Source organism: Bacillus sp. BB081 (assembly GCF_008368895.1).
Taxonomy (GTDB): domain Bacteria; phylum Bacillota; class Bacilli; order Bacillales; family Bacillaceae_G; genus Bacillus_A; species Bacillus_A wiedmannii.
The window spans coordinates 114,103-171,773 of sequence record NZ_QOZX01000014.1 but is presented as its reverse complement, the minus strand read 5'-3'; the positions used below and the strand labels follow the sequence as shown (position 1 = coordinate 171,773).

The 57,671-nt window shown below is 34.7% G+C and carries 63 protein-coding genes and 1 riboswitch (1 of these 64 running past the window's edge); of the genes, 21 read left to right on the top strand and 42 right to left on the bottom strand.

The features are described from left to right. Positions 1 to 52 precede the first annotated feature (52 nt). Together speA and DN394_RS07440 are read left to right on the top strand one after the other, a co-directional pair. On the top strand, positions 53 to 1,525 hold the full coding sequence (gene speA / locus DN394_RS07445; RefSeq protein WP_000084901.1) for an arginine decarboxylase: 1,473 nt from the start codon (positions 53 to 55) through the stop codon (positions 1,523 to 1,525). A 75-nt stretch (positions 1,526 to 1,600) separates the two neighbouring features. After that, positions 1,601 to 2,431, top strand: coding sequence for a protein-glutamine gamma-glutamyltransferase (locus tag DN394_RS07440; protein ID WP_000635322.1), 831 nt, complete (start codon positions 1,601 to 1,603; stop codon positions 2,429 to 2,431). 40 nt (positions 2,432 to 2,471) lie between these two features. Here DN394_RS07440 and DN394_RS07435 read toward each other — a convergent pair whose 3' ends face one another. The 4 genes from DN394_RS07435 to DN394_RS07420 all read right to left on the bottom strand — a co-directional run bounded on the left by DN394_RS07435 (position 2,472) and on the right by DN394_RS07420 (position 3,454). After that, entirely contained in the window at positions 2,472 to 2,600 is a 129-nt protein-coding gene (locus DN394_RS07435) for a GapA-binding peptide SR1P (protein ID WP_000536796.1), read from the bottom strand. Positions 2,601 to 2,645: 45 nt separating this feature from the next. Further along, positions 2,646 to 2,774: a GapA-binding peptide SR1P gene (locus DN394_RS07430; RefSeq protein ID WP_097917854.1), complete on the bottom strand. Its 129-nt coding sequence runs from the start codon at positions 2,772 to 2,774 to the stop codon at positions 2,646 to 2,648. A gap of 59 nt (positions 2,775 to 2,833) precedes the next feature. Further along, positions 2,834 to 2,962, bottom strand: coding sequence for a GapA-binding peptide SR1P (locus DN394_RS07425; protein WP_000536778.1), 129 nt, complete (start codon positions 2,960 to 2,962; stop codon positions 2,834 to 2,836). A 195-nt stretch (positions 2,963 to 3,157) separates the two neighbouring features. Further along, entirely contained in the window at positions 3,158 to 3,454 is a 297-nt protein-coding gene (locus tag DN394_RS07420; protein WP_097917897.1) for a DUF3055 domain-containing protein, read from the bottom strand. Positions 3,455 to 3,582: 128 nt separating this feature from the next. On the opposite strand from DN394_RS07420, the gene DN394_RS07415 reads away from it, so the two are divergent. Further along, positions 3,583 to 3,975, top strand: a complete 393-nt coding sequence (locus DN394_RS07415) for a DUF1885 family protein (RefSeq protein WP_097917853.1) — start codon at positions 3,583 to 3,585, stop codon at positions 3,973 to 3,975. 1 nt (position 3,976) lies between these two features. Here the strand turns inward: DN394_RS07415 and DN394_RS07410 are convergent, their stop codons facing one another. The 5 genes from DN394_RS07410 to pdhA form a co-directional block, all read right to left on the bottom strand. Continuing rightward, positions 3,977 to 4,204, bottom strand: coding sequence for a hypothetical protein (locus DN394_RS07410; protein ID WP_001221352.1), 228 nt, complete (start codon positions 4,202 to 4,204; stop codon positions 3,977 to 3,979). A gap of 235 nt (positions 4,205 to 4,439) precedes the next feature. Next, a complete protein-coding gene (gene lpdA, locus DN394_RS07405) occupies positions 4,440 to 5,852 on the bottom strand; it encodes a dihydrolipoyl dehydrogenase (protein WP_000260106.1) in 1,413 nt (470 codons plus the stop codon). A 5-nt stretch (positions 5,853 to 5,857) separates the two neighbouring features. Further along, positions 5,858 to 7,147, bottom strand: a complete 1,290-nt coding sequence (gene pdhC / locus DN394_RS07400) for a pyruvate dehydrogenase complex dihydrolipoyllysine-residue acetyltransferase (protein ID WP_000863412.1) — start codon at positions 7,145 to 7,147, stop codon at positions 5,858 to 5,860. 93 nt (positions 7,148 to 7,240) lie between these two features. Continuing rightward, the gene (gene pdhB, locus DN394_RS07395; protein ID WP_000068162.1) at positions 7,241 to 8,218 is read right to left on the bottom strand and encodes a pyruvate dehydrogenase complex E1 component subunit beta; all 978 of its coding nucleotides are present in this window, start codon (positions 8,216 to 8,218) and stop codon (positions 7,241 to 7,243) included. A 3-nt stretch (positions 8,219 to 8,221) separates the two neighbouring features. Continuing rightward, on the bottom strand, positions 8,222 to 9,337 hold the full coding sequence (gene pdhA / locus DN394_RS07390) for a pyruvate dehydrogenase E1 component subunit alpha (RefSeq protein ID WP_000536893.1): 1,116 nt from the start codon (positions 9,335 to 9,337) through the stop codon (positions 8,222 to 8,224). Positions 9,338 to 9,850: 513 nt separating this feature from the next. On the opposite strand from pdhA, the gene DN394_RS07385 reads away from it, so the two are divergent. After that, positions 9,851 to 9,997, top strand: coding sequence for a YjcZ family sporulation protein (locus tag DN394_RS07385; RefSeq protein WP_149293695.1), 147 nt, complete (start codon positions 9,851 to 9,853; stop codon positions 9,995 to 9,997). A 165-nt stretch (positions 9,998 to 10,162) separates the two neighbouring features. Continuing rightward, positions 10,163 to 10,717, top strand: coding sequence for a peptide deformylase (gene def, locus DN394_RS07380; protein WP_000957060.1), 555 nt, complete (start codon positions 10,163 to 10,165; stop codon positions 10,715 to 10,717). 58 nt (positions 10,718 to 10,775) lie between these two features. Here the strand turns inward: def and DN394_RS07375 are convergent, their stop codons facing one another. After that, complete coding sequence (locus DN394_RS07375; RefSeq protein WP_000998280.1) at positions 10,776 to 11,549, bottom strand: Cof-type HAD-IIB family hydrolase; 774 nt, start codon at positions 11,547 to 11,549, stop codon at positions 10,776 to 10,778. A gap of 547 nt (positions 11,550 to 12,096) precedes the next feature. Between DN394_RS07375 and DN394_RS07365 the strand changes: the two genes are divergently transcribed. Continuing rightward, the gene (locus DN394_RS07365; RefSeq protein ID WP_000576445.1) at positions 12,097 to 12,309 is read left to right on the top strand and encodes a DNA-dependent RNA polymerase subunit epsilon; all 213 of its coding nucleotides are present in this window, start codon (positions 12,097 to 12,099) and stop codon (positions 12,307 to 12,309) included. A gap of 4 nt (positions 12,310 to 12,313) precedes the next feature. After that, positions 12,314 to 13,981 carry a ribonuclease J1 gene (rnjA, locus tag DN394_RS07360; RefSeq protein ID WP_000670370.1) on the top strand — a complete coding sequence of 556 codons (1,668 nt, stop codon included), beginning with the start codon at positions 12,314 to 12,316 and terminating at the stop codon, positions 13,979 to 13,981. 38 nt (positions 13,982 to 14,019) lie between these two features. On the opposite strand, the gene DN394_RS07355 is transcribed toward rnjA, so the two are convergent. From DN394_RS07355 to DN394_RS07315, 10 genes are all read right to left on the bottom strand, one after another. Beyond that, complete coding sequence (locus tag DN394_RS07355) at positions 14,020 to 14,685, bottom strand: potassium channel family protein (RefSeq protein ID WP_000504032.1); 666 nt, start codon at positions 14,683 to 14,685, stop codon at positions 14,020 to 14,022. 83 nt (positions 14,686 to 14,768) lie between these two features. Continuing rightward, entirely contained in the window at positions 14,769 to 15,635 is an 867-nt protein-coding gene (locus DN394_RS07350; protein ID WP_046956446.1) for a hypothetical protein, read from the bottom strand. Between the two features lie 254 nt (positions 15,636 to 15,889). Beyond that, complete coding sequence (locus tag DN394_RS07345; protein ID WP_000301171.1) at positions 15,890 to 17,020, bottom strand: N-acetyldiaminopimelate deacetylase; 1,131 nt, start codon at positions 17,018 to 17,020, stop codon at positions 15,890 to 15,892. Between the two features lie 61 nt (positions 17,021 to 17,081). After that, positions 17,082 to 17,804 carry a 2,3,4,5-tetrahydropyridine-2,6-dicarboxylate N-acetyltransferase gene (dapD, locus tag DN394_RS07340; protein ID WP_149293694.1) on the bottom strand — a complete coding sequence of 241 codons (723 nt, stop codon included), beginning with the start codon at positions 17,802 to 17,804 and terminating at the stop codon, positions 17,082 to 17,084. Between the two features lie 71 nt (positions 17,805 to 17,875). After that, a complete protein-coding gene (locus DN394_RS07335) occupies positions 17,876 to 18,760 on the bottom strand; it encodes a LysR family transcriptional regulator (RefSeq protein ID WP_002008407.1) in 885 nt (294 codons plus the stop codon). A 142-nt stretch (positions 18,761 to 18,902) separates the two neighbouring features. Beyond that, positions 18,903 to 19,346 (bottom strand): cyclic-di-AMP-binding protein CbpB, encoded by a 444-nt coding sequence (gene cbpB, locus DN394_RS07330; RefSeq protein ID WP_000623572.1) that lies wholly within the window; start codon positions 19,344 to 19,346, stop codon positions 18,903 to 18,905. 169 nt (positions 19,347 to 19,515) lie between these two features. Next, complete coding sequence (gene abbA, locus DN394_RS07325) at positions 19,516 to 19,707, bottom strand: antirepressor AbbA (RefSeq protein WP_000817795.1); 192 nt, start codon at positions 19,705 to 19,707, stop codon at positions 19,516 to 19,518. Between the two features lie 108 nt (positions 19,708 to 19,815). Next, positions 19,816 to 20,334 carry a ribonuclease H-like YkuK family protein gene (locus tag DN394_RS07320; RefSeq protein WP_000896655.1) on the bottom strand — a complete coding sequence of 173 codons (519 nt, stop codon included), beginning with the start codon at positions 20,332 to 20,334 and terminating at the stop codon, positions 19,816 to 19,818. A 74-nt stretch (positions 20,335 to 20,408) separates the two neighbouring features. Further along, a complete protein-coding gene (locus tag DN394_RS28900) occupies positions 20,409 to 20,558 on the bottom strand; it encodes a hypothetical protein (RefSeq protein ID WP_046956445.1) in 150 nt (49 codons plus the stop codon). A 217-nt stretch (positions 20,559 to 20,775) separates the two neighbouring features. Further along, positions 20,776 to 21,012, bottom strand: a complete 237-nt coding sequence (locus tag DN394_RS07315; RefSeq protein ID WP_000055151.1) for a YkuJ family protein — start codon at positions 21,010 to 21,012, stop codon at positions 20,776 to 20,778. A gap of 233 nt (positions 21,013 to 21,245) precedes the next feature. Between DN394_RS07315 and DN394_RS07310 the strand changes: the two genes are divergently transcribed. Next, complete coding sequence (locus tag DN394_RS07310; RefSeq protein WP_001225788.1) at positions 21,246 to 21,482, top strand: glutaredoxin family protein; 237 nt, start codon at positions 21,246 to 21,248, stop codon at positions 21,480 to 21,482. 116 nt (positions 21,483 to 21,598) lie between these two features. Here DN394_RS07310 and DN394_RS07305 read toward each other — a convergent pair whose 3' ends face one another. The 3 genes from DN394_RS07305 to fadH form a co-directional block, all read right to left on the bottom strand. Beyond that, entirely contained in the window at positions 21,599 to 22,087 is a 489-nt protein-coding gene (locus tag DN394_RS07305) for a DUF3993 domain-containing protein (protein WP_001233812.1), read from the bottom strand. 182 nt (positions 22,088 to 22,269) lie between these two features. Next, a complete protein-coding gene (locus DN394_RS07300) occupies positions 22,270 to 23,487 on the bottom strand; it encodes an EAL domain-containing protein (RefSeq protein WP_046957433.1) in 1,218 nt (405 codons plus the stop codon). A 255-nt stretch (positions 23,488 to 23,742) separates the two neighbouring features. Beyond that, positions 23,743 to 24,507, bottom strand: coding sequence for a 2,4-dienoyl-CoA reductase (fadH, locus tag DN394_RS07295; protein WP_000660912.1), 765 nt, complete (start codon positions 24,505 to 24,507; stop codon positions 23,743 to 23,745). Positions 24,508 to 24,751: 244 nt separating this feature from the next. Between fadH and DN394_RS07290 the strand changes: the two genes are divergently transcribed. Next, complete coding sequence (locus DN394_RS07290) at positions 24,752 to 25,609, top strand: metallophosphoesterase (protein WP_149293693.1); 858 nt, start codon at positions 24,752 to 24,754, stop codon at positions 25,607 to 25,609. Positions 25,610 to 25,706: 97 nt separating this feature from the next. Then, positions 25,707 to 25,943, top strand: a complete 237-nt coding sequence (locus DN394_RS07280) for a hypothetical protein (RefSeq protein ID WP_000283744.1) — start codon at positions 25,707 to 25,709, stop codon at positions 25,941 to 25,943. 169 nt (positions 25,944 to 26,112) lie between these two features. Here the strand turns inward: DN394_RS07280 and DN394_RS07270 are convergent, their stop codons facing one another. Together DN394_RS07270 and ppx are read right to left on the bottom strand one after the other, a co-directional pair. Continuing rightward, complete coding sequence (locus tag DN394_RS07270; RefSeq protein ID WP_149293692.1) at positions 26,113 to 28,260, bottom strand: polyphosphate kinase; 2,148 nt, start codon at positions 28,258 to 28,260, stop codon at positions 26,113 to 26,115. A 107-nt stretch (positions 28,261 to 28,367) separates the two neighbouring features. After that, a complete protein-coding gene (gene ppx / locus DN394_RS07265) occupies positions 28,368 to 29,906 on the bottom strand; it encodes an exopolyphosphatase (protein WP_046956440.1) in 1,539 nt (512 codons plus the stop codon). Between the two features lie 177 nt (positions 29,907 to 30,083). Here ppx and DN394_RS07260 point away from each other — a divergent pair, with 177 nt between their 5' ends. Beyond that, on the top strand, positions 30,084 to 30,542 hold the full coding sequence (locus DN394_RS07260) for a YkyB family protein (RefSeq protein ID WP_098091957.1): 459 nt from the start codon (positions 30,084 to 30,086) through the stop codon (positions 30,540 to 30,542). 31 nt (positions 30,543 to 30,573) lie between these two features. Here the strand turns inward: DN394_RS07260 and DN394_RS07255 are convergent, their stop codons facing one another. Together DN394_RS07255 and DN394_RS07250 are read right to left on the bottom strand one after the other, a co-directional pair. Then, the gene (locus DN394_RS07255; RefSeq protein ID WP_098091958.1) at positions 30,574 to 31,236 is read right to left on the bottom strand and encodes a YkyA family protein; all 663 of its coding nucleotides are present in this window, start codon (positions 31,234 to 31,236) and stop codon (positions 30,574 to 30,576) included. A 653-nt stretch (positions 31,237 to 31,889) separates the two neighbouring features. Further along, positions 31,890 to 32,531: a diguanylate cyclase domain-containing protein gene (locus DN394_RS07250; RefSeq protein WP_046957436.1), complete on the bottom strand. Its 642-nt coding sequence runs from the start codon at positions 32,529 to 32,531 to the stop codon at positions 31,890 to 31,892. Positions 32,532 to 32,694: 163 nt separating this feature from the next. Here DN394_RS07250 and DN394_RS07245 point away from each other — a divergent pair, with 163 nt between their 5' ends. After that, entirely contained in the window at positions 32,695 to 32,928 is a 234-nt protein-coding gene (locus DN394_RS07245) for an SPP1 phage holin family protein (RefSeq protein WP_000939452.1), read from the top strand. A 31-nt stretch (positions 32,929 to 32,959) separates the two neighbouring features. On the opposite strand, the gene DN394_RS07240 is transcribed toward DN394_RS07245, so the two are convergent. After that, a complete protein-coding gene (locus tag DN394_RS07240; RefSeq protein WP_046957438.1) occupies positions 32,960 to 33,460 on the bottom strand; it encodes a hypothetical protein in 501 nt (166 codons plus the stop codon). 425 nt (positions 33,461 to 33,885) lie between these two features. Between DN394_RS07240 and DN394_RS07235 the strand changes: the two genes are divergently transcribed. After that, on the top strand, positions 33,886 to 35,427 hold the full coding sequence (locus DN394_RS07235; RefSeq protein ID WP_000445747.1) for an MDR family MFS transporter: 1,542 nt from the start codon (positions 33,886 to 33,888) through the stop codon (positions 35,425 to 35,427). 91 nt (positions 35,428 to 35,518) lie between these two features. Further along, a complete protein-coding gene (locus tag DN394_RS07230) occupies positions 35,519 to 36,076 on the top strand; it encodes a PadR family transcriptional regulator (protein ID WP_000062072.1) in 558 nt (185 codons plus the stop codon). Positions 36,077 to 36,267: 191 nt separating this feature from the next. Here the strand turns inward: DN394_RS07230 and DN394_RS07225 are convergent, their stop codons facing one another. Continuing rightward, the gene (locus DN394_RS07225) at positions 36,268 to 36,699 is read right to left on the bottom strand and encodes an NUDIX hydrolase (RefSeq protein ID WP_046957439.1); all 432 of its coding nucleotides are present in this window, start codon (positions 36,697 to 36,699) and stop codon (positions 36,268 to 36,270) included. A gap of 354 nt (positions 36,700 to 37,053) precedes the next feature. Beyond that, a riboswitch (cobalamin riboswitch) is annotated at positions 37,054 to 37,241 on the top strand. 128 nt (positions 37,242 to 37,369) lie between these two features. Here DN394_RS07225 and metE point away from each other — a divergent pair. Then, on the top strand, positions 37,370 to 39,658 hold the full coding sequence (gene metE / locus DN394_RS07220; RefSeq protein WP_098091959.1) for a 5-methyltetrahydropteroyltriglutamate--homocysteine S-methyltransferase: 2,289 nt from the start codon (positions 37,370 to 37,372) through the stop codon (positions 39,656 to 39,658). Between the two features lie 37 nt (positions 39,659 to 39,695). Here the strand turns inward: metE and comJ are convergent, their stop codons facing one another. Together comJ and nucA are read right to left on the bottom strand one after the other, a co-directional pair. Further along, positions 39,696 to 40,085 (bottom strand): competence protein ComJ, encoded by a 390-nt coding sequence (gene comJ, locus DN394_RS07215; protein WP_000424016.1) that lies wholly within the window; start codon positions 40,083 to 40,085, stop codon positions 39,696 to 39,698. Between the two features lie 36 nt (positions 40,086 to 40,121). Then, entirely contained in the window at positions 40,122 to 40,556 is a 435-nt protein-coding gene (nucA, locus tag DN394_RS07210) for a DNA-entry nuclease (RefSeq protein WP_000811502.1), read from the bottom strand. A 236-nt stretch (positions 40,557 to 40,792) separates the two neighbouring features. On the opposite strand from nucA, the gene DN394_RS07205 reads away from it, so the two are divergent. Further along, positions 40,793 to 41,542, top strand: a complete 750-nt coding sequence (locus DN394_RS07205; RefSeq protein WP_000387495.1) for a DUF3967 domain-containing protein — start codon at positions 40,793 to 40,795, stop codon at positions 41,540 to 41,542. Between the two features lie 52 nt (positions 41,543 to 41,594). On the opposite strand, the gene kinB is transcribed toward DN394_RS07205, so the two are convergent. Further along, on the bottom strand, positions 41,595 to 42,869 hold the full coding sequence (gene kinB / locus DN394_RS07200; RefSeq protein ID WP_000420378.1) for a sporulation sensor histidine kinase KinB: 1,275 nt from the start codon (positions 42,867 to 42,869) through the stop codon (positions 41,595 to 41,597). A gap of 309 nt (positions 42,870 to 43,178) precedes the next feature. Between kinB and DN394_RS07195 the strand changes: the two genes are divergently transcribed. Together DN394_RS07195 and DN394_RS07190 are read left to right on the top strand one after the other, a co-directional pair. Then, entirely contained in the window at positions 43,179 to 43,379 is a 201-nt protein-coding gene (locus tag DN394_RS07195; RefSeq protein WP_000929285.1) for a hypothetical protein, read from the top strand. A 123-nt stretch (positions 43,380 to 43,502) separates the two neighbouring features. Beyond that, positions 43,503 to 44,666, top strand: a complete 1,164-nt coding sequence (locus DN394_RS07190; protein ID WP_046957441.1) for an aminotransferase A — start codon at positions 43,503 to 43,505, stop codon at positions 44,664 to 44,666. Positions 44,667 to 44,670: 4 nt separating this feature from the next. Here DN394_RS07190 and malR read toward each other — a convergent pair whose 3' ends face one another. From malR to DN394_RS07170, 4 genes are all read right to left on the bottom strand, one after another. Then, positions 44,671 to 45,702 carry a maltose operon transcriptional repressor MalR gene (malR, locus tag DN394_RS07185; RefSeq protein ID WP_048546170.1) on the bottom strand — a complete coding sequence of 344 codons (1,032 nt, stop codon included), beginning with the start codon at positions 45,700 to 45,702 and terminating at the stop codon, positions 44,671 to 44,673. Between the two features lie 283 nt (positions 45,703 to 45,985). Beyond that, a complete protein-coding gene (gene malD / locus DN394_RS07180; RefSeq protein WP_001022607.1) occupies positions 45,986 to 46,828 on the bottom strand; it encodes a maltosaccharide ABC transporter permease MalD in 843 nt (280 codons plus the stop codon). After that, the gene (gene malC / locus DN394_RS07175; RefSeq protein ID WP_001194989.1) at positions 46,829 to 48,130 is read right to left on the bottom strand and encodes a maltosaccharide ABC transporter permease MalC; all 1,302 of its coding nucleotides are present in this window, start codon (positions 48,128 to 48,130) and stop codon (positions 46,829 to 46,831) included. Positions 48,131 to 48,194: 64 nt separating this feature from the next. Next, on the bottom strand, positions 48,195 to 49,454 hold the full coding sequence (locus DN394_RS07170) for an extracellular solute-binding protein (protein WP_000709925.1): 1,260 nt from the start codon (positions 49,452 to 49,454) through the stop codon (positions 48,195 to 48,197). A 323-nt stretch (positions 49,455 to 49,777) separates the two neighbouring features. On the opposite strand from DN394_RS07170, the gene DN394_RS07165 reads away from it, so the two are divergent. Continuing rightward, on the top strand, positions 49,778 to 51,538 hold the full coding sequence (locus tag DN394_RS07165) for an alpha-glycosidase (protein WP_097917841.1): 1,761 nt from the start codon (positions 49,778 to 49,780) through the stop codon (positions 51,536 to 51,538). 40 nt (positions 51,539 to 51,578) lie between these two features. Here DN394_RS07165 and malL read toward each other — a convergent pair whose 3' ends face one another. Further along, positions 51,579 to 53,255 carry an oligo-1,6-glucosidase gene (malL, locus tag DN394_RS07160; protein WP_149293691.1) on the bottom strand — a complete coding sequence of 559 codons (1,677 nt, stop codon included), beginning with the start codon at positions 53,253 to 53,255 and terminating at the stop codon, positions 51,579 to 51,581. Positions 53,256 to 53,517: 262 nt separating this feature from the next. Between malL and DN394_RS07155 the strand changes: the two genes are divergently transcribed. After that, positions 53,518 to 54,618: an ABC transporter ATP-binding protein gene (locus tag DN394_RS07155; protein WP_000818929.1), complete on the top strand. Its 1,101-nt coding sequence runs from the start codon at positions 53,518 to 53,520 to the stop codon at positions 54,616 to 54,618. A gap of 66 nt (positions 54,619 to 54,684) precedes the next feature. Here the strand turns inward: DN394_RS07155 and DN394_RS07150 are convergent, their stop codons facing one another. The 3 genes from DN394_RS07150 to DN394_RS07140 all read right to left on the bottom strand — a co-directional run bounded on the left by DN394_RS07150 (position 54,685) and on the right by DN394_RS07140 (position 55,994). Beyond that, positions 54,685 to 55,194 (bottom strand): SDR family NAD(P)-dependent oxidoreductase, encoded by a 510-nt coding sequence (locus DN394_RS07150; RefSeq protein WP_098705309.1) that lies wholly within the window; start codon positions 55,192 to 55,194, stop codon positions 54,685 to 54,687. 64 nt (positions 55,195 to 55,258) lie between these two features. Then, positions 55,259 to 55,357: a hypothetical protein gene (locus tag DN394_RS07145; protein WP_000145657.1), complete on the bottom strand. Its 99-nt coding sequence runs from the start codon at positions 55,355 to 55,357 to the stop codon at positions 55,259 to 55,261. Between the two features lie 181 nt (positions 55,358 to 55,538). After that, a complete protein-coding gene (locus DN394_RS07140; protein ID WP_000769076.1) occupies positions 55,539 to 55,994 on the bottom strand; it encodes an RDD family protein in 456 nt (151 codons plus the stop codon). 131 nt (positions 55,995 to 56,125) lie between these two features. On the opposite strand from DN394_RS07140, the gene DN394_RS07135 reads away from it, so the two are divergent. Next, positions 56,126 to 56,557: a DUF3997 domain-containing protein gene (locus DN394_RS07135; protein WP_097917840.1), complete on the top strand. Its 432-nt coding sequence runs from the start codon at positions 56,126 to 56,128 to the stop codon at positions 56,555 to 56,557. Positions 56,558 to 56,603: 46 nt separating this feature from the next. Here the strand turns inward: DN394_RS07135 and DN394_RS07130 are convergent, their stop codons facing one another. Together DN394_RS07130 and DN394_RS07125 are read right to left on the bottom strand one after the other, a co-directional pair. Next, positions 56,604 to 57,368 carry a CREC-EF hand family protein gene (locus tag DN394_RS07130; protein ID WP_097917839.1) on the bottom strand — a complete coding sequence of 255 codons (765 nt, stop codon included), beginning with the start codon at positions 57,366 to 57,368 and terminating at the stop codon, positions 56,604 to 56,606. A 36-nt stretch (positions 57,369 to 57,404) separates the two neighbouring features. Continuing rightward, a protein-coding gene (locus tag DN394_RS07125; protein ID WP_097993673.1) for a DUF4184 family protein crosses the window boundary here: on the bottom strand, positions 57,405 to 57,671 show its final stretch. 462 nt of this gene lie beyond the right edge of the window; only the last 267 of its 729 coding nucleotides appear in the window; its start codon lies off the right edge, out of view — the gene reads right to left on this strand; its stop codon occupies positions 57,405 to 57,407.

Here is a 57,671-nt window from a genome sequence, read left to right as displayed (position 1 = left end):
ATTATATAAAACAAACTCTAATAAATATTATGAAAAAGAAGGGGTGTATAGATTGTCCCAATACGAAACACCATTGTTTACCGCTTTAGTTGAGCACAGTAAGCGAAATCCAATTCAATTCCATATTCCTGGTCACAAAAAAGGACAGGGCATGGATCCTACATTTCGCGAATTTATTGGGCATAATGCATTAGCAATTGATTTAATTAATATTGCGCCGCTCGATGATTTACATCATCCAAAAGGTATGATTAAAGAAGCACAAGATTTAGCAGCCGCTGCATTTGGTGCAGATCATACTTTCTTTTCTATTCAAGGTACAAGTGGTGCAATAATGACAATGGTGATGAGCGTGTGCGGTCCTGGTGACAAAATCCTAGTGCCACGAAACGTGCATAAATCAGTAATGTCAGCTATTATTTTCTCAGGTGCAAAACCGATTTTCATGCATCCTGAAATCGATCCAAAACTTGGTATTTCACATGGAATCACAATTCAATCTGTCAAAAAGGCACTTGAAGAGCATTCAGATGCGAAAGGCTTACTTGTTATTAATCCAACATACTTTGGCTTTGCTGCGGACTTAGAACAGATTGTCCAATTAGCCCATTCTTATGATATCCCTGTACTAGTTGATGAGGCTCATGGTGTTCATATTCATTTTCACGATGAATTGCCGATGTCAGCGATGCAAGCCGGTGCAGATATGGCAGCAACAAGTGTTCACAAATTAGGAGGATCTTTAACGCAAAGTTCTATTCTTAACGTGAAGGAAGGCCTTGTGAACGTTAAACATGTTCAATCTATTATTAGCATGCTTACGACTACATCAACTTCTTACATCTTGTTAGCATCCCTAGATGTTGCTAGAAAACGTCTTGCTACAGAAGGAACAGCACTCATAGAACAAACAATTCAATTAGCGGAACAAGTTCGTGATGCTATTAATGCTGTTGAGGATCTTTACTGTCCTGGGAAAGAAATGTTAGGTACAGATGCTACTTTTAACTACGATCCTACAAAGATAATTGTATCTGTAAAAGATTTAGGTATTACAGGCCATCAGGCTGAAGTATGGCTTAGAGAGCAATATAACATTGAAGTAGAACTCTCAGATTTATACAACATACTATGTCTTGTCACTTTTGGGGATACAGAAAGTGAGACAAATACACTTATTGCAGCATTACAAGATTTAGCAGCAACATTTAGAAATAAAGCCGATAAAGGTGTTCAAATACAAGTAGAAATTCCAGAAATACCAGTGCTAGCACTTTCTCCTCGAGATGCTTTTTATTCGGAAACAGAAGTCATTCCGTTTGAAAATGCAGCAGGTCGTATTATAGCTGATTTCGTTATGGTTTATCCGCCAGGGATTCCAATCTTTACTCCGGGGGAAATTATTACACAAGATAACTTAGAGTATATTCGTAAAAACTTAGAAGCGGGTCTACCTGTACAAGGTCCTGAAGATATGACATTACAAACATTACGTGTGATTAAAGAGTACAAGCCTATCAGTTGATAGGCTTTTCTTTCACCCTTTTTCTCTTTTCCCATACGATATTAAGTAATGTAACGTATAGGTGGGGATACTATTATGATTGTAATAGGCCGTTCTATTGTACATCCTTATATCACAAATGAATATGAGCCATTTGCAGCTGAGAAACAACAAATTTTATCGATAATGGCAGGAAATCAAGAAATTTATTCCTTCCGAACATCTGATGAACTCAGCTTTGATCTAAATTTGCGAGTGAATATTATTACTTCTGCATTAGAACTTTTTCAAAGTGGATTTCAGTTTCGCACATTTCAACAATCCTTTTGCAACCCCCAGTATTGGAAAAGAACACCACTTGGAGGATTCGAGCTACTACCAAACATACCCCCTTCCATTGCCATACAAGATATTTTCAAAAACGGAAAACTATATGGAACTGAATGCGCCACCGCTATGATCATTATTTTTTACAAAGCTTTACTATCATTATATGAGGAAGAAACTTTCAACCGTCTCTTTGCAAACCTTTTACTTTATACGTGGGACTACGATCAAGATTTAAAGCTCATAACAAAAACGGGTGGCGATCTTGTTCCAGGTGATCTCGTTTATTTTAAAAATCCACAAGTGAATCCAGCTACGATCGAGTGGCAAGGAGAAAATACAATCTATCTAGGAAATTTCTTTTTTTACGGACATGGCGTAGGTGTAAAAACAAAAGAGGAAATTATATACTCATTAAATGAACGACGAGTCCCTTACGCTTTTATTTCAGCTTTCTTGACCGATACTATTACCCGTATTGATAGCCGTCTCATGAGCCACTACGCCTCTCCTAGCACTCCACAGACATCGATAGGATTTATTCCGATTAGAGATGATGCAATCGTTGCAACAGTTGGTCATACAACTACAATTTATTGAAAAAGCGCCTACATATGTATATGTAGGCGCTTTTTCTTATTTAAGCTTTTGTATGTTCTTTATGGTCACATTCGCAATGAGATCCACATTTCCCGTATAGTACTGTTGATTTTTCATCTTCAAAATGTCCGATTGTTCCTTCACATACTTGGCATACGATTGTTCCCATTTTTCATTTCCCCCTGAGTTTTAATAATAATCTACTTATTTATAATTAAGCTTTCGCCTTATCTCTATTAGCACATTCACAATTTGTACCACATTTTCCGTAAAGCACTGTCGTTTTTTCATCTTCAAAATGACCGATTGTTCCTTCACATATTTGGCATACAATTGTTCCCATTTTTCATTTCCCCCTAAGTTTATGGTCCTAAAAACTTTTAGCTGTCCATTTCCTATCAATTATTGGGCTTTTGTATGCTCTGTGTGATCACATCCGCAAGATCCACATTTCCCGTAAAGTACCGTTACTTTTTCATCCTCGAAGTGTGCAATTGTACCTTCACAATCTTGACATACGATCGTTCCCATTTTTCATTTCCCCCTAAGTTTATAATCCCAAAAACTTTTTGTAACCGCTTAACTTTCTGTCTTTATTTTAATATGTTATACTTTTTACGTCAATAGGTTTTTAGTATAACACATTAAATATTTTAAATTTAAATTAGTATGCGATATTCAAACAAAAAAACAGCCATATTTATACGTACGACTGTTTTACATTAATTATTCTTCATACTCCGCATGTAAAGAAGTAGATGGGACTAAAAATTTGAAAAACTGAGCTAACTCTACCGCTTCCTCTTCTGATCCTAATTTAAAAATCTCCTGTATATATTGAACATTCTCTACATCATCTCGCCCAAGTAAAGTAGACCTTCCTGTTTGCATGCAAACAATGAGTGGCTTTCCAAAAAACATATTTGTATAAATAACACCAAAATCATAACGAGTATCATGTGTCATAAACCCCAAAAATCGTACCTTCACACTTTCATGCTCATCATACAATTTTTCAAACATCGGTTTCCACCTTTCTCCATCACCTTTCATTAGTATATTAAACAAAAAAAGGAATACTCCTTTTAATTGTCAAAAAATTCAGTAGGATGTAGAATAATAGTATTCTACTAAGGTTAGGGGGAACTTATATGCAACATGCCTTTATTACGCTTGTACCTAAATCCAATCAACAATCTGTTTCAATAGATGAAATAAAACAACTGTTTCATTACTATCAAACAGTTACTTCCAAAACTGGTGTTCAAATTAATTACGCTTATACAAATACCGCTTTTCCTTATGAAATTTTAGATACATCAGCAACAACATTAAAACTACAAGCTACTCACGATCGATATGACTCCATATATGTTGGTGTCGGTATAGAAAAGGAACAATCTTTTATTCAGATTTCTTTACCACCTAATGCAACATTCGGTGATAAAGGAAAAGCAAATGAATTTTGCCGTTTTCTAGCGAAGAAATTAGAAGGAGAATTACAATTATTTAATGGAAGAACGATGTATTTCTATAAACGTTAATTTAAAAAATAGAATATACAATTAAAAAAAGTATGCAATTTGAACACGTAAGGAATAATGCCTGCTTTCTGATGTGCAATACAAAATATGCGATCACATATGCTAAATAAAGAAATACAAAGAATAGCATTACTTTGTAATGCAACTTATCACCATTTGACAATGATAATACTACGGAAAAACCACTCCATAATAAAAAATGATAAAATATAACATGTAATATTCTCATGGAACCTTCTCCTTTGACATGCTCTATTTTATTAATATATGGGATTAAGTTTGAATCAATTACATATTATACGAAAGCATATATACTACTTTTGAATTAACATATGTTCTAACGATTCATTTAAAGTATTATATATTCATTCGACAAGTACATATAAAGACCTTGCAAGCCATTTTATTAAAATAAAAATAACCCCTCTCTTTAAATAAGAGAGGGGTTATTTTCATTACTTAAATTATTTTACAATGTGAATTGGCATTCCAAGAGCAACTTCAGCTGCTTCCATTGTGATCTCACCTAATGTTGGGTGAGCGTGGATTGTTTGAGCGATATCTTCTGCTGTCATTCCAGCTTCGATAGCTAAACCAATCTCAGAGATAATATCAGAAGCGCCTGCACCTGCAACTTGAGCACCTACAAGAAGACCATCTTCTTTACGTGTTACAAGTTGTAGGAAACCGTCAGTGCTGTTTAATGATAATGCACGACCGTTAGCAGCGAATGGGAACTTAGATACAGCTACTGTCATTCCTGCTTCTTCAGCTTGTTTCTTAGTGTAACCAACAGATGCTAATTCTGGATCAGTGAAGCATACTGCAGGAATTCCGATGTAATCGATTGCTGATGCATGGCCACTAATTGCTTCAACAGCTACTTTACCTTCGTAAGAAGCTTTGTGAGCTAATGGTGGTCCAGGAACGATATCACCGATTGCATAGATGTTTGATACGTTTGTACGACATTGCTCATCGATTTCGATGATGCCGCGGTCAGTCATTTTAACTCCAACTTGCTCAAGACCAATTTCTTGAGTGTTTGGACGACGACCTACAGTTACTAATACGTAATCTGCTTCTACAGTTTGGATTTCACCTTTAACTTCAAAGCTAACTTTTACGCCAGTTTCTGTTTCTTCAACGCCTTTAGCCATAGCTTTTGTATGGATATTTACGTTACCTTTCTTTTGAAGAGCACGTTTAACAACAGAGCTCATAGCTTTTTCGAAACCAGCTAAGATTTCGTCGCCAGCTTCTACTACAGTAACTTCTGTACCGAAGTTAGCATATGCAGTTCCTAATTCCATACCGATGTAACCGCCGCCGATTACAACAAGTTTTTTAGGAATTTCAGGTAAGCTTAAAGCACCTGTAGAATTGATAACACGTTTAGAGTATTTGAATCCTGGAATTTCGATTGGTGTAGAACCAGTTGCAAGAACAGCATTTTTAAACGTATACGTTTGTGCTGCATCTTCAGTCATTACGCGTAATGTATTAGCATCTACGAAGTAAGCTTCACCGCGAATGATTTCAACTTTGTTACCTTTAAGAAGGCCTTCAACACCGCCAGTTAATTTCTTAACTACGCCGTTTTTCCATTCTTGAACTTTTGTAAAGTCAACTTTTACGTTCTCTGCAGTGATACCCATGTCATCAGAATGCATTGCATTCTCATAACGATGACCTGCATTGATTAACGCTTTTGAAGGAATACATCCAACGTTTAAGCATACGCCACCAAGGTTAGCTTTTTCGATAATTGCTACCTTTTGACCTAATTGTGCTGCACGAATTGCCGCAACGTATCCACCAGGACCTGCACCAACAACGACTGTATCTAATTCAATTGGGAAATCTCCTACTACCATTGTTATTACGCCTCCATTACTAATAATTGTGGGTCATTCAATAGACGTTTAATTTGGTTTAATGCTTTTTGAGCAGTTGCGCCGTCAATTAAACGATGGTCAAAGCTTAGAGATAATGCTAATACTGGAGCTGCAACGATTTCACCGTTTTTCACAACTGGCTTCTCAGCGATACGGCCGATACCAAGGATTGCTACTTCTGGGTGATTGATAACTGGAGTGAACCATTGTCCACCTGCAGAACCAATGTTTGTGATTGTGCAAGAAGCACCTTTCATTTCAGCCGGAGCTAAACGACCATCACGTGCTTTACCAGCAAGATCATTGATCTCGTTAGAAATAGTGAAGATAGACTTGCGATCTGTATCTTTAACAACTGGTACTAATAGACCTTTGTCAGTATCAGCTGCGATACCGATGTTGAAGTAATGTTTATGAACTACTTCTTGAGAAGCATCATCTAAAGAAGTGTTTAACATTGGGTATTCACGTAATGCAGATGTTAAAGCTTTAACAACGTATGGAAGGTAAGTTAATTTAATACCTTTGTCAGCTGCAACAGCTTTGAACTTCTTACGGTGAGCAACAAGTTCTGTTACATCTACCTCATCCATTAACGTTACGTGAGGAGCTGTATGCTTAGAGTTAACCATTGCTTTAGCAATCGCTTTACGGATACCACTCATTTTCTCACGAGTTTCTGGATATTCACCAGCTGGGATTGGTTGTGCTTTTGGTGCTTCTTCTTTCGCTGCTGCTGGAGTAGCTTCTACTGCTGCTGGAGCCTCAGTTGCTGCTACTGCTTGTCCACCATTTGCAAATGCATCGATGTCAGCTTTTACGATACGGCCGTTCTTACCAGAACCAGCTACTTTATGAATGTCTACGCCGTTTTCACGAGCATATTTACGAACAGATGGCATAGCGATTACGCGCTCATTTACTACTTCTGCAGTTGCTGCTGGAGTAGCTTCCGCTGCTGGAGCTTCTACTGCTGCTTCTTCAGCTTTTGGAGCTGCATCATGATCGTCACCTTTAAATTTAAGGTTTTCGTATCCAGGAGCATCAAATTTAATTAATGTATCTCCTACAATTGCAACTGTTCCTTCTTCTACAAGTACTTCAAGTACTTTACCTTTAACAGGAGAAGGGATTTCTACTACTGCTTTATCATTTTGTACTTCAAGAAGTACATCGTCTTCGTTTACTTCATCGCCTGGTTTAATAAACCATTTTACGATTTCACCTTCGTGGATACCTTCACCGATATCTGGTAGTTTAAATTCAAATGCCACGGAATTCAGCCCCCTGATTCATTTCATTATTATAGAATATGTGCAAAAGAAACCAGCATGTGCTGATTTCTTTTGCACATGAAAAGCTAAAAATTAGAAGTTCATTACTTTGTTAACAGCTTCAACAATATCTTTATGGTTTGGTAACCATACGCTCTCAGCTTGAGAGAATGGGAATACTGTATCAGCAGCTGCAACACGTACAACTGGAGCTTCTAAGTTTAAGATTGCACGGTCGTTAATTTCCGCTACAACGTTAGCTGCAATACCAGCTTGTTTTTGTGCTTCTTGAACTACAACTACGCGGCCTGTTTTTTCAACAGAAGCGATGATTGTTTCGATATCTAATGGTTGAACTGTACGTAAGTCAACTACCTCTAAAGAGATACCTTCTTTTTCAAGTTCTTCAGCAGCTTTTAATGCAGCATGAACCATAGCACCGTAAGCGATAACAGATACATCTGTACCTTCACGTTTGATATCAGCTTTACCTAAATCAATTGTGTAATCGCCTTCTGGTACATCTTGACGGAATGAACGGTACAATTTCATATGCTCTAAGTAGATAACTGGATCGTTGTCACGAATCGCAGAGATTAAAAGACCTTTTGCATCGTATGGAGTAGATGGAATAACAACTTTTAGACCAGGTTGTTGAGCCACTAATCCTTCTAAGCTATCAGCATGTAGTTCAGGAGTATGAACACCGCCACCGAATGGAGAACGAATTGTTACTGGAGCAGTCCAACGTCCACCAGAACGGTAACGCATACGAGCTAATTGACCAGAAACTGAATCCATTACTTCATAAATGAAACCGAAGAATTGGATTTCTGGAACTGGACGGAAGCCTTCTAATGCAAGTCCAACTGCAAGTCCACCAATACCAGACTCTGCAAGTGGAGTATCCATTACACGATCTTCACCGAATTCAGCTTGTAAACCTTCAGTAGCACGGAATACACCGCCGTTTACACCAACGTCTTCACCAAACACAAGTACGTTAGGGTCATTTTTCATTTCAACGCGTAAAGCATCAGTGATTGCTTGAATCATTGTCATTTGAGCCATGGCTTACTTCGACTCCTTTTCTTTGTAAATTTCATATTGTTCAGCTAAGTTGTAAGGCATTTTTTCGTACATGATTTCCATTAAATCAGTAACTTTTTGTTTTGGAGCTTGGTCAGCCTTAGCAATTGCTTGTTTGATATCTTCTTTTGCTTCTTCGATTACTTTCTCTTCAACTTCTTGAGACCATAGGCCTTTGTTTTCTAAGAATGCACGGAAGCGTACGATTGGATCTTTTTGTTCCCATTCGTTCTCGATATCTTTTGTACGGTAACGAGTTGGGTCATCACCAGCCATTGTATGTGGACCGTAACGGAATGTTAAAGTCTCGATTAAAGTAGGGCCTTCTCCGTTTACTGCACGCTCACGAGCGAAAGCAGTTGCTGCGTATACAGCTAATGGATCCATACCGTCTACTTGAATTCCGTAAATACCTGCTGCTACTGCTTTTTGTGCTACAGTTTTAGCTGCAGATTGCTTTTCTACTGGAGTAGAGATTGCATAACGGTTGTTTTGTACAACGAAGATTGCTGGAGCTTTGAATGCACCCGCAAAGTTCATACCTTCGTAGAAGTCACCTTGTGAAGCACCACCGTCACCAGTGTAAGTAATTGCAACAGATTTTTTACCACGTAGTTTCATACCTAACGCAACACCAGCAGTTTGGATGATTTGCGCACCGATAATGATTTGTGGAGCAAGTGCATTTACATTCTCAGGCATTTGGTTACCCATGAAATGTCCACGAGAGAATAAGAATGCTTGGTATAATGGTAAACCGTGCCATACTAATTGTGGCACATCACGATATCCTGGTAAGATGAAATCTTCTGCTTCAAGTGCGAAATGACTTGCTAATTGAGAAGCCTCTTGTCCAGCTGTTGGTGCGTAGAAACCTAAACGTCCTTGACGGTTTAAAGAAATAGAACGTTGATCTAGTACGCGAGTATACACCATACGGCGCATTAATTCTTTTAATTGATCATCAGATAATTCAGGCATAGCTGCTTCATTCACAACTTCGCCTTTTTCATTTAAAATTTGTAATGTCTCAAATTGAGCTGCGATAGCTTTCATTTGCTCATCAACATTAAATAGGGTCTTTTTTGTTTTAGTACCCATTCCGTTCACCTCTTCCTCTCTTGAACCATATTCTGAAACGCTTTCACTATCTATTAGCTAGACTGAAAACGCAACAATGTAAACCAACAAATTTATCTGTCGGTTGAGAATAATTTTGTGTACCTAACAATCTGTACTAATGTTTTTTCAGAAACATATTAATACAATCTTGATCACGTTTTTTAGTTTACAACTATTCTAATTACGATGTCAATTACTTTGGTTACGTTTTTTTATAAATAATCTGCAGGTTTCTTCTACACAAACATGTTTTTATTTTTCACATCTGTATTAGTAAGCATTAACCTACTGTTATATTATTCCCTTTTCAACTTATTTTTTCTCTTAGAATAATATGTAAACGATTTAATTCTCTTTAGTTTTTCTCTCTTCTTAGCAAAAATATACAAACTCTTCTTCCTTTTATAGGTAATTACCCATACATTTCTATCCTTCCCTCCATACATTATAGTAACCGCAGTGTTAGCGGGAAATGATAAAGGAGGTCATCTCATGTACGGATACTCATATTGCTATCCAACTTGTTCAAATCCTTCCTACGGTTATGGCGGTTCTTGTGGCGGGTCTGGACGCGGCTTCGCCTTAATCGTTGTGTTGTTTATTTTTTTTATTATCGTTGGTGCTGCTTGCATTCGCTAATGTAAAATGAAACAACTATGGAAAGAAACAGACGGCTTTGCCGTCTGTTCTTTTTATTACATACATAAATATTCTATAGTAAAACACTTTCCAAAGTGCTTCCCTACTTGTCGATGACTTTTTCCACCTCCTTTGGTAGACTAAAGAAGAAAGGAGAGATTACATATGCTTACAATGAAAGATGTAATTCGCGAAGGAGATTCTATTTTGCGAAACGTTGCAGAAGAGGTATCAATGCCGGCGAGCGAAGAAGATACAACTGCCCTAAAAGAAATGATTGAATTTGTAATAAATAGCCAAGATCCTGAAATGGCTGAAAAATATAGTTTGCGCCCTGGAATCGGATTAGCGGCTCCACAAATCGGTATTTCGAAGAAAATGATTGCGGTTCATGTAACTGATACGGACGGTACGTTATATAGTCATGCATTATTCAACCCAAAAATCATTAGTCATTCTGTTGAACGTACATATTTACAAAGCGGGGAAGGCTGTCTATCAGTAGACCGCGAAGTACCTGGTTATGTCCCTCGTTACACAAGAATTACAGTGAAAGCAACATCTATCAATGGCGAAGAAGTAAAATTACGTTTAAAAGGTTTACCAGCAATCGTATTTCAGCATGAGATTGACCATTTAAATGGTGTTATGTTCTATGACCACATTAATAAAGAAAATCCATTTGCTGCTCCTGACGATTCAAAACCTTTAGAGCGATAATAAAAAAGGCGGAAGTTAATCTTCCGCCTTTTTTATATGAAATGGGTTCCATATTCACTTATAGCAATCCAGCCCATTTTAATCCATGATATATGCCGTCTTCACTAACATCCTTTGTCACGTGATTTGCAAGTTTTTTCAAGTCTTCATGACCATTACCCATCACAATACCTGTCCCAACTGCTTCGATCATTTCTAAATCATTTAAGCCATCTCCAAATGCATACACTTGTTCACGGTTAAATCCTAATTTTTCAATGAATTTCTCAATTCCTTTTGCCTTCGAACCACCATTCGGAATAATATCCATTGAATACGCATGCCAGCGAATAAAATGAAAGTCTGGGTAATGATTAATAAACTTTTCTTCTTCATTCACTTCACAGAAAAGAAGTGTTTGATAAATATTACGTTTCTCATAAAAATCAGGTTCATATGCCGGATGTTCAAAATTTAAGCTTCCAAAACCTTCTTTCACATAATCATGATATTCCACTGATGCTCTCATTTCTTGATGATCCAGATATACAAGTGGATATCCTTCTTGTTTTGCAAACTGAGTAAACTTATGTAAGGCAGCTGGATGTAACGGGTTATTAAATATTACCTCATCTTCAAATACAACGTACTGTCCATTAAAGCTAACATAATTATGTATATTGAGTTCCTCACGAATATCTTCAAACATAAACGGTGCACGTCCTGTCGCAATTGCTACATGCACACCTTTCTCTTGTAAATGTCTTACTGCATCTCGTGTAGATTGCGGAATCTTCTTATCATGATCTAATAATGTTCCATCAATATCAAAAAAGACAATTTTATCATTCATTTGTCAAAATCCTTTCTGTTACTCTATATTCCTATTTTGATTATCGCTTTTCAAATTCTAAAAAAAAGTATAACATATTAAACATCTGTGAAGAAAGCGTTCACTTTCTGACCTTATTTATGAAACCTGCATATATATATTAGTAAAAAATGTGGATACTTGTTCGTATGAATTTTCTTTTCTATTCTTTCTCATACTATACCTATAACTAACGGCTACTAATCGTTACTATAGAATAACTTTCCCTGTATGAGAAAGGACAAGATTCAACATTCACTTTTGTCTTCTTTCTTATATCAGAGACGGAGTTTTCACTAGTAATATGCATGTTTTAAATAAGGAAAGGAAGGAGTAATCATGCTGAAGAAGCTGAAGAAAAAGCTCAAGCGTTATTTAAAAGATCTAGTCCGTAAAAAGACAATCGCTTAAATTGTGCCCATTTCGGGCTTTTTCTTCATTCTCATTCGAAAAAACATGAAAATCGTGACTGTTTGCTTTATAATAAGTAACAGATAATGCAAAACATAGACAAGGAGAGGTTTTCCAAATGATTTTTAAAGTATTTTATCAAGTAAAATTGACTGAGGTTCCAGTACGTGAAAATACAAAAGTTTTATATTTAGAGGCTACGTCTGAAAAGGATGTTCGTAAGAAATTAAATAAGTTCGCATATAATATCGAGTTCGTTCAGTCTGTTACTGGTGCTCATCTTGAATATGAAAAAGAAAACGCTGATTTAACATTAGCGGAAATCGTATAGTCATATGAAATTTCTAAAGAATGATCAAGCTGCCGTTTTTGCTTTAGGTGGACTCGGTGAAATCGGTAAAAATACATATGCTGTTCAATTTCAAGATGAAATTATTATTATTGATGCTGGAATTAAATTTCCAGAAGACGAACTCCTCGGAATCGATTATGTAATACCAGATTACACTTATTTTGTGCGAAACGAAGATAAAATTAAAGGATTATTCATTACACATGGTCACGAAGATCATATCGGTGGAATTCCTTACTTATTACGTCAAGTAAACATCCCGATTTATGGCGGAAAATTAGCAATTGCACTAATCAAAAACAAATTAGAAGAGCACGGATTACTTCGTAAAGCAAAACTTTATGAAATTCAAGAAGATGATGTTATTAAATTTAAAAAGACATCTGTTTCCTTCTTCCGTACAACTCACAGTATCCCAGATTCATACGGAGTTGTTGTGAAAACACCTCAAGGACAAGTTGTTCATACTGGCGATTTCAAATTTGATTTCACACCAGTCGGTGAACCAGCGGACTTAACAAAAATGGCTGAAATCGGAAAAGACGGCGTACTTTGTCTCTTATCTGACAGTACAAACAGTGAAGTTCCAAACTTTACAATGTCTGAGCGCCGTGTTGGTGATAGTATTCAAGATATTTTCCGCAAAGTAGAAGGTCGTATTATCTTTGCAACCTTTGCATCAAATATCCATCGTCTACAACAAGTTGTTGAAGCGGCTGTTGAAAACAATCGTAAAGTGGCTGTGTTCGGTCGCAGTATGGAAGCGGCGATTGAAATCGGACAAAACCTTGGTTATATTCGCTGTCCGAAGGATACATTCATAGATACAGCTCAACTAAACCGCCTACCGGCTAATAAAGTTGTTATTTTATGTACAGGTAGTCAAGGTGAGCCAATGGCAGCACTTTCACGTATTGCTAATGGTACTCATCGTCAAATTCAAATCATTCCTGGCGACACAGTTGTTTTCTCTTCTTCACCAATCCCTGGTAATACAATTAGTGTAAGCCGTACAATTAACATGTTGTATCGTGCTGGTGCTGATGTAATCCACGGGAAACTGTCAAACATTCATACGAGTGGACACGGTGGACAAGAAGAACAAAAATTAATGCTTCGTCTAATTAAACCGAAGTATTTCATGCCAATTCATGGTGAATATCGCATGCAACGTATGCATATGAAGTTAGCAAACGATTGTGGTATTCCAGAAGAAAACTGTTTCATCATGGATAATGGAGATGTTCTTGCTCTTCGTTCTGATGAAGCAAGCGTAGCTGGTAAAATACCATCTGGATCTGTCTATATTGACGGAAATGGTATTGGAGATATCGGTAATATTGTATTACGCGATCGTCGTATTCTTTCTGAAGAAGGACTTGTTATTGTAGTTGTAAGCATTGATATGAAAGAGTTTAAAGTTGCAGCAGGACCTGATATTATCTCACGTGGTTTCGTGTATATGCGCGAAAGTAGTGATTTAATTAATGATGCTCAAACATTAATTACAACTCATTTAGAAAAAGTAATGGAGCGTAAAACAACACAATGGTCTGAAATTAAAAATGAAATTACAGACACATTAGCACCATTCCTATATGAGAAAACGAAACGTCGCCCAATGATTTTACCAATCATTATGGAAATATAAGAAAAAGGACAATACCTTCATGGTATTGTCCTTTTCTCTTATCTTAAAAAGTGTTTAAAACGATCTACTTCATCGTCATGACCAATTACAATTAATATATCTCCCGCTTGAATATTTTCCGTAGCTCGAGGAGATACAATAACTTCTTTACCACGTTTAATCGCTACAATATTCAATCCAAACTTCGCACGAATATCTAATTCGATTAAAGAATGACCATCAATTTTTTTATTTGCAATAATCTCTACAATACTATGCTCATCTGAAAGCTCAAGATAGTCTAATACATTACTTGATGCAATGTTATTAGCAATCCTTTTTCCCATATCACGCTCGGGGTGCACAATGTGATCTGCCCCTATTTTACTTAACACTTTTTCATGGTAATCATTTTGAGCTTTTACAGTAATATTTTTTACACCTAACTCTTTTAAAATTAATGTTGTTAAAATACTTGAATTTAAATTGTCTCCAATAGCAACGACTACATGATCAAAATTACGAATACCAAGACTTTTTAATACCATCTCATCTGTTGAATCTGCAATTACAGCATGTGAAGCTATATTTGCAAACTCATTAATTTTATCCTCATCTGAATCAATTGCCATTACTTCCATACCTAATTGAGCGAGTTCTCGGCAAATGCTTCCACCAAAACGTCCAAGCCCAATGACAGCAAATTCTTTCTCTTTTTCACCCACAGGAATTCCTCCAATAACATCGAATACTATGTATTTTTATTGTAACATACTTTAGATTTGCTACAAAAACCTGTATATCATTCTTATTTTTGTTTTTGCATATAAAAATACTGTTGTAAATAAAATGCGATACTGAAAATTAACATACCAAATACAAATATATTTCCAAATGAACTAAATGTTTCAAAAACGAATAATAACGTTTCTTGTCCGAAGAAAGCAAATAATAGTTGTGTAAATGCGAATAGCAATGCCAATATATAATGATGTTGATGGAATAAATAATGTGTTGCACCTAAAAAAGCGATAAACGAAATAATGAAAATCCACCAATTTTCTAAAAACAGTTGCCAATTAGTAAATTGATATCCATTTACTAATATCGCAATAATTCCTATAACAGCCATCGTTGGCACACTCCAAAATAATGCTCGCCCTCTAAAGAAGCGTGTTCCTTTAACATCACCTTTTTCATGTGCAATGTATGTGAGTACTACCGTACTTATGTACAAAACTGAAAGAATTGTTAAAACGATAATAAGCCAAAAATGTAATTGATAATACTCATGCTCTATGTTTGTCACGATAGCCGCTAACATACACGGGATTAACATTCCAGTCCAACCATCTACTTTTCTTTCATTCCAAAACACTGTGTTACCAATCCGTATCCCTAACAACATAAAAATAATGATACCTAGTACAAATAATGTCGTTTTATTCCCTACTAAACTCGTTGAGAAAGCAATTAATCCAATAAATAAAAAGAGCACAAACCCATTCATAATTTCTAATACAGGTGATAAATATCTTTTCACCCATTTATATGTTTCGTCATATTCGTGATTATCTACTAAACGGTAGGCATAAAAACTTATCCCAAAATACACCGCCGCAATAATAACATACGCATATAAGACGAAACATAACATTGCACTGCTAATTTGCACGTAATTCCCCACCCTTTTTTCTATGTTTCACCTTGATTTTACACACTTTCTACACGAAATGTAAACATATATAAGCTAGTTAACTAATCATCTTCTCAATAAGCGATAATGAATAATGAGCAGCGGCTCAAAACCGCTGCTCATTACTTTATCCATTTGTATGCCAATGTGTATCCAAAACAAATATGAAAGATGTTTTCGTCTTGGAACTAACAAGTACCCACTGTAAGTTTTTGCAAAGTTGGCGAGCGAGTTTACTTTCTAGTTCCTTTCCACTTTACATATTGATCTAAAAATGCGATAGCTTTCTCAATAACCTCTTCATCTGGTTTTAATTTTGCATGGTGTAAACCATATTCTGAATTTACCCCCAGCCAAAACATAAATCCAGGAATCTCTTGAAGCATATAACCAAAATCTTCCCCTGTCATTGCCTCAGTACATGTAATTACATTCATATCAGTTTGTTCACTTACAAACTGCATAAACTCTCTCGTTAATACTTCATGGTTATATACTTGATGATACATCGCTCCATAGTCAATAACAGCTTCACATTGGAAGGAAGCTTCTATACCTGCAACAATTGCCTCAATCCTACTTTTAACACGCCTCATTGATTCCACTGATAACGTTCGGATCGTTCCTTCTAACCGAGACTTTTCTGCTATGATATTTTGAACTGTACCACCTGTTATTTTTCCGATTGTAATCACTGCACTATCAAGAGGATTCACATTACGACTAATAACGGATTGAAGTTGTGTAACAAGGTGACTTGCTGCAACAATCATATCATTTGCAGTATGCGGGTAGGCTGCATGTCCACCTTTCCCTTTTAAATCAACATATAACTCTGATGTATTCGCAAATAATAGCCCCTCTTTTGTGGCAATTGTTCCTACAGCGTATTCAGGTGCAATATGAAGACCAAGAATTATATTCGGCTTCCATTCTTTTAACTCTTCACTCTCTAACATAGGAAGAGCCCCTCCTGGCCCTTCTTCAGCTGGTTGGAATAGAAACACAAGGTCATCATCTATTCTTTCTGTTACAGCTGCTGTTAGAAGGCCTAAACCGATTGTTGTATGTAAATCGTGTCCACATGCATGCATCATTCCTTCATGAATAGAAGCAAACTCATATCCAGTTTCTTCGGTAATTGGTAAACCGTCTATATCTGCGCGATAACCGATAATTTTTTCTGGATTTTTTCCATTTACTTTAACAATGACACCCGTTTTCCATACTTTCACTTCCACATATTCATTCGAAAGCGTTCCTATGTAATCTAAAATATACTGTTGTGTTTTCCACTCTTTAAATCCAATTTCCGGTATTTTGTGTAAGTCTCTACGAATTTGAACGAATTTGCTTACTGCCATTTTTGCACCTCTATCTATAAAAAGCGCAAGAGCCTGTTATGCTCTTACGCTTTTTTTGTGTTTATTTCTCTGGGTTTAATTGACGAAGCTCTTGTTTAATTTCAGTTTTTGCTTTTGTCTTCTCATCAATCTCTTTAATTACACGTGCTGGAGTACCGGCAACAACTGTATATGGAGGTACATCTTCTGTTACAACAGCTCCTGCTGCTACAACTGCACCCTTACCTACTGTAACTCCCTCTAACACAACTACGTTTGCACCAATTACAACATCATCTTCAACGATAACTGGTTTTGCTGAAGGCGGCTCAATAACACCTGCAAGTACTGCACCTGCACCTACGTGACAGTTCTTACCAACAGTTGCACGTCCACCAAGTACCGCGTTCATATCAATCATAGTACCTTCACCAATTACAGCACCGATATTAATTGTTGCATTCATCATAATAACAGCATTGTCGCCGATTTCAACGTGATCACGAATAATCGCGCCTGGCTCAATACGAGCTTTAATACCTTTTAAATCAAGCATTGGAATTGCAGAATTACGACGGTCATTTTCAACAACGTAATCAACAATGTGCTTGCTATTTTCATCAAGAATTGCCTTAATTTCAGACCATTCTCCAAATAATACACCAGACTTTTTATTTACAAATGCTTGTACCGTTTCAGGGAATGTTACTTCTTTTAAATCCCCTTTTATGTATACCTTTACAGGAGTTTTCTTTTCACTTTTTTGAATAAACGAAATAATTTCGTTAGCGTCCATCATTTTCATTCTTGTTGCCTCCTAAATCCATTTATAATGTTACTCTACCAAACGATAGAGCGAGTAGCAAGATAATAATCCTATTTTTCCATTTGAATTTCTTCTATAATTTCTAAAAATGCCCTTACTTGCTTCAATTGTCTGGCCGATTCACTCGTCAATAACCATGTTTCTCTCGTTAATTGAACAGGTGTTTTATACATATTTTCCTGTACTTCTTTTAAAACAGTAGAAGGTAAAAGAGCATAACCTATACCATTTAAAACGAGTTGTTTGCAAGTCTCAATTTGATCAACCACAATTGTTCTCTTAGGTGGATTAGAAAATAAACCATACCACCAATTTTGTATTTGTCCATAATAAGTCGAATCACTTTTAAATTGAATAAAAGGTCTATTTGTTTCTTTTAACATCGTAATATCTTTTATTTCTTTATCCACTAAATAAAGTTCATCTTCAAATAATTGTTGCTTCTGACCTTTATATTCTTGTGTTCCTCTCAATATAGCAACATGAACGTCTCCTTCATAAAATTGCTTTTGCACTTCACTACTCCAGCCAGTAAACAGCGATATTTTCACAGAAGGGTATTTATGTACAAACTTCTTCAAAACAGGAGGAAGCCAATATTGACCAATAACTGATGCAACAGCTATTTTTAACGTTCCGTGAGTTTCTGTTCTAAAAACAGCTAGCTCACTTTTAATATCCTCTTCCTTTTGCAGCATTTCTTTTGCATAATTTGCAACTTTTTCCCCTTCAGGTGTAATTGTCAATCCTTTTTGTGAGCGAATAAAAAACTTCATTCCCCATTGTTTCTCCATAGATTGTAATCGTTGACTAAGCGCAGGTTGTGAAACAAATAAACGTTCCGCCGCTTTTCTCATATTCGATTCCTGAGCTAACACAACCATCATTTGAAAATCATCAATTTGCAACTTTCTCCCTCTTTCCTTAGCTTCCATACACCTTATCTCAATAAGCTTTTCATCCTTAATTTAACTATATACTCTTATATTTTTTATCTTTTTAAATATAATACATACACAACTGATATGCACGAAAAAAAAGTGACTTCTCCGCTTCTATGAAGTCACTTTTCTCACATTATCGATTATGTTGCCTTACTTTTTTATTCAACAATTTTAAAATAGCCCGACGTGTTAAAATCCCCTCAAAATACCCATCTTCATTGACAGCGCAAATAAAAGGATGATCAATTGTCATTTCTAAAGCTTTTGCAAACGAATCTTCTAACTTAAGAACCGGAATGTCTTCCTTCATCACCTGTTCTACTTTCATTTCGTCAAGTCTTTCAAACTCAATACGTTCCAGCCCTAACATACCATCTAAAATCATAGCAGTACTAATTAACCCATGCAATTTATACATCGGGTCCAAAACAGGTATCGCCGAATATCCAGATTTCACAAGAACGAGTAAAGCATGCTCTAAACCATTCCCCATTTGGACATGTGCTACTTTTTCTGATGAAATCATTAAATCTTTCACAAAAATTTGTTGAAACTCGTCTTTCGGAATACTAATCATATTACATCCCCCATTTTCCCTTTTTCCTACTTTTAATCACCGACTCTATTCACATTTTATGACAGCGTTTTCATATTATTATTTTGTCCTTACTTTATTTCAATAAAAACAAAATTACACAGCTATTTTAGCATACAACACAAAAAAAAGACTACCATTCCGGTAGCGCTTAATACCCCTTATTTTTTAATCTGTAAAATAACCTTGTGATTTTTTTATATTGTGTCACATCTGTCTGTTTTAAACCATTCTCAATATCTGTAATTTCCACAGATAAAATTTCACTCGCATAATTTTGCTGAAATAGAATATCTAGTAACAAACTCTCTTCTTCTTCTGTTAAAACAAATTCCCTTTTCATATACCCCTCTCCTTATACTCGCATCGTTACTCTTATTATATATAATTTCCAACCTATTTAATAGATGTAATATTCAGTTTTTATCGAAGGATATATAAAAATTGTTTTTTATTTCGTATATCGATTTGCATAACTAAACGCCGCATAAGCATCTGGCTTAATTTTTGCTGTTAATCCCATCGCTTGAATTTTCGCTGTCATATCTAGAATAAATTCTTTTGTTAAACCATCATTTCCGATATCCAAGTGAATTTCCATTATAAATCCAGCTCCCTCTTGAGCATATGGATGCAATAAATCCCATATTGTTTGTATATGGTTCGGAGTAAATAGGCATGCAATTTCTTGGCTAAACTGCGTTTCTAAATATATTTTCTCACGTAAAGTTGCTGGCTTATCTTTTACTGATTTATGGTGTAAACACCCCCAGGCACCTTTTCCAACGCGATGAATATGAATTGCCGTAATAAACCTCGTATCCTTTTGATGTGCTTGTGAGTCTGTCCCAATGGATAAACGATATAAATTTCGTGGATCCTTTTCAATGAAACTGCAAATACGGCTAAAGACCATATCAAAATTTAAATGTCTCTCTGAAACATTATAAAATGTATGTTCACCGGCCACATAGTCACGTCCTTTCAATTAGACAGACTTTTCGTATTCTCATTGTATGGGACAAAAATAAAAATTATAACTTCCTATCCTTTATTCGTTTCAATATTTCGAATTACATAGTGGCAAACTTGGCACGTATAAATTACATTTTGATTCGATTGAGCCGTTAATACATAAATAATCTCAGCAGAATTGTGACATTTAGGACAAACCACAACTGGTAAACGTTCCATACAACACACCTCCTCGTTATTTTTATTCCGCTATTTGCTACCCGTCCCCCCCCCAATTGGTGATGGCTAATAATCAGTATAGGACGAAGAAGCCCTACTGATTACAATTTCACTTTATTACCATTGTAGGAAAAATGAAAAATCCCTATACATATATGCTAAAAAGTAATAGAACTAAAAAAGGTGTTGCCATATGGCAACACCTTTTTTATATGTATCAAGAAATGATATCGTAAATCTCAATTGCAACCATATCGATATTATCGAATTGATACACTTGAGGTTTTTCACCTTGTTGATACACTTCTAACTCATACATTTCACTTTTATCGAAAAATTTCACGCTACATTTGCGCTCACCGTTCACTTCAAAATAGCGTTGTGCTACTTCACCGCTTTCAGCTTGTTCTTGTAAACTAACAAGTCGAGTTAAAATTCCTTGGAGTAGAGACATGAAATCTCTCCTTTCTCTGATCTTCCTACCAATAGGTTTTACAGCTATACTCATTCTATCCGTCATAACAGAAAAAATGTTCCACAGTCTAGGATAAAGGTTATTGGCCAGAAACTCAACTAAAAATTTGTCGAAATGCGAAGGAAAAAACAGAAAGAACATCTTTTCCCTTCTTTATTGCGATTTTTATACTGGAAGAATATAATAAAAAACAGAAAAAAGGAGGAATTACAATGAGAAAAATTGAGGTTTACACACAACCTGATTGTCCGCCATGTGTCATTGTGAAAGAATTTTTAAAGCATAATAACGTTGTATATGAAGAATTTGACGTAAAAAAAGACGCTGCTGCACGCAATCGTCTTTTATACGACTATGATTCGTATTCAACTCCAACAGTTGTAATTGATGGAGAAGTTGTTGCTGGTTTTCAAATTGAAAAATTACAACAGCTACTCAATATTGAATAAGAATAGGTAAAGACCTATTCTTATTTTTATCCCACTATTTGTGGGCAGTAATAGCCCTATTGGTGCGAGCTATTAATCAGTGAGAGATGAACATCCCCACCGATTAAAGTTTCACTTTATAATTGTTGTAATCGTTTTATTTCAGTTAAAAGTTCTTGGCTTTCATGATATCCGGCCAATTTCCATTTTCCTTGATCTCTTTGCAATGTTATAATTTGATATTGTCCACTTTTCGCCCGCTCATATACATATAAAATTTTATGCTCTTCATCATATGACATTTTCGTTTCTGAATGAAAAGAAAACGGCGCTTCTTTTGCTGGAAGTAAATATTCACCACTTTGTTTATCACTTCTACTATTTTCATCTGTAAATACTTGAAGGAAATTCTCTGTAAAATATGGTGATAACGTTTCTATCATCTTATTCATCGGCAAATGCTTCCCACGAATTGAAAATTGGGTTTCATAGCCCTTTTGTATCGTTGTAAACACTTCTTCCCGATCGACTTTCACTTCCTCTTTTCCTAAAACAGTTGTGACACTATAACCAACTAGAAAGGCAACGCATACAAATAGAACTAACCATATTCCATATTTCCTCATTTTTTCACCTTCCTTTTAAGAAAACTTGTCTTTGTAGTATTCATTGTAACAATGATTATGCAAAGACAGGGGTGGTTTCGTTCGTAAAATCTTTACAACGATAGACAGCATTTTCATCACCATTTTCACTATTACCAATTTATGATAAAAACAAACAAAAAATGCACGAATCTCTTCGTGCATTAAAATAAAACATCTTCTTCATATAAATATTCATACGATAAATCTATAAATAAAAAGTTTTCATCATCAATTGGGAAGGAAAATGTCCGTACCATCTCACCGGTTTCAATATCAGCATATAAATCTGAAAGTCTTGCCTTATTCTCAAAACGCATTTTCATAATATTTTCTAGAAAATACGGACGCCAACTCCAGTTCTTCATATAATACTCAGGCATCACAATCCATTCCCCATCTTTTTTCATAACGTTTCCTGATTGTTGGAAACCATCTTCGTTACAAATAAATATGCGGAAACTACACTGTGATACACTTTGGCTAAATTGTAATAACCAATCATTTATATCTTCATTCTTTTTCTGTTTGGCTAGAACATCACCAATTCGATCACGTAACATTTCTGTTAAATTATAAATCTTTTGTAACTTTTTCTTCTCATGTTGAATAAATTGATGACACTCATTACCAAGTCGTTCTTTCAAAACGTTCGTTTCAATAAAATCAGGTAAGCACTCTTTCAAATAATTCCCTTGATAATATCTACCACCGTTTTTCCAAGCATATTGTAGTTGATAAAAAGCATCTATTTCTTCATATAACAATGTTGCACCAATTCTTCTAGCAAGTAATGATAAAGAATATAAAATATCTTGATAAGATTGTAAAAGTGCAGTTTGCCTTAAGTTTGTTAAATCTACTTTTAAAATATCCGGTGCTAACACGCTAATACGTTCTAAATTACTTGTACCCGTTCCGACTTTATTAATCGAAATTTGAATACCATATGTACGATAATACATAAGCAAATGATTAAATTGCTCTATATCTTCTTGACATTCATGTTCTGTAATTTCTAAAACAATGTGTTTCAAATTTAAACCTTGCTCTTCATACATCAATAAAAGTTGAAGTAAACTTTCATCATCATCGTTCATTAATACGTTAGCATTCCGATGTATAAATAATAATAGTTTTTGATCACTTTCTAAATAACGATTTAAAGCTTTTTCTACTATAATGTTATCCGCTTCCAGTTGAAACTCACTCGGAATAGAATCATCATGAAAGAAAGAAGCTAGACTTTGTATGCCCTCTTCTGTTTGAATACGTCCTACTACTTCATATCCAATTACAGTATGCTCATCAGCACTAAAAATAGCTTGATAATAAGGAAGGACTTTATCCAAGTTACTCATTACATCTAATGCATCTATCAACGCGCTTCCCTCCCTTTACTTTTCAAAAATTATAACATGATATTTACGGAAAAATAATAAAAAATCCCTTCAGTTTTCCTGAAGGGATTAGAGGGGTAAAATGCTAAGGGGAATTAGCAATTCTACTATGAAGAAAAAAGAGGTCTTAAATATAACGTATATATGACCTCTTGTAAACACCTTTCTTTCACATGTCACAATTCCGTCACATTTAACCGTAAGAATATGAATCAAACATTCATTTTCTTATCCCTTTTAAAATGGATATTGATGTAAATGTTGTCCTCCATCCATTGTCATACAAGTTCCATTTATGTACGCAGCTTCATCTGAACATAAATAATAAGCTAGACCTGCAATTTCTTCTGGCGTGCCCAGTCTTCCAAGCGGAACACTTTGTATCGTACGCTTAGCCATTTCTTCTGAAATCCATAATTTATCGGCACCGCCCGTACGTTCAATTGGTCCTGGCGCGATAGCGTTAACTCGTATTCCATATTTACGGCCCCACTCAACAGCGAGTGTCTTCGTCATTGCTAATACTCCAGCCTTCGCTGCAGCCGAATGAATAACTCCCGGACCTGCATCCCATGCATATGTTGCTACCATGTTAATGATATTCCCTTTTATACCTTTTTCAATCCAATATTTTCCGACAGCATGGCTGCAGTAAAATGTACCGTTTAATACAATATTAATGACTGAATTCCAGCCATTCACGGATAAATCTTCTGCTGGACAAATAAAGTTTCCAGCTGCATTGTTTATTAAAACATCAATTCGACCAAACTTCTCATCAATCTCTTCAATCATTTTCTGAATGTCATCAGTATTTCTTACATCCATTTGTACAGGTAATACTTGCCCCGGAAATTGTTCAATTTCCAACTTTGTTTCCTCTAGTTTTTCCTTTGTACGTCCTGTAATAACAACTCGTGCCCCTTCTTTTGCAAAACGGGTCGCCATTCCTTTTCCCATTCCGCTCGATCCACCTGTTATAATAACTACCTTTTCTTTCACATACATCCCCTCCCAAAAATGAATACACATTCATTTTATCATTTTATTTAATAGAAATCTTTATATTTTTAAACTTTTCTGATATTTTAATGTAAAGAGGTTTCTTTTTATTCGTTTCTTTCGTAATCTATACTACTTTTTTATTATTTAAAATATATTTTAAATAAACTGAAAGGAGATTTGAGTAACCTATAAATGTAACGAAAACATGTGATATAAGTTAAATAGGTATACTCATATTTTTATGAAGAAAATTACAAGAAGAGATTTTTTTAAAGCTGGAATGCGCACTTGTCTATATTCATTTATAACCACTAGCATCGGATACTATTACGCTAAATATATTGAGCCTCATTTACTCTCTTTTACAGAGCATACACTTACATCACAACTCATACCCAAAAGTTTTCATGGTATAAAGATTCTTCAATTTAGCGATTTACATCTCGGATACTATTTCTCTCTCCAACATTTATCTCAAATCGCTTCTAAAATTAATGCTGTAAAACCTGACATTGTTCTTTTCACTGGTGATCTCATTGATAATTATCAAACATATACTGACACTCCTTTCGTTCCATCTATTTTAAAAAATATACAAGCACCCTTCGGTAAATTTTCTATTTATGGTAACCATGATCACGGCGGATATGGAACGGAATACTACGAGCACATCATGCGTGAATCTGGATTTGAACTACTACTAAATAGCGAAAAGAGAATTCGTCTACTGGATAATAGTGAAATTTCAATTTTCGGTCTTGATGATATACTACTAGGCAAACCCAAAATAGAAGAAACACTACAGCACGCGAGGCAAAACACTTATAACATTGTTCTTGTTCACGAGCCAGATATTGCACCACAAATCGCTAAATATCCAGTTAACTTACAACTTTCTGGTCATAGCCATGGCGGACAAGTACAAATTCCCTTTTTAGGTGCTATTATTACCCCATCACTTGCTAAAAACTATGTTGAAGGTTTCTATACGATTCAAGATTTAGCTCTCTATGTCAATCGAGGTCTTGGCAGAACACGCGTCCCATTCCGATTTATGGCAAAACCTGAAATTACAATTTTTACGCTCCAACATTCGTAATAATTCGCCTATTTTCTTACATATCCTTTCTTGTACGCGCTCATCCACGTTTCATTTACCATATGATAAAAATGAGTCCAATAAAGGAGGTTTGTTCATGTATCCATATTATCAACCAATCCCAGTCCGTTCAGCACCTATTGGTCCAGTAGGCGACTCACGCTTCTTTCCGTTTTTTGGTGTTCCATTTCTAGCTGGGATTGCTGGTGGACTGCTCGGCGGTGCATTAGCTTTCGGTCCTAGACCGTATTACCCACCATATCCACCACCTTTCCCACCGCCAACACCTTATCCTTGTTATGGCGGACCTTGTCAACAACCATTCTATTATTAAAGTACTCCAACAATTCTACCAATGTTATTCCCTCTCTTAACTGATCCATTAACATGCTTATAATAAAAACTATTCTCTCTACGCATCCTTCTATTTAGAGAATGTATAATAAGTAGAGAACAAAGTAAAAAAACCTCTTAAAAAAAGAGGTTTTTTTACTTTGTTCTCATTATTCAGCATCCGTGTTTTGATACGCCATCTTAAACATTACTTCAGCATCCGTGTTTTGATACGCCATCTTAAACAACTTCACTTGGCTATCAATTTCTTCTGTACTACTATTAATAACATAGTAGTACTCACCAGATTTATTCTGTTCACGTGTTTTCACATTATCAGCTAATATAAGTTGTAAAATCGCCTTAATTCTCGCCTTCATTTCAATATCTAATATCGGGAAAGATATTTCTACTCGCTTCTCCATATTCCGCGTCATCCAGTCAGCTGAAGATAAGTATATTTTCTCTTCTCCATTATGATGGAAATAATAAATTCGGCTATGTTCTAAATATCTCCCGACAACACTAACTACCCGAATATTTTCACTTACATTTGGAATACCAGGCCTTAAACAACACGTTCCTCGAACGATGAGCTCTACCTTTACTCCAGCTTGTGATGCTTCATACATTTTTTTGATTAATGGTTTATCTGTTAATGAATTCATCTTAGCGATAATATATCCATTTCCATATTGCCTATGATAACGGATTTCTTCATCTATTAAATCCATAAATTGCTCTCTTATATCAAATGGTGCAACCGATAAATGATGAAAATGTGGCTTGCTTGTATAACCACTCAAATAATTAAAGAAATTTGTTGCATCGACCCCAAAGTCTTTTCGTGATGTAATATACCCGAAATCAGTATATAACTTTGCTGTTGCGTCATTATAATTTCCAGTCCCGAGATGTACGAACCTTTCGATTTTTCCGTTTTTTCTTCTTACAACTAGCGTAATTTTACTATGTGTTTTCAAGTGGCTTACACCGTAAATAACGTGACAGCCTGCCTTTTCTAATTCTTTAGCCCAATGCACATTATTTTCTTCATCAAATCTAGCCTTCAATTCAACTAATACCGTAACTTGCTTCCCTTTTTCAGCTGCTACCTTTAGCGCCTGAATAATCGGCGAATCCCCACTTACTCGATATAATGTTTGTTTGATTGCAAGTACATTCGGATCGTCTGCCGCATCACGGACAAAATCAACTACTGGCTGAAATGATTCAAAAGGATGATGTAATAAAATATCATGCTCAATTGCTTTTTCGAATACATCTTCCGCATCCCCCAAGTCTTGAGGCCGTTGCGGAATAAGAGCCGGATATACTAGATGTTCATATAAAGGAGCTAGTTTTTTATATAAAGAAAATAGACATGTTAAATCTAATGGTCCATCCATTATATACACATCTTCATCTTTTACTTCCAACACCTCATATAATAATGCTAATACTCTTTCATCAATATGCTCTTTGCCAACTTCTAAACGTACAGCAGCTCCCCACTTACGCTTTTTTAATTCTTTTTCAATTACCTTTAATAAATCCCTCGCACCTTCTTCATGAATCGTTAAATCCGCATTGCGTGTAATACGGAAACGAGTAACAGACGATACTTTATATCCTGTAAATAATTTATGAGTAAAACCACTAATTACATCTTCTAATAAAATAAATTTATGCTTTTGCCCCTCACTCGGTAAAAATATGAAACGTTCAAGTAATGAAGGAACTTGTACAATTCCTAACTTCGTGCGGTTTTCTTCCTCCACTTGTTTCTCATCATATAAAAGAGTAGCTAAATTCAAACTTTTATTTAATAACATCGGAAATGGACGATATGCATCAATAGCTACAGGTGTTAAGACTGGAAAAATCTGCTCATCAAAATACTCTTCTATAAATTCCCTCTGTTCTTTCGTCAAATCGTGGAATGTTAAACGTTCAATCCCCTCTAACTCCAGCGCTGGCAACACATAATTTTTAAACGTATCATATTGTACAGTCATTAATTCATGGGCCTTTATCGCAATTTTATTTAATTGCTTTTTTGGTGTTAAGCCAGCCTTATTTTCTGGTTGGTTAAACCCAGCACTCACTTGATCCTTCAATCCTGCTACGCGTACCATAAAGAATTCATCTAAATTGGAACTGAAAATGCTAATAAACTTTAATCTTTCCAAGAGCGGATTTGTTTCATCCTGTGCTTCTTGTAGTACACGTTCATTAAATGCTAACCAACTTAATTCTCGATTATTGTAATAAGCTGTATCATTTAAATTTACTATATTCCCCATCAACATTTCCATCCTCTTCACACTTCCCCTGAAACTTTTTTACTATAATTTAGTTACTTTTATTTTAGCAAATTACAATATTCCAAGGTGTTAATTTTTTGTAAAGACATCCGTACAACTTAACGTTTTGATTCGAAGGATAAATTAATAGTCGTTTTCAACACTCTTTCCAGCTGCTTTTTTTGTTTTTCAGCTTGCACTTTTTCCGCTAATGCCGATTGCTCACATACAATTTTAAATGTTAATCCTTCTTTACTTTCTGTTATAGATATCGATTCAACAAGCGATCTTTGTCTTATATTCAGAGCTGCTGAAAACTGTAAAACAGCCCCTAATAGGCGGATTTTTTTTTGTTCATTTTTATCAAACCATCCTTCAAATGGGGACAAATGTTGTTTGAATAACATTTTTGATTTATAAGACGCAATAAGCGCTAATCTAACTCGCTCTTTATGCATCATCCCATCAATCGTTTTATTCGCTAATAAATAAAACGTGTGTAAGCGACTCGCTTCTTCGTCTATATATTTACCTATATTAAATACTTTCGCTGCTTGATGGAATACTTCCCAGTCTTTTACTGACATAGAAATCAGCCCTGTTTCTTCAAGTTGTTGACAAATGAGTCTTCCATGTTTAATAAGCTGCATTACAAATTCCATATCCATTTCATATTCATGTGATAATAAATACAAACTTTCTTCGACTACGTTCGGATAATATGAAATCCCCAAATCTTTTGTCAACTCTTCATAGAAAACACCTTCTCGTAACCCTTTTCTACTTAACACAAATGCTGGTGCCTCTATAACATTAACAAGCGTATGAAAAACTTCGACTGCTGGAATAATTGTATCTGCTCGATCTTTTGCCAATCCTTCCAATTTTTGAAGTTCTATGAACGACAATGCTTCCAATTCTTCTTTCACATTTTTAATATCTTCTTCTTTCATTTTATATAAATGTACCCCTGCTATAGGATAACAAATTAAATTTTGATGGATTTTCACTAAGTTCCTCGCACTACCACCAATTGCAATAAGAGGCAATTTCTTATCAATTAACCATGGTAATGTTCGAAATTGATATTCTAAGTACGTTTGAATCTTTTCCAACTCGTCTTCAGTAGGTATATCCTCTTTAATAAATTGTTGCTTTAAAGAAAGTGCTCCAAAAGGAAAGCTATGGTACTCTAGAATCTCTCTATTTCGAAAGTATGTAACTTCTGTACTTCCTCCACCAATATCTACTGTAATTCCTTCAGAGAACGAAGTTGAATTCATAACCGCTAAATAGCCGTAACGTGCTTCTTCATATTCTGATAAGACTCTAAGAGTAAAGTCTGTTTGTCCTTCAACCAGTTTTTTAATTGCCTCTTGATTCTCAGCCTGTCTAATTGTTGCTGTTGCAACACAAAGTACATGATGCAACTGGTGGAATCGTGTACTTTCTTGAAATTGAAATAACGTTTGTAACAATACCTCTATTCCTTCTTCATTCAACACACCATCAATTAAGTAATTCCTTAGCCGAGCAACCACTTTCGTATTTTCAATCTCCTTATAAAAACCTCCGTTTTGCTTTTCATAAATAACTAAACGCATTGTATTAGATCCAATATCTATAATGGCATATTGCTGTTTTAATATTTCTTTCAAAATTCTCACTCTTTCATTATCAAATTTCTAAAACACATTCTATTACTATTATACAAAATAGTTGTTTTTTGTAACAATATTGCTTTAATATTGAAAATATATACAATCACTTTTTGCATATAATAAAAACCTCTTTTATTTATGTTATAATAATGAAAAATTGAAAGGAGATCCAATATGAAACCTTCACAACCACAATCTCAATTACAAAACCAACATTCTATTAATCGACTAGCTCAATCTATTTTCGTTGTGAATCGTCATGCTAAAGCTGCAACTAATCCGAAGTATTTATACTGGTTAAAAAAGACGGCTTTAGAACGCTTAATTGCTGAAAAAAAAGCTATTAAAGAAGGATTACATTTTTCTAGAAATCCACGTTTTAGCCAACAACAATCTGATGTTCTTATACGTTTAGGTGATTATTTTTTCCATATTCCTCCTACCAAAGAAGATTTTCGAATCCTACCACATCTTGGTCATCTTGAATCCTCCTATCGAAATCCGAAAACAACCTTATCTTTAACAGTAGCAAAAAAAACACTTCAAGATTATATTGGTCCTGAAGCACTGAAACAAGAAAAAAAATTAAATGAACCTGTTCCATGGTATAGTCGTACTTATACAAAAAAATAAAACAGTTTGGCCAATTGTAGGCCAAACTGTTTTATTTTTTCTCTTCTTTAATTTTAATATTTGCTTGTTTATAAAAAGCTATTTTTTCTGTATTATAAGATTTCGTAAATTCATTAAACTTGTCTTTTTCTAATTCAATATCCTTATAAGATTGATTTACTACTTTTACCTTTTCACTAATATCTTTTAATTTTGTACCTTTATCTTGTAACATTGTATATAATTCTTTTTCTTGTTTTAACGATTTATTATAGCTATCATACATCTTGTTAAATGAATCTTGTCGTTTCTCATATGTGCTTTCCACTTTACCCGCTTGATCTTTCAATTTCTTATCTTCAATTTTCTTCACATATTTATCTACTGATTTCACTTCTTCTTGTGCCTTATTTAAAGATTCTTTTTCTTTTTTTAGCACTTTGTCTCGTTCATCTGTATTTTTCACTGCTTGGTTCAATTTTTCCTTAACAGTTTGATTATTATCTTTTCCTTCTTGAACAATCTGGTTATATAATTCTTGTCCCTCTTTTTCTAAAGTTTCAAGTTTCTTTGCATCTTCAAACATTGTTTTTTCTTGCTTTGCAGCATTTTCAAATGCAACATATAATTCCTCTTCTGGTTTCGGTCCGAAACAACCGGCTAATAAAGTCATTGATAATGCAGTTACAATTGCTAATTTACTATATTTCAACATCTTCTTCCTCCTACTTATATACGATCATCGTGTAAAAAGCTATGAAAATTATATATCCTTCTATAAACTCCATACTCGCACCTTTTCTACGAAAATCATTGATATTGTTTATAATGCTTGTACAAATTGTATTACTTAAAATTACATTTTACTTTTTTGAACCAATTAGCAGTTTCATATCCATCTTTTACTTAGCACTTTTTAAAGCCTGTTCATACTATGTATTACATAAAAGTACAACGGAATTCATCACAGCCATAATAATTTGAAGAACAACAGTAATAATAATTCACCTGATAAAAGATGATCGTTGTTCTCTCACGTCTATCATTCTATCATTCCCTTTCCAGCTTTCTATCAAATAATCTATTTGTTCATTTTACACAGTATAAATGCTATCTTGCAACAACTTACAATTATTCTTGTCATTCCCTAAAAAGGAAAAGTGTAGAGCATGCTTCCCTCTACACTTTTAAAATGAAACACATTGTGCAAAATGCATTGACACATCCATCATAATTATATGCTTATTCCATATATTTTTAAAGACTTTTATTACAATAAAAGTTCTTTTTGTAATAAAAGTCAAAAAAATGTTACATTAAAAACTTCTTCATATCATATTTCTTTAAATCAAAGTTTCACTCATTTTCTTACAAACCCCTATGCTGGTACAATTGATTTTGTGCCTTTCTTAACAATTCTTCAAAAGTTTTTCCTTCTATTGGATAACTAGCAGCTCCAAATAATAGCGTCATACTTAACAAACCATTTTCTATTTCACTTTCAATATTTTTCATTAATCGATTTGTTATTGTCGACTTTTCATGTCCGTTATCAATCGCCACAATAACATACTTATTTTCATTCCACCTAGTAACGACATCTCCTTTACGAATTGTCTTTACAATCGTACTCTCCAATTTTTGTACTAACACCTCCAATTTTTTTTCTTGCACTGTTTCTTTTAGTTCTTTCCATTCTTTCACAGAAAGAATGTACACTGTAATATTATGAGAATCCCGTTCTGATAAAGCAGATACTTTCTCAAAGAAATCAACTACAAAATCATTACTTGCCATTCCCCCTACTTCCGTATCCATACGCCCACTCGCTCTTTTATCATACCAATGTCCAAAATAATAGCTGAGTATCATTTGCAATATATAAATAATAAAGACGGTATAAAATGATCGCGAATCCAGTTTTGTAATTACATCCTGAAGCGCAATCCATTCTGTAACTGCCACTGTATTCCCAAGTAATAACCCACTAATTTTCCCTTTATGTTTCATACTTCTCCTCCTTTCTATACCAATATATGTTTCTATAACAATTATGTTTTTCTGCAAAATAAAAAATGTACATACTGAGTGTACATTTCCGCTTAATCTTGTCTACCATTTCTATTCTATTTCATATATATACTATATATCGTTTTAGAAAGAGGTGACTTATATGCTACAAAAAGAGAATCTATCAGATATTATACGTTTACTAGCAGGTTTTCTATTATCATTAAAATTACTGTTTAATTCTTTCGGAGTGAACTTTATTACAAACGATCAAATTGATGCTATTGTAAATGTTGCTTCCTTTCTTTTCATTTTATATTTTGGTTATAAAAATAATTATGTAGGAAAAAAAGGAATCGAGCAAAAAAAAGTACTCAAAAAACACAATCTTCATTAAAAAAGGAACCTTTCTTACAGGTTCCTTTGTATCATTGCCGCACAACAACTTCATTTGTTTGCAGCGGGCCATATGATACTCCTTTATATTGAAATGTATATGTAGCCTGAAATAATGCGTTTTTGATTGCTTTATCTTTATTTGCTTTTATTTTACAAATTAGTTCTACTTTCTCATTCGGTAATAAATTATCAATTCGCCACCTTACAAGCTGGAACAAAAACTCGCTCATCCCCTTATCAGCCTTTAATGAATTTGGGATATATGCAAAATAATCTCGAATCATATGACTTACTACAACTCGTGAAATCATTTCCATTCCTTTATTTTCTACTTCAATTCGAATAATAAGTATGTCATTTACATCATAGGTCAGTTCATATGAAAATTTTTCTTTATACATACTACGGATTTGCAATGTAACTGCTACATTAGGACATTCGTTTTCCTTTTTTGAGCCATCAATCCATAACACCGGTTGTAGCGGCATTGAACGCCTACCTTGATCTGAAATTCGTTTCCATATTTTCATAATAATATTCACCCCATTTCAGATGCATCATATCCATATGACCTTATTCTGCCTCTCCACACAATATTAATAAAGCTTGTTACAAACGATATATAGTTATTACTCTTCCTTTTATCCTATTCGACAATATAAAGAAAAAACCATTTTTCCTCTGCTAACAGAAGGTATTCTTACTGAAATATTTTTTTACAATTTCCTTCATTGACTTTACACCAATACTAAGTATTGCTCACTCTTTCTCTGTCCATACAACAGAATATTTTGGCGGAAGAAAAAGTTTGCCTTTTAGTCAAATTTGACTATAATATTCTTTATGGCTTTGTCAGTGCACTTATGTAAATTGATTTAAAAAACTATATTTCAAATTTTTATGCGCTGCACTCAAAACTTCATATAGTTTACTTATTATTAAAGGAGGGTTATATTTGGAATCTCAATTATCAAAAAAAGACTCCAACAATACAAAATTTGTTGTTGCAGGTTTATTACTTGGTATTTTAATGGCGGCAATGGATAATACAATCGTTGCAACAGCAATGGCTACGATTGTTGGAGACCTAGGAGGATTTGACAAGTTCGTTTGGGTCACGTCTGCATATATGGTAGCAACAATGGCAGGGATGCCTATCTTCGGAAAACTTTCTGATATGTACGGTCGGAAACGCTTTTATATTGGTGGTCTCATTCTTTTCTTATTCGGTTCTGCACTTTGCGGGACAGCATCTAGTATTGAGCAACTAAGTATTTATAGAGCAATTCAAGGGATCGGTGGCGGTGCTCTTATGCCTATCGCCTTCACGATTATGTACGATATATTCCCACCAGAAAAGCGTGGAAAAATGACAGGGCTATTTGGTGCAGTTTTCGGGACATCTAGTGTATTTGGCCCTTTATTAGGTGCTTATATTACAGACTATATAAGTTGGCATTGGGTCTTCTATATTAATATTCCATTAGGAATTATCTCTTTCTTCTTCATTACTAAATACTACAGTGAATCTCTAGAATTTAGAAAACAAAAAATTGATTGGGCTGGCGCTATTACACTTGTTATTAGTATCGTTTGCTTAATGTTCGCCTTAGAACTTGGTGGTAAAGAATACGCATGGAATTCCACTGTAATTATCGGTTTATTTACAACAGTTGTTATTATGCTTATTATTTTCTTCTTCGTAGAACGAAAAGCAACTGAGCCTATCATTTCTTTCCATCTATTTAAAAAACCTTTATTCGCAGCTAGCCAAGGCGTTGCCTTTTTCTATGGTGCCGCTTTTATTATCTGTACAGTTTATATCCCAATCTTCGTTCAAGGTGTTCTCGGTGGTTCAGCCTCCAATGCTGGATTAATTTTAACACCTATGATGGTTGGCTCTGTAATTGGAAGTCAAACAGGTGGACAGTTAGCTTCTCGAACAAGCTATCGTAACATCATGATAGTATCTGGCATTTTCTTCGTAATTGGTATTTATTTACTAAGCACTTTAACAATGGATACACCTCGTCTACTTGTAACGCTATTTATGGTTCTCACTGGACTTGGAGTCGGTTTTTCGTTCTCAGTTTTAAGTATGTCTTCTATCCACAAGTTAGAAATGAGAGACCGTGGTTCTGCTACATCAACAAACTCATTCTTCCGTTCACTCGGTATGACTCTTGGTGTAACGATTTTTGGTACAATTCAAAACCATATTTTTACTACTAAATTAAACACTGTGTTCCCTCCTGAACTAGCTAAATTAGCTCCAAAAGGCGGAGACACAAGTTTCTTATTATCACAAGGTGCCACCGAGAAGATTCCAGCCGAAATATTAACTGGTATTAAAGATGCTCTCGCTACCTCTATTGCTAGTACATTCTTCTGGGCACTGATCCCGGCTGTACTAAGTGTTATTTGTATTTTACTTATGGGAAATGAACGCCTCTTTACAGGTCCAAAAACGAAACAAAAACAAAAGCAAGTAAGTTAATATAGAGAAAAGAAACGGCATATCCCTTTATGAAAACGGATATGCCGTTTATAATATGTATAAAGTTTTTATTTATAGGAGTTGAGACAGCATGAGCATGAAATTAGTCATTCTCGGCTTGCTACTCGAAGGAGATAAACATCCATATGAAGTGCAGCACATCATGAAAGAACGACAAATGGATTGTTATATTAAATATGCAAAAGGATCACTTTACTACGCCTTCGAGCAATTAGAAAAGCAGGGTGCAATTCGTATTACCACGATTGTTCGAGATACGAATAGACCCGATAAAACAATCTTTCATATAACAGAAGAAGGTAAACGGTTATTTCACACGTTACTATTAAAACAATTCGAGGCACAAAATCAAATATATAAACCAATTTATTCAGCACTCTCTTTCGCTCATTTTGGTGATGATCAAGAGTTAATTCCTATTTTAGAAAAAAAGAAAAATGATACCGTTCAATATTTACATAAAATGCAAACTATATATGATTGTAGTAAAGGACAAATTCCACGTGCACAACTATATATTTTACAAAGCGTTATTGAACATATTACAGTTGAGTTGCAATGGTTAAACACCCTCCTTACAGATGCAGTTGCAGGGCGACTGTCGGAAATTGATATAGATACAAATTAAACTTATAAAGAAGAAACTGTAAAAAGACAATAAAGTTATTTCTTTTTAAACCCTAAAACAAGCATAGCCCCGTTCTAATTTAGGACGGGGGATGCTTGTTTTATTTTCGCTATAAGATACTTATTTCACTGCACTCAAAAATAGAACAAAGATTTATTTATCACCGGCATCCCATAATAGAAGATTATTTCTTAAAATTCTATATAAAAAGGTTGTTGATTTTCATCCAAACTGTATTCAATTCTTTGTCTGAAATTCATAAAATTCACCATCTCTAACGCCTGCTCAATAGGATAGAACCCTACTTCCAAACTTTCTGGTGTAGTCGTTAATTTACCTCCAACTGGTCTAGCTAAAAACAACGTATTACATATTGAATGGTTCACATTTTGGAATACTCCACAAAATTTTAAAACTTCAATATCAACACCTGTCTCCTCTTTAGTCTCCCTTATTGCAGCATCTTTCAAAGACTCCCCTTCTTCAACTTGTCCACCTGGCATTTCCCATCCTCTTCTAGGTCCCTTAATTAATAAGATTTCTTTTTGTTCATTAATTACAATTGTCGCTGCTGAAACTATATGTTTTGGTGGTGAATAAATATTTTGTGTACTTTGTTCCAATTGAAATTCCCCATTTCTATAAACTTAGTATATGTATCTTTATACAGAAACCTTTTTCTTTCTTGTGATAACTTACTATTTCAAAATGAACCATTCAATCCCCTTCCTCATTCCAGAATATGGATGAATTTTCAAATAACATAACTAGCATCTTATCTCTGTACAAGTACATACTTCTTTGTATGTTTAATCGTACTTACTTTCAATTCCTCTTACTTTTCTTCGTCCTACAAAAACCAGAATAATCCGAATAATAAAAATAAAAAACTTTAGAATTTTCTTATTTTAAAACAGTAGACAAAATTCCAAAAATTGTGTTAGAATTTGTTTCAATATCATATCGCTTGTTAACTTCCTTTAAAAAGGAAAATAGGTACACGAAAATTTCGTTTCGTGTTTAAAAGGGAAGCTTGGTGAAACTCCAACACGGTCCCGCCACTGTAAATGCTGAGATTTCTTTTCTATGCCACTGTGAAAACGGGAAGGTAAAAGAGATTATATGAAGCATAAGTCAGGAGACCTGCCTGTTTTAACAACACTGATAGATTCACGGATGATGATGAGGTGTTAAAACAAAAAGGAAGGCTTATTTTCTATGCCTTTATGCTTTTTGTTATAGGTATTTCCTAGTAAACGGAAATGCTTACTTTCAATTAGGGAGGAATTTAAAATGGCAATTCAAACAAGTAACTTAGGTTATCCACGTATCGGACTACAACGAGAGTGGAAAAAGACATTGGAAGCTTTTTGGTCCAATAAAATCGATGAAGAACAATTTTTAACAAAGATGAAAACAATTCGCCTTCAACACGTAAAAGTACAGCAAGAAAAAGGGATTGAACTCATTCCAATTGGCGACTTTACATATTATGATCACGTTTTGGATACTGCTTATATGCTAGGATTTATCCCATCACGTTTTTCTGAGTTTACATCTTACCTTGATGTATATTTCGCAATGGCGCGTGGCTCTAAAGATCACGTAGCTTCTGAAATGACAAAATGGTTTAACACAAACTATCATTATATCGTTCCTGAATATGAAGAGGGATTACAAATCTCTTTAAAAGATAATCGTCCACTTCGCTTATACGAAGAGGCAAAACAAGAATTAGGAGTAGATGGAAAACCTGTTATTTTAGGACCATATACTTTCTTAAAATTAGCTAAAGGCTACACACAAGAGCAATTTGCTACGATTTTAAAACAGTTAGTTGCACCTTACGTACAACTGTTTTCAGAACTACATGCAGCTGGTGCACAAGTCATTCAAGTTGATGAACCGATTTTTGCTTCTTTAACGAAAGAAGAAGTTCAACAAGCAAAAGAAATTTATGAAGCTATTCGTAAAGAAGTTCCAAATGCGAATCTTCTTTTACAAACATATTTTGATAGTGTAGAAGAAAACTATGAAGAAATTATTACATTCCCTGTATCCGGTATTGGATTAGATTTCGTTCATGGTAAAGAAGGTAATCTAAATGCTATTTCAAAATATGGATTCCCAGCTGATAAAACTTTAGCTGTCGGTTGTATAGATGGCCGTAACATTTGGAGAGCTGACCTTGATGAAGTTATTACATTATTTACAACGTTACAAAAACAAGTCCAAACGAAAGATTTCATCGTTCAGCCTTCTTGTAGCTTATTGCATACGCCAATTGATAAAACAGAAGAAACTCACTTATCAACTGAGCTATTCAATGCGTTAGCATTTGCAAATCAAAAATTAGAAGAGTTAGTTCTTATTCATTCCGCTCTTACTCAAGGTACAGAAAGCATTAGTAATGAGCTGGAAACATACCGAAATGTACATCATACAATTCGTTCATCTGCTGCACGTAACCGAGAAGATGTTAAAGCAGCACGAACAGCACTAAAAGAAGAAGATTTTTCACGTCCTCTTCCATTTGAAAAACGATACGAATTACAACAAGTTGCCCTGGAGTTACCGTTATTACCAACAACGACTATTGGTAGCTTCCCGCAAACAACTGAAGTTCGTCAAACGCGAAAAGAATGGCGTAACGGTGTTATTTCAAATGAACAATATGAACAATTTATTGAAAAAGAGACAGAAAAATGGATTCGTTACCAAGAAGAAATTGGTCTTGATGTTCTTGTACATGGTGAATTCGAAAGAACTGACATGGTCGAATATTTTGGTGAGCGCCTTGCTGGTTTCTCATTCACTAAAAACGGTTGGGTACAATCATACGGTTCTCGCTGCGTAAAACCACCTGTTATTTATGGCGATGTTGCCTTTATTAACGGAATGACTATTAAGGAAACGGTTTATGCACAAAGCTTAACAGAGAAAGTTGTAAAAGGAATGTTAACTGGACCTGTTACGATTTTAAATTGGTCCTTCGTTCGAAATGACATTCCAAGAAAAGAAGTCTCATATCAAATTGCATTAGCTCTTCGTCACGAAATTGAACTACTTGAATCTTCCGGAATTCGAGTAATCCAAGTCGATGAGCCAGCACTTCGTGAAGGAATGCCACTAAAAGAAAAAGATTGGGACGCTTATATTACATGGGCAGTACAATCCTTCCTTTTAGCAACTTCTTCTGTAGCAAATGAAACACAAATTCATACGCATATGTGTTACAGTAACTTCGAAGATATTGTTGATGCGATTCGCGCATTAGATGCAGATGTGATTTCTATCGAAACATCAAGAAGTCACGGTGAATTTATTGACACATTAAAACATACAACATACGAAAAAGGCATCGGTCTAGGTGTATATGATATTCATAGCCCACGTGTACCGAGTAAAGATGAAATGTATAAAATCGTAGAACAATCTTTAGAAGTATGTGATCCTAAATATTTCTGGATTAATCCTGATTGTGGTTTAAAAACGAGAAGAACGGAAGAAGTTATCCCGGCTCTAGAACACATGGTGCAAGCAGCAAAAGATGCTCGTTCCCTGCTAAAAACAAACGCATAACAAAAATGGGTTATCCTCAAAAAGGATAACCCATTTTTTATTCTTTACTTTCAAAAAAGAATTCGTATTGTATTTTATATAATTCATCATCCGTTGGTTCTTCAAGAGGAGTTGCCTGTAATACAACTGTATACTCACCATTCGGAATAGGGATTTGGAATTTATTCGAAAGAATACTTGTTACAACGATACATTCATTTTTAACTGTAAAAGGAACTGTAACCGTTCTAATCACCTCTTCTTTCTCAATATGTTTCCCAGGGGTCACTTTTACTTCACAAGTATAATCAGAGAGTGCTTCAAAAATAACAGTTCCATCCGCCTTCGCATAACCTCTTTCAAAATCTTCATCCGTCCAGTCTACGTAAGGCTGATCACCGTCATAGTTCATCAACATTAATTGCGAATAAGAAATTGTTAACTCCATCGTTCCCCGTCTCCTTCATTATGAAATATGCAACTACTACTTTACGTCAAATTTCACACGCGTACCATCTGGGTATTTATCTAACTTATTTCCTACCCAAGACCCTGCTCCGCGGTTATCTGCTGGACTTATATATTCAATATGTGCTCCTTTTCCGCCTTCTTTACACATCGCCATTGGCCATTCATCACGATCATACCCTTTTTTTGATGGGTATGGAGCTAACGATAATTTTCTTCTATCCGCAGCACCACCACGGTCGATTGTACAAACTTCTGAATGTCCTTCTTTTATAGCATCCGTAATATGTTTCCCTGTCTCTGGATATCGCTCTTTCGGAAATTCTAGAACTTGATCATATGCATTCGTTTTTTTGATACTTGTTTCCTCTGGAACAAGTACTTCATAAACCGCTACTACAATAGAAAGAATTGCAATAATTGAAATGATAATACCTTTTAATTGCTTCATGTATACCTCCATGCTTCTACCAGTTTCTTTTCCTCAGTTATTATAACAAACTTCTCATGTATATGTTTTCAGACATTATTTTAGCTCTTCTTCGCCATTCCGCCAAAAACTCTCATTTTTCTTCATCTTTTCACTAATGCTGTAGAAAACTAATAACCTTCCGACATTCTTTTTTAAAGGAAGTCCTCATAAAAGATTGAAATGATATATACGATACTTTTTGGGGAGGAAATAACATGGAAGCTATCTATAAAACGAAAGATGTCACGAATAAAACAGGCATCCCAAAACATATAGTCCGTAAATATAGCCAACTGTTAGAGGAACATGGTTATATCATTTCAAAAACAGCTGATGCTCGTATTTATAAACTGGATGATTTAAAACTATTGAAATCTATACATGAAAGAGCTGCTAAACTGCAAGAAGATATTTCAGAAACGATACCTATTATTTTAAAAGAAAAAGAGGCCCCGCCTGTACCCGCTATACAAGATAAGCAAGAAATACAAACGAAAGAAAAAGAAGATGGGCGTAACTTTGAGGAGTTCATGTTAAAACTTGAAATGCTCGCTCAATTAAATGAAGCAATTATTCATCAAAATTCTACTCTTATTACCCAAAATCGTTTAAAAGATGAAAAGCTAGATGAATTGATGCAACAAGTTTATGTAAAAGAAGGCTCTCAAGAAAAAATGCTACAAGAGTTAGTAGATCATGCCGCTCAAACAGATGCCCTGCAAAAAGAAAAGATGGACTTATTAATGAATCATATGTATAAACGAGAATCCAAGCAAGAGGAAAAAATGAATAAACTCGTAAATCAAATTTATAATAAAGACAGCAACCGGGATGCACAACTTATGCAAGTGATTCGCGAAATTCAAGAAACAAAAAGATTAGTCGCAGCTTCGAAAGAACAAAGTTTTTTTCAATCATTTAGAAGTTTATTTAGCCGATCAAAACAAGAAAAAACATCTGAATAAAATAATATTTTTTTCCTATATAAAATAAAAAGTTACCTGTCATCGGTAACTTTTATTCCTTATTTCTTACAGCTGGCAATATAATAATCGCTTCAGTTCCTTTCCCACTTTCGCTTTTATATTCCAGCGTACCATTATGCGCTTGTAAAATACTAAATGTTACCATAAGTCCTAATCCTGTCCCTTTTTCTTTTAAAGAATAATACGGTTGTCCCAGTCTTACTAACTGTTCTTTCGTCATTCCAACACCACTATCTTTAACTCTTATTACTATCGTTTCATCTTTTTGCATAGCCGTTACTTTTAAATATCCTTTATTTCCTTGGATTGCTTCAATACCATTTTTAACAACATTCATAATAGCTTGCTTCAATTTCGTCTTATCACCGATCGTATAAAGACTTTCAGAAATCTCAACTTGCAAATATACACCTTGCATCGCTGCAAATGATGACATAAGAGTTGTCATTTCAATTAATTGAGCGGATAAGCAAATGTGTTCTTTTTTCTCAATTTGCGGCCTTGCTAAATTCAAATAATCTGAAATAATTTGTTCTGCCCGATCCAATTCGGCTAATACGAGACGCATATAATCCTTATTCTTCACATCTTCCGTACTTTCTAACAATTGAATAAAACCACGAACAACAGTGAGCGGATTTCGAACCTCATGTGCAACACTTGCTGCCAACTCACTTACAATATTAAGCTTTTCTGACTTTTGCATCTCTGTACGTAATATTGCATTTTCGTTTAAATATTCTGTTAAGTACACTTGAAATACCATAGTCATAACCATAATAAGCGAAGCAAATATATATCCGCTATATAAGTGTGAAATGTGTGGTGTAAACCCCGTTTCTAACAGAACGTTAATCATACCAATCACTAAAGAAACAAGTACGTACAATGATGAAATCATAAATGCTAAAATTAGCTTCTTATCCCTTGAAAATAGAGACCATTTCTTTGATAAAAATAATGGAACTATCAATAGAAATATTACTTCTATGACCGGAAGAAGGCTCATTCCCTTTAGCGCCCATTCATATGCAACAAAAATAACGGCCGGGATTAAACCAACAATCCCACCATATAAAAAACCACTAACAATCGGGATTGGGTGAAAATTATACCCACAAATGTCACCAAAACAAATAGAGTATGTCATGGAGAGAATGAGTGTAATGCTGGATAAAAACATAATAAAGTAGCGGTTCGGCTTCGGAGGCATTTCTTGATAACGATTTAAACGAATCGCTTCATATAAAAATAGTGGCAAAATAATGATGGCAATTTGGATCATTAAATCACGGATCAGCTCCATAGCCTCTCATCCCCTATATGTATTTTGATATGATTATATCATTTTACGGGTTTATTTGTTTTAAAATTTCGATTTTTCTTAACATATTTGTTAATTCTTTGTTAACAACACATAATAATTGTTACAGATTTTCGAAATGAATGTAAACCCTGTACCAAATTTCTGCCCGACAGTATACAATGAATACGGATTACAAAGAAAATAAAAAATACTTCATGAGACGGACAACTATAGCAAAATACAGCATATAATCCATACTATCTATGTTTACAAATAAGTGATCATTATTTTAGTAGGAGGAAGATAAATATGGCGGGTACTACGCTTGTTTTAAAAGAAGAAAATTTGGTCGTTCTAGAAAATGTTGAAAAATCAGTATATGAAGAGTTACAGCATAAAACCGGAGAAGAAAATTGCACATGTGCTGTGAATGAATCAGTTGTTCACCTTGGCAAAGTATCCTCTGTACTTTGGAATGAAGATGAAATAGATTGGGAGTACGGATATTAAAAAGTCGCTTACAGCGGCTTTTTTTCTATTATCCCTCTCTTTCTACATAACATATACGCAAGCGAAATCATAGAAAATATGTTAAAATGAACTTAATTTTCAAACGGAAGAAAGGGAGATACAATGGAACAATTCATTAACCCTAGAGTGAAGGACATCCAAATTTCTGGAATCCGTCAATTCTCTAACATGATTCAAAACTATGATAATCTTATCTCTTTAACAATTGGTCAACCCGATTTCCCTACGCCTTCTCTCGTAAAAGAAGCGGCAAAACGGGCTATTACAGAAAATTATACAAGCTATACACATAACGCCGGTTTACTAGAATTACGCAAGGCAGCTTGTAACTTTGTAAAAGATAACTACGATTTACAGTATTCACCTGAAAACGAAACCATCGTTACAATCGGTGCCAGTGAAGCAATTGATATTGCATTCCGAACGATTTTAGAGCCAGGAACAGAAGTTATTTTACCTGCCCCTATTTATCCAGGATACGAACCAATTATTCGATTATGCGGTGCTACACCTATTTTTATCGATGTTCGTGAAACTGGCTTCCGTTTAACAGCCGAAGCGCTAGAAAATGCCATTACAGAAAAAACAAGATGCGTCGTACTGCCGTATCCTTCTAATCCAACTGGTGTAACTTTATCAAAAGAAGAACTACAGTATATTGTAGATGTTTTAAAAGATAAAAATATTTTCGTCCTTTCTGATGAAATATATAGCGAACTTGTATATGAACAAAAGCATACATCTATCGCTCATTTCCCAGAAATGCGTGAAAAGACTATCGTCATTAACGGTTTATCTAAATCTCATTCTATGACTGGCTGGCGTATCGGTCTATTATTCGCACCAAGCTATTTAGCAGGACATATACTAAAAGTTCATCAATACAACGTAACGTGTGCTACTTCAATCGCTCAATATGCTGCAATTGAAGCATTAACAGCTGCTAAAGATGCACCAAAAATGATGCGTCATCAATACAAGAAACGCCGTGATTACGTATATAATCGACTCATTCAAATGGGCTTAACAGTTGAAAAGCCAACAGGTGCATTTTACTTATTCCCATATGTTGGTCATTTAACATCTTCATCATTTGATTTTGCACTTGACCTTGTCAAAGAAGCTGGACTAGCTGTCGTTCCTGGAACTGCATTTTCTGAATATGGTGAAGGCTATCTTCGCTTGTCCTATGCGTATAGTATTGAAACTTTAAAAGAAGGCTGTGATCGATTAGAGGCCTTTCTACAACAAAAAGCTAAGAGTTAAACTCTTAGCTTTTTGTTGCATAATGATCGCAAGTTTGGCGCTTTAGTAATTTATGAGGAATAATAATACACTTTGCAGTAGACTCCGCATTCTCTACTTTATCCACTAAAGCTTTTGCTGCCTCATATCCTAGTTGATAAATATTCACATCAACTGTCGAAAGTGGCGGACTCGCAATTTCTGATAATAAAGCATTGTTAAAGCTTATAATGGAAACATCCTTTGGTACAACGAATCCTTTTTTAGAAAGAGCACTTAACACACCAAGTCCAATTAAATCATCCGTTGCCACAATTGCTGTCGGTGGTTGCTGTAGTCCCATTAACTCCTCAACGGCTTGTTGACCACTTTCCCTCGAAAAATCAAAATGTAAAATATACTCTTTTGGTAATACAATGTCCGCTAATTTTAAAGCATCACTCATACCAGCCAAACGATCTCTCGTTACAAGTAAATCTGATCCACCGCCGATGAACGCGATTTGTTTATGACCTAATGAAATCAAATATTCTGCTACTTCTCTTGCAGCTGTATAATTGTCATTATCTACATATGTAATTTCATCTTTTCGATCATACGGTTTCCCAATTAAAACAAACGGGAAATTTTGTTTATGCAAATATTGAATAATCCGATCATTCTCTCTTGAATATAAAAGAATAATGCCACCAATTTGGCGCCCCTGTACCATCTTTACAACACCATTAAAAATTTCATCTTCCGTTTCACCTGTCGACATATAAAGCGCATACCCTTCTACATGTGCAAATGAACTAATCCCTCTTATAACTTCTGGGAAAAACGGATTTTGAAAAGCTTTACTTGCAGAACTTGGCATAACAAGACCAAGTGTTTTTGTTGTTTGGTTAGCTAGATTTCTTGCGTTTAAATTGGGATGATACCCTAGTTCACTCATTACTTTCCGAACACGACGCTTTGTTTTTTCACTTATACTTGGATTATCAGCAATTACACGAGAAACGGTAGATGGTGCTACATTTGCCTTCTTCGCCACATCTTTAATTGTAACTGTCATAAAAATCCCCCTCCTCTCACTTCTCTGCCATTTTGTTATATATTTTAATCTTGCACCCGTTGCAAGTAATAGGAGAAGTCATAAACTTTCATTGATTCTATCTTGTAATACCTATCATATTCTCCCTCTCCATGTATTGTAAGGGATATAGCTCTTTTTTCCTATACTATAATATACTATTTATTTCACTTCTTTTCATATGTGATGTCAAATCTCTTTTCATCTCCCTATAAAATTTTTTATAGGGAGATGAAAAGAAAAATGGGACGTAACGTCCCATTTTTCATCCTTTCGTACCTCCAGCAGTTAAACCAGAGATAAAGTATTTTTGTAGTGATAGGAATAAAATTGAAATTGGGATTGCAATCAATACTGAACCCGCTGCGAACGTTGTAAATTCATTACCAAATTTCTTCGCTACCATTTCATATAACCCAACTGCTAAAGTATAATTTTCTGGTGTGCGCAAAATAACACTCGCTAAAATGAAATCTGTAAATGGACCGATGAAAGTGAATAACGCCACAACCGCTACGATTGGCTTTGCAAGTGGCATAATGATTTGCCAAAAAATACGGAAATGTCCTGCCCCATCCATACGAGCTGACTCATCCAATTCTTTCGGAATCGTATCAAAATATCCTTTCATAAGCCATGTATTCATTGGAATTGCCCCGCCTACATAAATTAAAATTAATGCAAGGTGCGTATCGATTAACCCTGTTAACTGTGCTAATACGTATAGAGCGATTAGCGCCGCAAAGTTCGGAATCATTTGCAGAATTAAAAATGTTAATAAACCATTTTTTCTTCCAACAAAACGGTATCTTGAAAATGCATAAGCAGTAAAACTAATTGCTAACACTGAGAAAATCATCGTTATAACACTTACTTTTAATGTGTTTTTATACCATAGTAAATAATTACTATTCTCTAAATCTAATAACTTACGATAATGATCTAACGTTGCATTTTGCGGAATAATACTTGATCCAGATAAACTATCACCCGGATTAAACGATGAGCCAATAATCCATAATAATGGATAGAAAATGATGGCACACATTACGAAAATAACGAGATAACTTAATGAGAGACGTAACATCTTTTGTCTTTTAATATTCATTTACATCATATCCTCTTCTTGGAATGATTTTGTTCTCTTAAATTGCCATAACGCAACTGTAATAACGATTAACGATAAGATCATTGTAAGAGCTGCCGCTTTCCCATACTGCGCCGAAGTCATCGTTAACTTATAAATCCATGAAATTAAAATATCTGTTCCACCTGCGTCTTGTCCAGCTACAGCAGGACCTCCGCCGTTAAATAGATAGATGATACTAAAGTTATTAAAGTTAAACGTATATTGCGTAATTAATATTGGTGCTGTTGCATATAGAACAAGTGGCAATGTAATTTTACGAAACTGCTGCCAAGCTGTAGCTCCATCTACTGTAGCAGCTTCATATAACTCCCCTGGAATCGATTGCAGTATGCCTGTTGTCATTGCAAAGACGAACGGGAATCCAAGCCATGTTTGAATCATAATTAAAGCGATTTTTGCCCAAAATGGATCTGTCATCCAAGCAATCTTTTCGATTCCAAATAAAGCTAATACTTGATTGTTAATTGCTCCAAATGTCTCATTAAACATACCAGAGAAAACAAGAATAGATACGAATGCTGGAACCGCCCACGGTAAAATGAAGATTGTTCGAATAATTGCCTTCCCTTTAATACCAGGCTGATTCACGATAATCGCTAAGAAAATACCAAGCGCAACTTGTAACGTCGTTGCAACGAATGTCCAAATGACAGTCCAAGAAAATACGCTTAAAAATGTCTCTCTCCACATCGGTAATGTAAAGATATCAATAAAGTTTTTGAAGCCCACCCAATCTACTAATTTAGCTGGAGGAGAGTGGTATAAATCATAATTCGTAAATCCAATTAAAATTACGAAGATGATTGGAAATACAACTACAAAGATAAGTAATAGAAAACCTGGTGAAACCATTAAATATGGAAAACCTTGATCTAGTAAATTACGGTATTGCTCTTTTACAGAGTTTAAAGGTGTTCCTATATCACGTTTCTTCCCGTTTTGGTATGCATCATATAAATTAAATGCATATATTCCGAGTCCAAAAACGATGACGATGAGTGCCAAGATTCCTTCTACTAATAGAAAGACAGAATGATCACGTGGAACTTCTGTACCTAGCGTTACAATTCCCCATAATCCCATATTTAATAAATCAGCAAAGGCTACAATAAATGAACCTGTTAATACTAGAAAAATAAGACCTTTTACAAATTGCTTATTATACATTTGGCCCACGCCTGGAATGATAGATAACATGGTTGCCATTTTCCTATGCTTTGAACCGTTTAAACCGTTTGCTGGTTCCATAGATGTTTGCATGTTCCTTCCCCCTTTTTTCTGGGAGAGAATTCATGCCCCTCATATGAGAGGCACGAATTTCACCTTATTTTTTCTTACTATGATTTGCCTCAATATTACCTTTAATTTGCTTCACTGCATTGTCAAGTGCTGCTTTTGGTGCCTCTTTTTCCGTAACAACTAATTGAAGCGCATCTCCAGCTGGTTTCCATACTTCTTGCATTTCTGGAATGTTCGGCATTGGAATTCCATTTTCAGATTGTGTTGCAACTGCTTTTGCAGCTTCATTATCTTTAATGATTGGATCTTCCATTACTGCTTTTACTGGAGGAATTTCTTTTGTTTTCTCAAATCGAATTTTTGCGTTCTCTTCATTTGTTACCCATTCAGTGAACTTTGTAGCTAAATCATTTTGTTTAGAGAAACTTGTTACATGCCACCCTTTAACCCCAACAAATGTTTTCATTGGTTGACCGTTTGGTAATTTCGGCATTGGAGCAACGCCATAATCAATTCCGTTCTTTTCCATTGCTTGGAACGCCCATGGACCATTCATGATAGATGCTGCTTTTCCTTCGTTAAATAGTCCATCAGCAGCAGGTCCACCAGATTCACCGATAATACCTTTCGGGAATAACTTTTCTTTGTACCATTTTTGAAGATATTCAGCACCTTGTACTGCCCCACTATTATTTAATCCAACATCACTTGCATTTGGCTTTCCATCTTTTTCACCAAACACATAACCCCCCATACCTGCCATGAATGCATTAGCAAAGTAGAAGTTATCTCCTAGTGTTAAAAATCCATACTTGCCATCCTTCGTAAATTCTTTTGAGAAGTTAAACAGCTCGTCCATCGTTTCTGGTGCTTTTGGCATTAATTTTTTATTGTAAATAAAGACTGGTGTCTCAATTGCTTTTGGTAAACCATATAATTTTCCGTTATATGTCTGTGCTTCTATTGATGATTCAGTAAATCTACTCTTCACAGCATCATCAGCTTTCACTTCAGAAAGTAAACCTTCTGTTACTGCGTTTCCAATTTGATCATGTGGCAATGTTACAACATCTGGTCCCGTCCCCGCTGGTCCATCAAGGCGTAACTTCTTCACTTGATCTGTCATTTGCATTTCAACGACTTTTACTTTTACTTTATATTTTTCCTCAAAACTTTTCACTGCTGGTTCTAAACCAACACCTTTTTTATCATCTTCCCAAACGAGAAGATCGTAATCTTTCTTCGCTTTACTTTCTTCTTTCTTCCCTGAATCTTTCGGTCCACATGCAGATAACATACCAATTGATAATGCTGAAACCGTTAATAATGATAATGCTTTCTTCATCCCAAAAACCTCCCTAAATTGTATATGTACCCTAATAATTGAAAACGTTTGCATTAAATAATTTAATAGAAGCGCAAACAATATCTCAATCTATGAAAACGTTTGCGCTATTTGTCTATCATTATACATTCTTTTATTCATTTTGCAAATATTAATTTTAAAATATTATTACTACACTCCTTATATATTGACTTTATATGAAATGAATACTACTCTTATAAGCAATATTAAAGCTATGTAAAAAGCAATCGTTTGCAACATATACTTTATTATTATACGTAAGGGAACAATATGCATGGAGATATTAAAGGGGGATTTTCTATATGCTTAAAGAAGCTATTTATCATAGGCCAAAAGATAATTACGCATACGCTTACGATGAAAAAACGATTCACATCCGAATACGTACGAAAAGAGAAGATGTTCAAAGCGTCACTCTTATTTACGGTGATCCTTATGAATGGAAAGAAGGGAAATGGATTACATCAAGTACACCGATGAAAAAAACTGGTTCTACTGCATTGTTTGATTATTGGTCCATTTCCATCGAGCCAAAATTTAAGCGCTTACGTTATGGATTCGAATTAAAAAATGATACAGAAACGCTTATTTATGCAGAGCGAGGATTTTTTTCCAGTATTCCAAATGATGACGTTGGTAACTTTTTCTGTTTGCCATTTATTCATGCAAATGATGCATTTCAAGCACCTTCTTGGATTAAAGACACTGTTTGGTATCAAATTTTCCCAGAACGGTTCGCTAACGGAGATCGTGCACTAAATCCAGAAAACACTCTTCCTTGGGGAAGCGCTGAGCCAACTCCAACTAATTTTTTCGGCGGAGATTTTGCTGGTATTATTCAAAACCTCGATTACCTTGTTAAGCTTGGAATTTCGGGAATATACTTCACACCTATTTTCAAAGCACATTCAAACCATAAATATGACACAATTGACTACATGGAAATCGATCCGCAATTCGGGACGAAAGAAACGTTCAAAGAACTCGTTCAAGCATGTCATACACACGGTATAAAAGTAATGCTCGATGCCGTGTTCAATCATAGTGGATACTTTTTCGATAAATTCCAAGACGTACTAGAAAACGGCGAAAAGTCTGCTTATAAAGAGTGGTTCCATATTCATGAGTTTCCAATTGTAACGGAGCCACTCCCGAATTATGATACTTTCGCGTTTACACCGTATATGCCTAAATTAAATACAGCACATCCAGATGTAAAAGAATACTTACTTGAAGTAGGGCGTTATTGGGTAAGAGAATTCAATATAGACGGTTGGCGCCTTGATGTAGCAAATGAAGTCGACCACAGCTTTTGGAGAGAATTCCGAAGTGAGATAAAGGCATTAAATCCTGAAGTATATATTTTAGGAGAAATTTGGCACGATGCACTTCCATGGCTACAAGGAGATCAATTTGATGCTGTAATGAGCTATCCTGTTACAAACGCTCTACTGTCTTATTTTGCTAATGATTCCATTAAAGCAAATGAATTTATGAAACAAATTACAGAGTCTCTCCATTCCTACTCTATGAATGTAAATGAAGCAGCGTTTCATTTATTAGACAGTCATGATACACCAAGAATATTGACAACATGTAACGGAGATAAAAATAAGTTACAGTTACTTTATGTATTCCATCTTTCCTTCATCGGCTCTCCTTGTATTTATTATGGAGACGAAATTGGTATGGACGGCGGTATGGACCCAGATTGTCGCAAATGTATGGTTTGGGATACGAAAGAACAAGATCATCTATTATTTACACATATACAAACATTAATTTCATTACGAAAGCAATATAAAGCATTTGGAGGACATGGTACTTTCCAATTCATCGAAGCAAATGATGAACATAATTATATTTCTTATACGAAAACATATGAAGATGAAACTATCTTTTTCGTTTTAAATCCGACTAATAGTGATGTTACAGCTTCACTCCCTCTCCATGTTACTGGAAAGAAAATCATTAACATTTATACAAACGAAGAATTTTCAGCGGAAGCAAGTGTATTACAAGTTACACTTCCTCCATATGGATTCTCAATCTTAAAATGGTAATAAAAAATCCTTATGCCAAGGTGTGGCATAAGGATTTTTCTTATTTCAATTTAAATACCATCGCTTCATATGGACGTAATACTATGTTATCTATCGATCCACTCTCTACGTCGTAATTGTGTATTAATAACTCTGATTCACTATAACTAATGTCCTTAGGCAATTCAAATACACATTCTTCCGCCGTAAAGTTTGCAATAACAAGAAGTTTTTCTTCTTCATATGTTCTTACGTATGCAAAAATAGAAGGATTATTATCTAATATTAAATCATATGATCCGTACACAACTATTTCATTATTTTTGCGTAGGTCAATTAATTTTTTATAGTAATAAAAAATTGAATCTTTATTTTGGATCGCTTGTTTCACATTGATTTCTTTGTAATTAGGGTTTACCGTAATCCAAGGCTCACCTGTTGTGAATCCAGCATGATCTTTATCATCCCACTGCATCGGTGTTCTAGCATTATCTCGGCCTTTTATATAAATAGACTGCATTACTTTATCTATATCTTCACCGTGCTCTATCACTTTTTCCTTATACATATTTAATGTTTCAATATCTCGATATTCATCAATCGATTCAAATCGAACGTTCGTCATTCCGATTTCTTCTCCTTGATAAATATATGGTGTTCCTTTCATCATATGAAGCACCGTCGCTAACATTTTCGCAGATTCAATGCGATACATTCCATCATTACCAAAACGAGATACAACGCGTGGCTGATCATGGTTATTCCAATACAGGCTATTCCACCCTGTATGCTCTAATGCTTTTTGCCACTTCGTTAAATTCTCTTTTAAAGTAAGGAGTGAGCATGGTTTTACATCCCATTTTCCGCCTTCTCCCGAATCTAAATCCATATGTTCAAATTGGAATACCATCTGCAGTTCTTTTCGTTCTTCCCCAGTATACATTTTCGCTTCTTCTGTCGTTACACCAGGCATTTCACCAACCGTCATAATATCATAATGAGATAATACTTCTTCATTCATTTCATGTAAATATTTATGAATGTTTGGACCATTCATAAAATGCTTATGACCTGAAACATACCCCTCTTCTTCGGTTTCAACAGCTGGTAATCCCTCTTCTTTAGAAATAAAATTAATAACATCCATACGGAAGCCATCAATTCCTTTTTCTAACCAAAACTTCATCATTTCATAAACATCTTGTCTTACCTTTTCATTATCCCAATTTAAATCTGGCTGTTTTTTAGAAAACAGATGTAAATAATATTCATCTGTCATTTCATCATATTTCCATGCAGATCCACTAAAAGCTGCTCCCCAGTTGTTCGGCTCTTTTCCTTCTTTTCCAGGACGCCATATATAGTAATCTCTATATTTATTATCTTTTGATTTACGTGATTCAATAAACCAATTATGTTCATCAGAAGTATGGTTCACAACTAAGTCCATCATAAGTTTCATATTACGTTCATGCATTTCATGTAATAGCTCATCCCAATCTTCCATCGTTCCGAACTCATTCATAATTTTACAATAATCACTTATATCATAACCATTATCATCATTTGGAGATTCATAGACCGGTGATAACCAAATGACATCAATCCCTAATTCTTTTAAGTAATCTAGCTTTGAAATAATCCCACGAAGATCCCCAATACCATCACCGTTACTATCTATAAAGCTACGAGGATAAATTTGATATACTACACTTTCTTTCCACCACTGTTTTTCCATTATGCTACCCCATTTCATTAATAATTCGATTTTCTCTTTTTTAAGGCGCAAACGTTTTCATTAATGAATGATAACAGATTCTATCTTAATTTAAAATAGCGCTTACAACTTTTATTCTTATTTTTCTAAGAAAACATACGCAAATTACTAATATTCCTCTAATAAATGAAAACGTTTTATTTTTTTGTTTATTTTTTGAATCTATTAGTTTATAATGAACTCAAAGAAAACGTTTGCATAATTTTTTCTAGGGGGCAATACCATGGCAGAATTGAAATTAGAAAACATTTATAAAATATATGATAATAATGTAACAGCTGTAACAGATTTTAATTTACACATTCAAGATAAAGAGTTTATCGTATTTGTCGGTCCTTCTGGATGTGGAAAATCTACAACATTACGAATGGTGGCTGGACTTGAAGATATTTCAAAAGGAGAGTTTTCAATTGATGGTAAGCTAATGAATGATGTCCCTCCAAAAGATCGCGATATCGCAATGGTCTTCCAAAACTATGCTTTATATCCACATATGAGTGTGTATGATAATATGGCATTTGGATTAAAACTTAGAAAAATACCAAAAGATGAAATCGATCGTCGTGTGAAAGATGCAGCAAAAATTTTAGGACTGGAACAATATTTAGATAGAAAACCGAAAGCGTTATCTGGTGGACAACGTCAACGTGTTGCGTTAGGAAGAGCGATTGTTCGAGACGCGAAAGTGTTCTTAATGGATGAGCCTTTATCCAACTTAGACGCTAAATTACGTGTTGCAATGCGCTCAGAAATTTCTAAATTACATCACCGTCTTGGAACGACAACAATTTACGTAACACATGATCAAACAGAAGCAATGACAATGGCTTCACGTCTCGTAGTTATGAAAGACGGAAAGATTCAACAAATCGGAACTCCAAAAGAAGTATATGAAACACCTGAAAATATTTTCGTTGGTGGATTTATTGGCTCTCCAGCAATGAATTTCTTCCGTGGTAAATTGACTGAAACCGATTTCGTTATAGATAATTCATTAAAAGTCAAAGTAACTGAAGGAAAAATGAAGATGTTACGTGAACAAGGCTATGTAAATAAGGAAATTGTTTTAGGTATTCGTCCTGAAGACATTCATGATGAACTATTATTTTTAGAAGCTTCACAATCTACTGCCTTCACAACAAAAATCGAAGTTGCTGAGTTACTAGGTGCTGAATCTATTTTATATATGAAACTTGGAGATCAAGATTTTGCAGCACGTGTTGATGCAAGACATACATTTTCACCTGGAGATCAAATTAAACTAGCATTTGATATGAATAAAGCACATTTCTTTGATAGTCAAACTGAACAACGTATTCGTTAAAAAATAATTTTCATCTGTATAACATACAAAAAAACCGTCCACATACTTTGAGGGCGGTTTTCATTATTATACGAGGGCTTCTACTGTATGAAATGATTGTCCTTTCGTGCCAATAATACCGAAAATCGGTAAGTCACTCAGCACCACTTCTTCTTGCTGTTTCATAAAAGATGACGTTAATTGTTTTATCTCTATCCAAACGTCATTAATACAAAGTACATTGGAATCGTTCTCTTGTTGGCGAGAAAAAATAGAATCTATTTTATATAAACCAGCATTTTGAAAAAGCATATCAATGCGACTAAATACATTCAAAGTAATACTGATAACGCGTTGCCAATCTCCTTGCTTTCCCATATCATAGGATACAAAAAGTGCTTCTCCGCCTAGATTCGTAATTTCCTCCACTGTTGCTTGTCCACTTTCTTGATCAATGTCCGTCACAATTACTTTTGCGCCTTGTTTAGCCAACAAAAGAGCTGTATTACGTCCAATACCGATGCCACCGCCAGTTACGATAGCAACTTTTCCTGCAAGCTTCATTTTCATTACCCCTTCTATAAGTCTTACCGTCATTCAGTATACTCCTTTATGAGATTAGTCTGCAAGCAAGAAAAGTTGCTCATTAATTTGTAAGCGATTACTTTTTTACTCCTTCTTTTTTCTTACTATTACGCTGATCGAAAACTAAACCGATGAAAATTAAAATCCCCCAAAAGATTACGCTACCCCCAGTCATTTCAATTTCCCCCTTATTATATAAAGATATTATTTTAATCATTATAACATTTTCTTAATTTTCAATCTATTAAAATCAAAAATGATATGGATTAACTTTTTCTTATTATATATCCTTTAAAATATATTTATATAATTAAAAAAGACCTTCTTATTTTATGTATAAAAAGGTCTCTGTTTTATTATACAAGACTTATCACTTTTGTTTTTGTAATTAAATCTTGAAAACCACAATTATCTTTGCGGAATAACATCATATATACGTTACATAATATCGGAATTCCAAGTAGCAATATGTTCGGTAATAACAATACAAAAAATCTTATAATTAATGTTTGTAATGTTAACTTTTCACTCTTCAATGAAATTAATTTTATTCTCGTTACCTTTTTACCAAGTGTAACACCGTTCCAAATAAAGGGTACCAAAATAAAATATATCGCCATTAATATAAAAACTACTGCGAGATCATATCTATAATCACCAAAACTAATATTAAAGCGATTAAAAATAGCACTATAATTTCCGGTCATAATAGCTACTACTGCACCATACATAACCGAGATTAAAAACATGTCAATTAGGGAAGCACCTATGCGATTCATTACAAGCGCTGGACGATGCATCTTTAACTTCATTTTATGTCGACTCCTTCATATCCTTCTTTACCCGTCTCATCGTACCACTTCTAAAAAACATTGTAAACTAGCGTTTCTCTTACTTTTCTTGTACAATGTGTTACAACAGCATTGTAAAGGAGGTTCCCATATTGAAAAAATGGATAATCCTATTCGTCGCATTCCTATTAGCCGGTTGTGCTGGAAATACAAATCATATAACTTATACGATTAACGATGAATACGAACTCATACGTACTTCTGGAAATGCATTTGAACTTTTCCCATCGCAAGATGCTGTATATGCCACACAATACATTCCTGCAAAAATTACAGACATAGCTTGGGATGATAAATACATTATTGCAAAACAAATTGAGGAAAAGTCAGATCCGAATAACCCTGACGGAGCAATTGCAAATAAAAAAAGTGAGAATTATTGGATTATTGACGTAAAGCATAATAAACGTTTTGGTCCTTATAATGAAAAGCAATTTAATGAACAAAAAGATGCATTTAAAATTAAGGTACCTTTTCAAAATGTAGATTCATACATAAAAGAAAAGAAAAAACAGTCAGCATAATATTTTTAACGCTGACTGTTTTTTCTTTTATGTTTTTAAAAATCCCCTACTCAGAAAGTGAGATATTAAAAGTTTGTGCCTCTTTTACAACATCTTGCGTTTCTGTATCTGCTGCGACTGCATTATCTGTTGTAAACTTAATATCCTTTACCTTTTCTTTTCCATCATCAAGTATTAAGCCGATAATACCATCTCTTGTTTCACCAGGCTTATAGTCTTCCCTTGATACATTTTTTGTACCAACGAGCGTATCTTCATCATATAAAAAGTTTTGAGTTGCAACTTTAAAATGTTGCTTATCATTAATCGTAACATCATTCATAGAGAAAAATTGCATATTTTTATTCCCGCTATTTTCCACCTTATATGTAATTTCAACGTAACGAATCGTATCACTAATCTCTGTACCACTTATCGATGCATATAACTCCGCATCTTCTTGACTTACTTTATCTCCTAATCTACGCTTTACTTCTTCAGGAGTTAATGCCGTAAATACTTTTAATGTATTTTTTGCATCTTTACTCATTTGCGATAAAGAGATTACTTTTACATCTTGTATGTGAATTTTCATTGGTGCTACTTCAAATGTTTGATTTACAGATTGAATCTGTTCTAACTTAAAAGTACCCCACCCTGTTTCTTTCACTTTTTGTCCTACTTTTTTCAGCTCACGCCCACCATATTCTTTTGTTTCAGGAATAGATTCTTTCTTCTTCGGTTCAACTTTCTTTTCTTCTTGATGGAAGCAACCACTTAACATAAGAAGAAAACTACATAAAACAAAAATATTTTTCCATGCTTTCATCATATAATTTCTCCTAACACTATCATTCATTAATATAAATTAGTCCTTTGCTTTGTAGACTATAGAAACAATGAGAAGTCCACAAAACGAACTTGTCAGTCCAGATACTATTATACCCCCTATTTGGAAAATATGAAAATAGGGATCTACAAACGCGTAAACGATAAATACTAGAGCTGCGAAAATGATTGCCGAAACCCAATACTTCCTTTTTTCTGAAGCTATCATAATATCTTTCCCTGTTTCATCTTTATACTTCCATAATACGTATAATAGGAATAAGAAACCAACACATGTACTCCCGTG

Coding starts and splice junctions, on each gene's coding strand:
- DN394_RS07315 (WP_000055151.1), bottom strand. CDS start 21,012: ATGTCTCTACTCCAAGGAATTTTAACTCGACTTGTTAGTTTACAAGAA.
- DN394_RS07385 (WP_149293695.1), top strand. CDS start 9,851: ATGTACGGATACTCATATTGCTATCCAACTTGTTCAAATCCTTCCTAC.
- DN394_RS28900 (WP_046956445.1), bottom strand. CDS start 20,558: ATGGAACGTTTACCAGTTGTGGTTTGTCCTAAATGTCACAATTCTGCT.
- DN394_RS07415 (WP_097917853.1), top strand. CDS start 3,583: ATGCAACATGCCTTTATTACGCTTGTACCTAAATCCAATCAACAATCT.
- nucA (WP_000811502.1), bottom strand. CDS start 40,556: ATGAAGCAATTAAAAGGTATTATCATTTCAATTATTGCAATTCTTTCT.
- malC (WP_001194989.1), bottom strand. CDS start 48,130: ATGCAAACATCTATGGAACCAGCAAACGGTTTAAACGGTTCAAAGCAT.
- DN394_RS07190 (WP_046957441.1), top strand. CDS start 43,503: ATGGAACAATTCATTAACCCTAGAGTGAAGGACATCCAAATTTCTGGA.
- pdhA (WP_000536893.1), bottom strand. CDS start 9,337: ATGGGTACTAAAACAAAAAAGACCCTATTTAATGTTGATGAGCAAATG.
- DN394_RS07195 (WP_000929285.1), top strand. CDS start 43,179: ATGGCGGGTACTACGCTTGTTTTAAAAGAAGAAAATTTGGTCGTTCTA.
- DN394_RS07310 (WP_001225788.1), top strand. CDS start 21,246: ATGAGAAAAATTGAGGTTTACACACAACCTGATTGTCCGCCATGTGTC.
- metE (WP_098091959.1), top strand. CDS start 37,370: ATGGCAATTCAAACAAGTAACTTAGGTTATCCACGTATCGGACTACAA.
- DN394_RS07270 (WP_149293692.1), bottom strand. CDS start 28,260: ATGGAAATGTTGATGGGGAATATAGTAAATTTAAATGATACAGCTTAT.
- DN394_RS07345 (WP_000301171.1), bottom strand. CDS start 17,020: ATGGCAGTAAGCAAATTCGTTCAAATTCGTAGAGACTTACACAAAATA.
- comJ (WP_000424016.1), bottom strand. CDS start 40,085: ATGGAGTTAACAATTTCTTATTCGCAATTAATGTTGATGAACTATGAC.
- DN394_RS07140 (WP_000769076.1), bottom strand. CDS start 55,994: ATGAAGTTAAAGATGCATCGTCCAGCGCTTGTAATGAATCGCATAGGT.
- DN394_RS07165 (WP_097917841.1), top strand. CDS start 49,778: ATGCTTAAAGAAGCTATTTATCATAGGCCAAAAGATAATTACGCATAC.
- lpdA (WP_000260106.1), bottom strand. CDS start 5,852: ATGGTAGTAGGAGATTTCCCAATTGAATTAGATACAGTCGTTGTTGGT.
- DN394_RS07205 (WP_000387495.1), top strand. CDS start 40,793: ATGGAAGCTATCTATAAAACGAAAGATGTCACGAATAAAACAGGCATC.
- DN394_RS07150 (WP_098705309.1), bottom strand. CDS start 55,194: ATGACGGTAAGACTTATAGAAGGGGTAATGAAAATGAAGCTTGCAGGA.
- DN394_RS07145 (WP_000145657.1), bottom strand. CDS start 55,357: ATGACTGGGGGTAGCGTAATCTTTTGGGGGATTTTAATTTTCATCGGT.
- DN394_RS07280 (WP_000283744.1), top strand. CDS start 25,707: ATGTATCCATATTATCAACCAATCCCAGTCCGTTCAGCACCTATTGGT.
- DN394_RS07250 (WP_046957436.1), bottom strand. CDS start 32,531: ATGAAACATAAAGGGAAAATTAGTGGGTTATTACTTGGGAATACAGTG.
- DN394_RS07130 (WP_097917839.1), bottom strand. CDS start 57,368: ATGATGAAAGCATGGAAAAATATTTTTGTTTTATGTAGTTTTCTTCTT.
- DN394_RS07170 (WP_000709925.1), bottom strand. CDS start 49,454: ATGAAGAAAGCATTATCATTATTAACGGTTTCAGCATTATCAATTGGT.
- rnjA (WP_000670370.1), top strand. CDS start 12,314: ATGAAATTTCTAAAGAATGATCAAGCTGCCGTTTTTGCTTTAGGTGGA.
- DN394_RS07255 (WP_098091958.1), bottom strand. CDS start 31,236: ATGTTGAAATATAGTAAATTAGCAATTGTAACTGCATTATCAATGACT.
- DN394_RS07155 (WP_000818929.1), top strand. CDS start 53,518: ATGGCAGAATTGAAATTAGAAAACATTTATAAAATATATGATAATAAT.
- DN394_RS07260 (WP_098091957.1), top strand. CDS start 30,084: ATGAAACCTTCACAACCACAATCTCAATTACAAAACCAACATTCTATT.
- DN394_RS07410 (WP_001221352.1), bottom strand. CDS start 4,204: ATGAGAATATTACATGTTATATTTTATCATTTTTTATTATGGAGTGGT.
- DN394_RS07420 (WP_097917897.1), bottom strand. CDS start 3,454: ATGTTTGAAAAATTGTATGATGAGCATGAAAGTGTGAAGGTACGATTT.
- DN394_RS07430 (WP_097917854.1), bottom strand. CDS start 2,774: ATGGGAACAATTGTATGCCAAATATGTGAAGGAACAATCGGTCATTTT.
- abbA (WP_000817795.1), bottom strand. CDS start 19,707: ATGAAAAGGGAATTTGTTTTAACAGAAGAAGAAGAGAGTTTGTTACTA.
- DN394_RS07435 (WP_000536796.1), bottom strand. CDS start 2,600: ATGGGAACAATCGTATGCCAAGTATGTGAAGGAACAATCGGACATTTT.
- DN394_RS07230 (WP_000062072.1), top strand. CDS start 35,519: ATGAGCATGAAATTAGTCATTCTCGGCTTGCTACTCGAAGGAGATAAA.
- pdhB (WP_000068162.1), bottom strand. CDS start 8,218: ATGGCTCAAATGACAATGATTCAAGCAATCACTGATGCTTTACGCGTT.
- DN394_RS07290 (WP_149293693.1), top strand. CDS start 24,752: ATGAAGAAAATTACAAGAAGAGATTTTTTTAAAGCTGGAATGCGCACT.
- cbpB (WP_000623572.1), bottom strand. CDS start 19,346: ATGATTAGTATTCCGAAAGACGAGTTTCAACAAATTTTTGTGAAAGAT.
- malR (WP_048546170.1), bottom strand. CDS start 45,702: ATGACAGTTACAATTAAAGATGTGGCGAAGAAGGCAAATGTAGCACCA.
- kinB (WP_000420378.1), bottom strand. CDS start 42,869: ATGGAGCTGATCCGTGATTTAATGATCCAAATTGCCATCATTATTTTG.
- malD (WP_001022607.1), bottom strand. CDS start 46,828: ATGAATATTAAAAGACAAAAGATGTTACGTCTCTCATTAAGTTATCTC.
- dapD (WP_149293694.1), bottom strand. CDS start 17,804: ATGAAAATGATGGACGCTAACGAAATTATTTCGTTTATTCAAAAAAGT.
- def (WP_000957060.1), top strand. CDS start 10,163: ATGCTTACAATGAAAGATGTAATTCGCGAAGGAGATTCTATTTTGCGA.
- DN394_RS07425 (WP_000536778.1), bottom strand. CDS start 2,962: ATGGGAACGATCGTATGTCAAGATTGTGAAGGTACAATTGCACACTTC.
- DN394_RS07245 (WP_000939452.1), top strand. CDS start 32,695: ATGCTACAAAAAGAGAATCTATCAGATATTATACGTTTACTAGCAGGT.
- DN394_RS07365 (WP_000576445.1), top strand. CDS start 12,097: ATGATTTTTAAAGTATTTTATCAAGTAAAATTGACTGAGGTTCCAGTA.
- DN394_RS07305 (WP_001233812.1), bottom strand. CDS start 22,087: ATGAGGAAATATGGAATATGGTTAGTTCTATTTGTATGCGTTGCCTTT.
- DN394_RS07440 (WP_000635322.1), top strand. CDS start 1,601: ATGATTGTAATAGGCCGTTCTATTGTACATCCTTATATCACAAATGAA.
- DN394_RS07240 (WP_046957438.1), bottom strand. CDS start 33,460: ATGAAAATATGGAAACGAATTTCAGATCAAGGTAGGCGTTCAATGCCG.
- DN394_RS07375 (WP_000998280.1), bottom strand. CDS start 11,549: ATGAATGATAAAATTGTCTTTTTTGATATTGATGGAACATTATTAGAT.
- malL (WP_149293691.1), bottom strand. CDS start 53,255: ATGGAAAAACAGTGGTGGAAAGAAAGTGTAGTATATCAAATTTATCCT.
- DN394_RS07335 (WP_002008407.1), bottom strand. CDS start 18,760: ATGGAAGCTAAGGAAAGAGGGAGAAAGTTGCAAATTGATGATTTTCAA.